Annotated in this window: 60 protein-coding genes and 1 tRNA gene (1 of these 61 running past the window's edge); 47 read left to right on the top strand and 14 right to left on the bottom strand. The window is 37.7% G+C overall.

Going from position 1 to position 57671, the window contains the following annotated elements:
• From mgtE to BIV60_RS18985, 10 genes are all read left to right on the top strand, one after another.
• On the top strand, positions 1–631 hold the 3' end of the coding sequence (gene mgtE / locus BIV60_RS19030; protein ID WP_071357332.1) for a magnesium transporter. Its footprint begins 701 nt before the window's first position; the window shows 631 of its 1332 coding nt (coding positions 702–1332); its start codon lies beyond the left edge, outside the window; its stop codon occupies positions 629–631.
• Between the two features lie 95 nt (positions 632–726).
• The gene (gene ytaF / locus BIV60_RS19025) at positions 727–1359 is read left to right on the top strand and encodes a sporulation membrane protein YtaF (RefSeq protein ID WP_071357282.1); all 633 of its coding nucleotides are present in this window, start codon (positions 727–729) and stop codon (positions 1357–1359) included.
• Between the two features lie 128 nt (positions 1360–1487).
• On the top strand, positions 1488–2138 hold the full coding sequence (locus BIV60_RS19020; RefSeq protein ID WP_071357281.1) for a helix-turn-helix domain-containing protein: 651 nt from the start codon (positions 1488–1490) through the stop codon (positions 2136–2138).
• Between the two features lie 42 nt (positions 2139–2180).
• Entirely contained in the window at positions 2181–3368 is a 1188-nt protein-coding gene (locus BIV60_RS19015) for an FtsW/RodA/SpoVE family cell cycle protein (protein ID WP_071357280.1), read from the top strand.
• Between the two features lie 47 nt (positions 3369–3415).
• The gene (gene tatC / locus BIV60_RS19010) at positions 3416–4150 is read left to right on the top strand and encodes a twin-arginine translocase subunit TatC (protein ID WP_071357279.1); all 735 of its coding nucleotides are present in this window, start codon (positions 3416–3418) and stop codon (positions 4148–4150) included.
• A 127-nt stretch (positions 4151–4277) separates the two neighbouring features.
• Positions 4278–5069, top strand: a complete 792-nt coding sequence (locus tag BIV60_RS19005) for an ABC transporter ATP-binding protein (protein WP_071357278.1) — start codon at positions 4278–4280, stop codon at positions 5067–5069.
• 158 nt (positions 5070–5227) lie between these two features.
• Positions 5228–5923 (top strand): N-acetylmuramoyl-L-alanine amidase, encoded by a 696-nt coding sequence (locus tag BIV60_RS19000; protein WP_071357277.1) that lies wholly within the window; start codon positions 5228–5230, stop codon positions 5921–5923.
• A 173-nt stretch (positions 5924–6096) separates the two neighbouring features.
• Positions 6097–6288 carry a hypothetical protein gene (locus BIV60_RS18995; RefSeq protein WP_071357276.1) on the top strand — a complete coding sequence of 64 codons (192 nt, stop codon included), beginning with the start codon at positions 6097–6099 and terminating at the stop codon, positions 6286–6288.
• 184 nt (positions 6289–6472) lie between these two features.
• The gene (locus tag BIV60_RS18990) at positions 6473–7285 is read left to right on the top strand and encodes a C40 family peptidase (RefSeq protein ID WP_071357275.1); all 813 of its coding nucleotides are present in this window, start codon (positions 6473–6475) and stop codon (positions 7283–7285) included.
• Between the two features lie 249 nt (positions 7286–7534).
• Positions 7535–8494 carry an aldolase catalytic domain-containing protein gene (locus BIV60_RS18985; RefSeq protein ID WP_071357274.1) on the top strand — a complete coding sequence of 320 codons (960 nt, stop codon included), beginning with the start codon at positions 7535–7537 and terminating at the stop codon, positions 8492–8494.
• 307 nt (positions 8495–8801) lie between these two features.
• On the opposite strand, the gene BIV60_RS28615 is transcribed toward BIV60_RS18985, so the two are convergent.
• A complete protein-coding gene (locus BIV60_RS28615; protein WP_083402327.1) occupies positions 8802–8972 on the bottom strand; it encodes an SPW repeat protein in 171 nt (56 codons plus the stop codon).
• Between the two features lie 241 nt (positions 8973–9213).
• Between BIV60_RS28615 and BIV60_RS18980 the strand changes: the two genes are divergently transcribed.
• The 6 genes from BIV60_RS18980 (at position 9214) to BIV60_RS18960 (ending at position 14407) form a co-directional block, all read left to right on the top strand.
• Positions 9214–10470 (top strand): MFS transporter, encoded by a 1257-nt coding sequence (locus tag BIV60_RS18980; protein ID WP_083402326.1) that lies wholly within the window; start codon positions 9214–9216, stop codon positions 10468–10470.
• Between the two features lie 120 nt (positions 10471–10590).
• Entirely contained in the window at positions 10591–10719 is a 129-nt protein-coding gene (locus BIV60_RS28610; protein WP_083402325.1) for a YjcZ family sporulation protein, read from the top strand.
• 116 nt (positions 10720–10835) lie between these two features.
• The gene (locus BIV60_RS18975; protein ID WP_071357272.1) at positions 10836–11561 is read left to right on the top strand and encodes a ZIP family metal transporter; all 726 of its coding nucleotides are present in this window, start codon (positions 10836–10838) and stop codon (positions 11559–11561) included.
• A 166-nt stretch (positions 11562–11727) separates the two neighbouring features.
• Positions 11728–12081, top strand: coding sequence for a hypothetical protein (locus BIV60_RS18970; protein WP_071357271.1), 354 nt, complete (start codon positions 11728–11730; stop codon positions 12079–12081).
• Between the two features lie 464 nt (positions 12082–12545).
• Positions 12546–14144, top strand: a complete 1599-nt coding sequence (locus BIV60_RS18965) for a glucose PTS transporter subunit IIA (protein ID WP_071357270.1) — start codon at positions 12546–12548, stop codon at positions 14142–14144.
• Between the two features lie 5 nt (positions 14145–14149).
• Positions 14150–14407 (top strand): tRNA-binding protein, encoded by a 258-nt coding sequence (locus BIV60_RS18960; protein ID WP_256218468.1) that lies wholly within the window; start codon positions 14150–14152, stop codon positions 14405–14407.
• 600 nt (positions 14408–15007) lie between these two features.
• Here the strand turns inward: BIV60_RS18960 and BIV60_RS18955 are convergent.
• Together BIV60_RS18955 and BIV60_RS18950 are read right to left on the bottom strand one after the other, a co-directional pair.
• Positions 15008–15205, bottom strand: a complete 198-nt coding sequence (locus tag BIV60_RS18955) for a hypothetical protein (RefSeq protein WP_071357268.1) — start codon at positions 15203–15205, stop codon at positions 15008–15010.
• A gap of 366 nt (positions 15206–15571) precedes the next feature.
• On the bottom strand, positions 15572–16885 hold the full coding sequence (locus tag BIV60_RS18950) for an HAD family hydrolase (protein ID WP_071357267.1): 1314 nt from the start codon (positions 16883–16885) through the stop codon (positions 15572–15574).
• Between the two features lie 531 nt (positions 16886–17416).
• On the opposite strand from BIV60_RS18950, the gene BIV60_RS30545 reads away from it, so the two are divergent.
• Both BIV60_RS30545 and BIV60_RS30540 read left to right on the top strand, forming a co-directional pair.
• A complete protein-coding gene (locus BIV60_RS30545; protein ID WP_256218467.1) occupies positions 17417–17749 on the top strand; it encodes a hypothetical protein in 333 nt (110 codons plus the stop codon).
• 72 nt (positions 17750–17821) lie between these two features.
• Positions 17822–17986, top strand: a complete 165-nt coding sequence (locus tag BIV60_RS30540) for a hypothetical protein (protein WP_256218466.1) — start codon at positions 17822–17824, stop codon at positions 17984–17986.
• A gap of 551 nt (positions 17987–18537) precedes the next feature.
• Here BIV60_RS30540 and BIV60_RS18940 read toward each other — a convergent pair.
• A complete protein-coding gene (locus BIV60_RS18940) occupies positions 18538–18978 on the bottom strand; it encodes an SRPBCC family protein (RefSeq protein ID WP_071357266.1) in 441 nt (146 codons plus the stop codon).
• 633 nt (positions 18979–19611) lie between these two features.
• Here BIV60_RS18940 and BIV60_RS29230 point away from each other — a divergent pair.
• Positions 19612–19770 (top strand): spore germination protein, encoded by a 159-nt coding sequence (locus tag BIV60_RS29230; protein WP_141770494.1) that lies wholly within the window; start codon positions 19612–19614, stop codon positions 19768–19770.
• A 380-nt stretch (positions 19771–20150) separates the two neighbouring features.
• Here the strand turns inward: BIV60_RS29230 and BIV60_RS18935 are convergent.
• Both BIV60_RS18935 and BIV60_RS18930 read right to left on the bottom strand, forming a co-directional pair.
• Positions 20151–20224 (bottom strand) — tRNA-Arg (locus tag BIV60_RS18935).
• 198 nt (positions 20225–20422) lie between these two features.
• The gene (locus BIV60_RS18930; protein WP_256218465.1) at positions 20423–21169 is read right to left on the bottom strand and encodes a YwaF family protein; all 747 of its coding nucleotides are present in this window, start codon (positions 21167–21169) and stop codon (positions 20423–20425) included.
• A 286-nt stretch (positions 21170–21455) separates the two neighbouring features.
• Here BIV60_RS18930 and mutS point away from each other — a divergent pair, with 286 nt between their 5' ends.
• The 7 genes from mutS (at position 21456) to BIV60_RS18895 (ending at position 29515) form a co-directional block, all read left to right on the top strand.
• On the top strand, positions 21456–24104 hold the full coding sequence (gene mutS / locus BIV60_RS18925) for a DNA mismatch repair protein MutS (protein WP_071357265.1): 2649 nt from the start codon (positions 21456–21458) through the stop codon (positions 24102–24104).
• Positions 24105–24116: 12 nt separating this feature from the next.
• On the top strand, positions 24117–26021 hold the full coding sequence (mutL, locus tag BIV60_RS18920) for a DNA mismatch repair endonuclease MutL (RefSeq protein WP_071357264.1): 1905 nt from the start codon (positions 24117–24119) through the stop codon (positions 26019–26021).
• A 181-nt stretch (positions 26022–26202) separates the two neighbouring features.
• On the top strand, positions 26203–27090 hold the full coding sequence (locus BIV60_RS18915; RefSeq protein ID WP_071357263.1) for a DMT family transporter: 888 nt from the start codon (positions 26203–26205) through the stop codon (positions 27088–27090).
• A gap of 198 nt (positions 27091–27288) precedes the next feature.
• Positions 27289–28302 carry a LysM peptidoglycan-binding domain-containing protein gene (locus BIV60_RS18910; RefSeq protein WP_083402324.1) on the top strand — a complete coding sequence of 338 codons (1014 nt, stop codon included), beginning with the start codon at positions 27289–27291 and terminating at the stop codon, positions 28300–28302.
• A 100-nt stretch (positions 28303–28402) separates the two neighbouring features.
• On the top strand, positions 28403–28585 hold the full coding sequence (locus BIV60_RS18905) for a hypothetical protein (RefSeq protein WP_071357262.1): 183 nt from the start codon (positions 28403–28405) through the stop codon (positions 28583–28585).
• 105 nt (positions 28586–28690) lie between these two features.
• A complete protein-coding gene (locus BIV60_RS18900) occupies positions 28691–29044 on the top strand; it encodes a DUF2500 domain-containing protein (RefSeq protein ID WP_256218464.1) in 354 nt (117 codons plus the stop codon).
• Between the two features lie 183 nt (positions 29045–29227).
• A complete protein-coding gene (locus tag BIV60_RS18895; protein WP_071357260.1) occupies positions 29228–29515 on the top strand; it encodes a hypothetical protein in 288 nt (95 codons plus the stop codon).
• A gap of 364 nt (positions 29516–29879) precedes the next feature.
• Here BIV60_RS18895 and BIV60_RS18890 read toward each other — a convergent pair whose 3' ends face one another.
• From BIV60_RS18890 to BIV60_RS18880, 3 genes are all read right to left on the bottom strand, one after another.
• Positions 29880–32003 carry a glycoside hydrolase family 3 protein gene (locus tag BIV60_RS18890; RefSeq protein ID WP_071357259.1) on the bottom strand — a complete coding sequence of 708 codons (2124 nt, stop codon included), beginning with the start codon at positions 32001–32003 and terminating at the stop codon, positions 29880–29882.
• A 270-nt stretch (positions 32004–32273) separates the two neighbouring features.
• The gene (locus BIV60_RS18885; protein WP_256218469.1) at positions 32274–33503 is read right to left on the bottom strand and encodes a helix-turn-helix transcriptional regulator; all 1230 of its coding nucleotides are present in this window, start codon (positions 33501–33503) and stop codon (positions 32274–32276) included.
• Positions 33504–33511: 8 nt separating this feature from the next.
• On the bottom strand, positions 33512–34147 hold the full coding sequence (locus BIV60_RS18880; protein WP_071357257.1) for a pentapeptide repeat-containing protein: 636 nt from the start codon (positions 34145–34147) through the stop codon (positions 33512–33514).
• A 161-nt stretch (positions 34148–34308) separates the two neighbouring features.
• On the opposite strand from BIV60_RS18880, the gene BIV60_RS18875 reads away from it, so the two are divergent.
• The gene (locus BIV60_RS18875; protein WP_371261564.1) at positions 34309–34794 is read left to right on the top strand and encodes a DUF456 domain-containing protein; all 486 of its coding nucleotides are present in this window, start codon (positions 34309–34311) and stop codon (positions 34792–34794) included.
• Positions 34795–35026: 232 nt separating this feature from the next.
• Positions 35027–35689: an HAD family hydrolase gene (locus tag BIV60_RS18870; protein ID WP_371261562.1), complete on the top strand. Its 663-nt coding sequence runs from the start codon at positions 35027–35029 to the stop codon at positions 35687–35689.
• A gap of 159 nt (positions 35690–35848) precedes the next feature.
• Here BIV60_RS18870 and mreBH read toward each other — a convergent pair whose 3' ends face one another.
• Positions 35849–36856 (bottom strand): rod-share determining protein MreBH, encoded by a 1008-nt coding sequence (gene mreBH, locus BIV60_RS18865; RefSeq protein ID WP_071357255.1) that lies wholly within the window; start codon positions 36854–36856, stop codon positions 35849–35851.
• Positions 36857–37213: 357 nt separating this feature from the next.
• Here mreBH and miaA point away from each other — a divergent pair, with 357 nt between their 5' ends.
• The 3 genes from miaA (at position 37214) to spoVK (ending at position 39522) form a co-directional block, all read left to right on the top strand.
• Entirely contained in the window at positions 37214–38170 is a 957-nt protein-coding gene (gene miaA / locus BIV60_RS18860) for a tRNA (adenosine(37)-N6)-dimethylallyltransferase MiaA (RefSeq protein ID WP_071357328.1), read from the top strand.
• Positions 38171–38196: 26 nt separating this feature from the next.
• Positions 38197–38427: an RNA chaperone Hfq gene (gene hfq, locus BIV60_RS18855; RefSeq protein WP_026574980.1), complete on the top strand. Its 231-nt coding sequence runs from the start codon at positions 38197–38199 to the stop codon at positions 38425–38427.
• Positions 38428–38571: 144 nt separating this feature from the next.
• Positions 38572–39522 carry a stage V sporulation protein K gene (spoVK, locus tag BIV60_RS18850; RefSeq protein WP_071357254.1) on the top strand — a complete coding sequence of 317 codons (951 nt, stop codon included), beginning with the start codon at positions 38572–38574 and terminating at the stop codon, positions 39520–39522.
• 209 nt (positions 39523–39731) lie between these two features.
• Here spoVK and BIV60_RS18845 read toward each other — a convergent pair whose 3' ends face one another.
• Positions 39732–40337 (bottom strand): trimeric intracellular cation channel family protein, encoded by a 606-nt coding sequence (locus BIV60_RS18845; protein WP_071357253.1) that lies wholly within the window; start codon positions 40335–40337, stop codon positions 39732–39734.
• A gap of 201 nt (positions 40338–40538) precedes the next feature.
• On the opposite strand from BIV60_RS18845, the gene hflX reads away from it, so the two are divergent.
• From hflX to glnA, 5 genes are all read left to right on the top strand, one after another.
• Complete coding sequence (gene hflX, locus BIV60_RS18840) at positions 40539–41807, top strand: GTPase HflX (RefSeq protein ID WP_083402323.1); 1269 nt, start codon at positions 40539–40541, stop codon at positions 41805–41807.
• A 15-nt stretch (positions 41808–41822) separates the two neighbouring features.
• Positions 41823–43094, top strand: coding sequence for a methionine gamma-lyase family protein (locus tag BIV60_RS18835; RefSeq protein ID WP_071357252.1), 1272 nt, complete (start codon positions 41823–41825; stop codon positions 43092–43094).
• 301 nt (positions 43095–43395) lie between these two features.
• On the top strand, positions 43396–43668 hold the full coding sequence (locus tag BIV60_RS18825; RefSeq protein ID WP_071357250.1) for a hypothetical protein: 273 nt from the start codon (positions 43396–43398) through the stop codon (positions 43666–43668).
• 98 nt (positions 43669–43766) lie between these two features.
• Positions 43767–44141, top strand: coding sequence for a MerR family transcriptional regulator (locus BIV60_RS18820; RefSeq protein ID WP_177177343.1), 375 nt, complete (start codon positions 43767–43769; stop codon positions 44139–44141).
• Positions 44142–44171: 30 nt separating this feature from the next.
• On the top strand, positions 44172–45506 hold the full coding sequence (gene glnA / locus BIV60_RS18815; RefSeq protein ID WP_071357248.1) for a type I glutamate--ammonia ligase: 1335 nt from the start codon (positions 44172–44174) through the stop codon (positions 45504–45506).
• A gap of 83 nt (positions 45507–45589) precedes the next feature.
• On the opposite strand, the gene BIV60_RS18810 is transcribed toward glnA, so the two are convergent.
• Both BIV60_RS18810 and lexA read right to left on the bottom strand, forming a co-directional pair.
• Positions 45590–45874: a DUF4257 domain-containing protein gene (locus BIV60_RS18810; RefSeq protein ID WP_071357247.1), complete on the bottom strand. Its 285-nt coding sequence runs from the start codon at positions 45872–45874 to the stop codon at positions 45590–45592.
• Between the two features lie 181 nt (positions 45875–46055).
• Entirely contained in the window at positions 46056–46679 is a 624-nt protein-coding gene (gene lexA, locus BIV60_RS18805; RefSeq protein WP_071357246.1) for a transcriptional repressor LexA, read from the bottom strand.
• 159 nt (positions 46680–46838) lie between these two features.
• Between lexA and yneA the strand changes: the two genes are divergently transcribed.
• The 8 genes from yneA (at position 46839) to BIV60_RS18765 (ending at position 55139) form a co-directional block, all read left to right on the top strand.
• The gene (yneA, locus tag BIV60_RS18800) at positions 46839–47162 is read left to right on the top strand and encodes a cell division suppressor protein YneA (RefSeq protein ID WP_071357245.1); all 324 of its coding nucleotides are present in this window, start codon (positions 46839–46841) and stop codon (positions 47160–47162) included.
• A gap of 16 nt (positions 47163–47178) precedes the next feature.
• Positions 47179–47826, top strand: coding sequence for a YneB family resolvase-like protein (locus tag BIV60_RS18795; RefSeq protein ID WP_071357244.1), 648 nt, complete (start codon positions 47179–47181; stop codon positions 47824–47826).
• 272 nt (positions 47827–48098) lie between these two features.
• Positions 48099–48329, top strand: a complete 231-nt coding sequence (locus BIV60_RS18790) for a DUF896 domain-containing protein (RefSeq protein ID WP_071357243.1) — start codon at positions 48099–48101, stop codon at positions 48327–48329.
• A 182-nt stretch (positions 48330–48511) separates the two neighbouring features.
• A complete protein-coding gene (gene tkt / locus BIV60_RS18785) occupies positions 48512–50518 on the top strand; it encodes a transketolase (protein ID WP_071357242.1) in 2007 nt (668 codons plus the stop codon).
• Positions 50519–50731: 213 nt separating this feature from the next.
• Complete coding sequence (gene sirA / locus BIV60_RS18780; protein ID WP_071357241.1) at positions 50732–51172, top strand: sporulation inhibitor of replication protein SirA; 441 nt, start codon at positions 50732–50734, stop codon at positions 51170–51172.
• Between the two features lie 75 nt (positions 51173–51247).
• Complete coding sequence (locus BIV60_RS18775) at positions 51248–51460, top strand: YneF family protein (RefSeq protein WP_071357240.1); 213 nt, start codon at positions 51248–51250, stop codon at positions 51458–51460.
• Positions 51461–51589: 129 nt separating this feature from the next.
• Positions 51590–53341, top strand: coding sequence for an ABC transporter transmembrane domain-containing protein (locus BIV60_RS18770; protein ID WP_071357239.1), 1752 nt, complete (start codon positions 51590–51592; stop codon positions 53339–53341).
• 1 nt (position 53342) lies between these two features.
• Complete coding sequence (locus BIV60_RS18765; protein ID WP_071357238.1) at positions 53343–55139, top strand: ABC transporter ATP-binding protein; 1797 nt, start codon at positions 53343–53345, stop codon at positions 55137–55139.
• Positions 55140–55326: 187 nt separating this feature from the next.
• Here the strand turns inward: BIV60_RS18765 and BIV60_RS28605 are convergent, their stop codons facing one another.
• Positions 55327–55506 (bottom strand): aspartyl-phosphate phosphatase Spo0E family protein, encoded by a 180-nt coding sequence (locus BIV60_RS28605; RefSeq protein ID WP_083402322.1) that lies wholly within the window; start codon positions 55504–55506, stop codon positions 55327–55329.
• Positions 55507–55783: 277 nt separating this feature from the next.
• Between BIV60_RS28605 and BIV60_RS18760 the strand changes: the two genes are divergently transcribed.
• The 3 genes from BIV60_RS18760 (at position 55784) to BIV60_RS18750 (ending at position 57618) form a co-directional block, all read left to right on the top strand.
• Positions 55784–56491: a cytochrome c biogenesis CcdA family protein gene (locus tag BIV60_RS18760; protein ID WP_071357237.1), complete on the top strand. Its 708-nt coding sequence runs from the start codon at positions 55784–55786 to the stop codon at positions 56489–56491.
• A gap of 112 nt (positions 56492–56603) precedes the next feature.
• Positions 56604–56963: a response regulator gene (locus BIV60_RS18755; protein WP_071357236.1), complete on the top strand. Its 360-nt coding sequence runs from the start codon at positions 56604–56606 to the stop codon at positions 56961–56963.
• A 178-nt stretch (positions 56964–57141) separates the two neighbouring features.
• Positions 57142–57618 (top strand): CcdC family protein, encoded by a 477-nt coding sequence (locus BIV60_RS18750; RefSeq protein ID WP_071357235.1) that lies wholly within the window; start codon positions 57142–57144, stop codon positions 57616–57618.
• The last annotated feature ends 53 nt before the right edge of the window (positions 57619–57671 follow it).

Below are 57671 nucleotides of genomic sequence, written 5' to 3'. Positions count from 1 at the left end.
AATTCTAACCGTTGACGATTTGATTGATGTTATTCATGAAGAAGCAACGGAAGATATTCAAAAACTTGGAGGAAGCCAGCCACTGACAGAACCTTATTTTAAAAACTCCATTTGGAACTTATTTAGAAAAAGGATTGGCTGGTTATTAATCTTATTTGTGGCGGAAGCCTATACCGGTACGGTGCTCCGACACTATGAAGACACTCTGTCCAAACAAATTGCTCTATCCTTTTTTGTACCATTATTAATTGGAACAGGAGGAAACACCGGCTCACAAACGGTCACAACATTGGTTCGTGCCTTGGCGATGGGAGAAATTCAATTTAAAGACATGTTTAAGGTTTTTAGAAAAGAAGTATCAACTGGTTTTTTTCTGGGGATTACGATGGGAATTGTGGCCCTGATTCGTTCTATTTTCCTGGGGGTCAATTTGCATATCGGCTCCGTTGTAGCAATTTCCGCTTTGTTTATTGTCATTTGGGCATCTATGGTGGCAGCTGTATTGCCAATGATTTTGCATAAATTGAAAATTGACCCTGCAATTGTTTCAGGCCCATTTATTACTACCTTAGTTGATGGGACAGGACTAATTCTTTACTTTACGATGGCCAAGATCATTCTTCATATTTAATATTTTTCGTTGATTTTTTGTCAACATTTTTTGATGGACATACAATATTTGATATTTAGCTTAATACAATGTAAAAAAATTAGGAGTGATTTACATTGTCTTGGCTAATCATTTTAGCATTTGCTGCATCATCTAGCATAGATAATTTAGGAATCGGTATTTCCTATGGTGTTCGAAAAATCCGAATTGGCTTTGGAGCTAACATTTTAATGGCCATTATTTGTTATCTTATGAGCCTGGCTGGAATTACTTTTGGACTTTGGGTATCACATATTCTGCCTGGAATATTTCCAGTGATAATGGGAGCAATTTTGCTTTCAATTATTGGAATTAGAATTATTTTATTGGCAGCACCTCGTAAGAAAATGGCAGTAACGGATCATGATGGTTATGAACGCCAAACCTCAAATATGAAAGCGATAATCAAAAATCCAGAATTAGCCGATATGGATCAATCGGGAGAAATTGGCTGGGGGGAAGCCATGATTCTTGGCGTTGCCTTATCATCCAATGCACTTACAAACGGTCTGGGTGCAGGATTATTAGGATTTTCGCCTTATGCTATTTCTTTAACAGCTGCAATTGGCAGTCTAATTAGTGTTTGGGCTGGTGTGAAGTTGGGTTTTAAATTATCAGCCGTTCGGATTGGTTCCTATACACTGGGGCAATTTGGTACCATCATTAGTGGAATCCTTATCATCATTATTGCGATAACAGCTTTCTTTTAAACTATCTGAATTTGACAAATTTAATAAAGAGATTGACCAATTGTCAATACTCGGATATATTAGTGAATAGATTTAAGGCCATTTTAACGGGGATTATTGTAATGGGGTTAAAAATGGGGGAGTAAAAAATGTCTGAAGTTCGAAAAAATAGTAGTATTGGTATGGTGTTAAAAGATTTATTAAAACAACGGTCATTATCCATGAGGAAATTGAGTGAGCTTTCTGAAATCGACACTGCCACCATTTCACGGATTGTAAATGGTAAACGAAAAGCCACACCTGAACATTTAAAGAAATTTGCAGACTGTCTTGGGGTTCCGTTTGCAGATTTATTCTGTGCTGCCGGTTACCTTATTGAACAAAAGCCGGAAAAAAGCTATTCAGATGATCTTTATGCAACGGTGGATAATATCGAGAAAATTCTAGAATCTTCTAATTTATATAATAAAAAATTTACGATTGAAAGTGTGGAAAAACATTTAGCGAAATATGAACAGTTTTCGCAAACGGAAGAAGGAAAGGAAACAATCCTAAAGAACTTTGAGAAGAAGCTTCAAAAATTAGGGGGAATAGGTCCTTTTATCAGCCATTTAAAAGTAATGTTTGAACAATTTTCCACAAAGAAAGCTACATCTCATCAATTAGCAATTATAGGAAGTGCACTTTTATATTTCATCTTACCTGTTGATGTCATTCCAGATTATATCTTTCCCATTGGTTATTTAGATGATGCTGTCGCCGTACAGCTTGCATCGGATTTACTATCAATGAAAAAATAAATAGATTAAGTGTTTATAAAAAGTAAAATATATGGTGAAAATATGAAAACAGATACAAATTATTTAAAAAGATTAGATGGTACGATCCTCTTAATCTTAATCGCATTTTTTATTTTAAGTTTAATATTTATTTATAGCAGTCAGCAAACAGGCCAGTATGGAGCACAAAATTTTGCACTAAAACAGGCGATTAACTATCTCATTGGGTTTACATTGCTGCTCCTTGTTGCCAAGCTTGATATTGATCAGATTGAAAGATTAGCATGGCCATCTTATATTGCATTATTTTTAATTATCATATTCTTGCGATTTTCTCCAACCTCGATTGCACATCCAATCCTTGGGGCAAAAAGATGGTTTACCATCCCTGTGTTGGGTTCAATTCAGCCATCCGAATATTTTAAAATTTCCTTGATCCTTTTAGTTGCAAGCTTAATCACCAAACATAATACAAAGTTTCTAAACAGAACATTAAAAACAGATCTCATGCTTGTTGGAAAAGTCATATTGGTTGCACTTCCGCCGTCACTATTTGTTTACCAACAGCCGGATACTGGAATGGTTATTTTATATTTTATTGCAATCGGAAGTATGCTTTACCTTTCTGGATTAAATAAGAAACTTGTCGCTTTCTTTGTAATTATCCCTCTAATCATTATGAGTGTGCTTGTTTATTTGTATTTGTACCATCCGGATGTTATTTATAAACAATTAGTTCCATTGCTGAAGCCGCACCAGCAGGAAAGGATCGTTGGTTGGTTAGATCCGGCGGGAAATAGTGACCAGGCTTATCAGACAAAAAGATCCCTTTTGGCAGTAGGAAGCGGGGAAATGTACGGAAAAGGGTTAATGCATGGAACAGTATATATCCCCGAAAAACATACCGATTTTATTTTTGCAACAGTGGCTGAAGAAGGTGGATTTTTTATCGCATCCATTGTCATCACATTGTTTTTTCTACTAATCTATAAGATTATTGTCATTGGGCATTCATCTGAGAACATTTTTGGTACCTATTTTTGTGCAGGAATCGTATTAAGTATGTCTGTCCAAATTTTTCAAAATATCGGCATGGTTGTCGGTTTAATGCCTGTTAAAGGTATTTCTCTTCCTTTTTTAACCTACGGGGGGAGTTCCTTATTCTCTAATATGATAATTTTGGGCATTGTATTATCGATAAGGAAAACGTTTGGATTATATATGTTTGCAAGGAAAAATGAATTTTCGTAAATTCAAAAGTTGTGTTATTCCGAAAAAATTGAGGAAGGCGAATAATTTTGGCAGAAAAAGAACTTAACCTAGTAGAGCATTTGGATGAATTACGAAAGAGACTAATTATCTCAGCAGCTGCCTTTCTGATTTTTCTTGTGTTAGGACTTGTTTATTCTAAAGAGATTTATGTTTTTTTTATGGGAAATCTAGGTTATAAACTTATGGTTTTAGGGCCAAGTGACATCATTATGATTTATTTTCATCTTGCGTCGGTTATTGCCGTTGCAGGAACGATTCCTGTAGCAGCATGGCAGATTTGGATATTTGTTAAACCCGCATTAAGTTCGTTTGAAAGAAAAGTTGCATTAGCCTATATTCCCGCTTTATTTTTTCTTTTTATTGGAGGAATGGCATTTGGATACTTTTTTATTTTTCCAAATGTAATGCGGTTTCTCATCCATTTGGGGAACGATTTAATGACTACCTCATTTACGGCAGAAAAATATTTTAGTTTTTTACTCAATATGACTTTGCCGTTCGGTTTTGCCTTTGAATTGCCGCTTGTCTTGATGTTTTTAACAACACTGGGGATTGTCAATCCATATAGAATTGCTAAAATGAGAAAGTATGCGTATTTAATTCTGGTCATTATTGCTTCTATGATTTCTCCACCAGAGTTCATTTCACATATTTCTGTAGCAATTCCGCTCATTCTTATTTATGAAATAAGTGTTCTATTATCTATCATGGTTTTTAAGCGAAAGCAAAAAAGTCTTAGTGGTTTGCAATTTGAAGAATGATAATCTTGTATTCACATGGAAAGCTATCCATGTGAATTTTTTTTCTGTTCAAATTAAAGTGTTTTTTTAATTTTCGCATTCTTTGATACTATAAAGATAGGCTTTATATTTGAAAGGAGTATGAATCATGGTTTTACATCTGGAAAATGTTTCATTAAAACGTGATGGTTCTTGGATATTGCAAAATATAAACTGGGAAATTGAAAAGGGAGATCACTGGGTTTTATTTGGCTTAAATGGTGCGGGGAAAACAGCGATTCTTCAACTATTAAATGCTTTTTATTTCCCAACTCAGGGAAAGGTAACTGTGCTCGGACTTGAATTTGGAAAGACGTATTTAGGTGAAAAGCTTCGCAAACAAATTGGGTTTGTATCGTCATCTCTACAGGAAAAATTTCATCCGGGTGATAATGCGTTTGAGGTTGTTTTAAGTGGGGCTTTTGCCTCTATTGGTTTATATGAAACCCCTACAGATGCGATTCGCGCAAAAGCGATTCAACTGCTTGTGAATCTTGGATGTATTGAGTATGCAAACCGAAACTATGAAACATTGTCTCAAGGCGAGAAACAACGAGTCCTCATTGCCCGGGCATTAATGGCAGAGCCAGTACTGCTCATTTTGGATGAACCAACAAACGGACTGGATTTTATCGCGCGCGAACAACTGTTGGAATCGATTGAGTTCATTTCACAGAGCCCCGATGCACCGACCATGATTTATGTCACCCACCATGTCGAAGAAATTTTACCTGTCTTCAATAAAACCTTGCTGCTTAAACAAGGACAAGTATTTGCTGCTGGCGAAACACGAGAAATGATTTCTGGTGACCAGCTTACCGAATTTTTCGGAATGCCAGTAACGGTATTGTGGGAAAATCACCGGCCGTTGTTATCGAAGCAGCAAATGGTAGAAAAATAGGAACTATACTAATTAACAGGAGGAATAATAGAAGAAAAGATTGAGGGTGATCCTCAATCTTTTTTTTATTAAAAAAGAGATTTTGAGGGTTTTTAAGTTTTTAGCCTTTCCAAAAAAGCACAAAATTACATATATATAGAACAAGGAGGGATATTGAAATGAAAATTCATCAAAAGTTTATTCCTGTTTCTATTACATTTACTCGCCCAGGCATTAAAATGACTCCTGATTATATCACAATCCATGAAACGGACAATACTGCTCGAGGAGCAGACGATGTTGCCCATGCAAATCTTCAATTTAATGGTAATAGTAGACAAGCTTCCTGGCATTTCCAAGTAGACGATGATTCCATCTATCAATCTATACCGACCGATGAAGTAGCATGGCACGCAGGAGACGGAGATGGTCCGGGTAATATGACATCCATTGCAATTGAAATTTGTGTCAATAGTGATGGGGACTTTAAAAAGGCCGTCGAAAATGCAGCGTGGTTGACCAAAAAACTAATGGATGAACTAAATATTCCATTATCAAGAGTAGTCCAGCATCACCATTGGAGTGGTAAGAATTGTCCCAAATATTTACGTAGTGGTGAAAAAGGAATCGATTGGAATAACTTTTTAACAATGGTTAATGGAGAAAAAATTAAAAAAACGGATTCTCAAAAAAATAGCAGTAAAGAAGAATATAAAGGTAATAGCATTGTTGATTACCTAAAATATATAGGGGAAGACTCGAGTTTTGCCAACCGGACAAATTTGGCACAACAACATGGTTTAAAGAATTACACAGGGACTGCGGACCAAAATCTTAAGCTGTTGGATATTCTAATAGGTGGAAAGACCCCCTAGAAATCCCATTCCCAAAATATAATTTTTTGAAAGAGCAAAAGTTTTTTTTTGTACGACCTTATAAATAATTTCTTTATTCGGTGTTACTGTACAAGGTTATTTATATTATTCTAATTTTACCTTTCATTTTCCACAAAATTCTGTTACAATCACTCGAAATAGGGGGTGTAATCATGGCTAATAACCTAACAGAATTACTTGGAGCTCCATATGAAAATTTAATTGAAGCCCAAGTAGATAAAAGTCCAAGTGAATTGGTTATTTCAAATAACAGTGGCGAAACCTATTACATAGTAACGCCTGAGGTATACGAAAGCGATCTTAAACATCAAGGATTTGAAATCGTAGTGTCTGCCGGAGAGTAATTTTCTCTCCGGTTTTTTGTGTTTCGAAACCTTAAAGCTTTACTCAATTTTAATAAATTATTAATAGACTTCAATATATTACAAAACTATTTCATTTCCTTAACAATTTTCGACAAAATCTAGCAATCTCCCCAAATAGTAAGTAAACTGGTAAAGTGATTATATAGATAACGTGGGGGAGAAAATGAAAAAGAAACTTTTAACATTGGTAGCAGCTACAGTATTTGGGACTTCATTATATAGCACTTCGGCCATGGCCATGAATATCAAGGTTAAAAGGGGAGATACTTTATCAAAGTATTCCAAACAATACCATATTTCAGTTGCTAAAATTAGATCAGCGAATAAATTAAAAAATGATCGACTCTTTATCGGTCAGAACCTTTATATCCCTGTAAATGGACAAAGTATTACAAAAGCGAGCATCAATACGACTTCATACATATATACAGTAAAAAAAGGCGAAACTTTATCGAGTATCGCGAAAAAATATGGTACGACCGTAAAACAATTGAAGTCATTAAACGGTTTAAAATCTGACTTTATTAAACAAGGCCAAAAACTAAAAGTTAGCGGAAATATTTCAACAGAATCTGTTAATACGACTGATACCACTCGTTCCGATGTGCAAGCACTTGATACAGAAAAATTGATTAGAGATGCAAAATCAGTGATTGGAACTCCTTACCGATGGGGAGGAACGATACCAAGCGGCTTTGACTGCAGCGGCTTTATTTATTATGTACTGAACAAGCAAAAAGATTTCTCTCGTCAAACTGTAGCGGGGTATTGGAATATGATGAAACCGGTATCTACTTTATCGGTTGGTGATTTTGTTTATTATGAAACTTATCAATCAGGTCCTTCGCATATGGGGATTTATGTAGGAAATGGAAAGTTCATTCATGCAGGATCCTCAAGAGGAGTCGAAATTTCCGAAATGAATAATTCTTATTGGAAACCTCGATATCTGGGCGCAAGACATTTAGATAAATAGTGAAAATGAAAAGGGACTCTTACTTGAGGAAGAGTTCCTTTTCATATTATTTGTGTTATTGGCGGCCATCGTTTAGAAATCCTAAGAAACCGGTTTAATTTCAAAAATTATTTTATAAAATTGAATTTTCGGTTAAATACATTGACACGATTTAGCGAAAAATGTTATAAACACAATAAGAATTTTAATAAATAAAAGCATTAAAGTAAAAATTAATCTTAGTTAAGGGAAAAACAGGGGGATTGCATCATGGAACAACGTAGTAAAATTTTAGACTGTACCATTCGCGATGGCGGTTTGATTAATAATTGGGATTTCAGTGTCGAATTTGTTCAAGACTTGTATAATGGCCTAAGTGAAGCAGGTGTTGAATACATGGAGATTGGCTACAAAAATTCACCTAAGCTTCTTAAAGCAACGGAAACAAATCCATGGAGATTTCTTGACGATAACTTTCTGAAAGAAATTATCCCAGAGAAAAAGTACACAAAGCTATCTGCTTTAGTAGATATTGGCCGTGTAGATCCAAATGACATCCTGCCACGTGAACAAAGTGTTTTAGACATGATTCGGGTTGCTTGCTATATTCGTGAAGTGGACAAAGGCTTAGAACTTGTTAAAATGTTCCATGATTTGGGATATGAAACGACCCTTAACATTATGGCTTTATCAAATGTTCCGGAAAAGCAATTGATTGAAGCATTTGAATTGGTGCGAAATAGTCCTGTAGATGTAGTCTATATTGTTGATTCCTTTGGAAGTTTGGATCCTGGTGATATCGAGCATCTAGTGAAAAAGTTTAAAGAATTGGTGCCAAACAAACAGCTTGGAATTCATACCCATAATAATATGCAGTTAGCATTCGCCAATACCATTGCGGCAATGAGCAACGGAGTTACTTTCTTGGATTCTTCTGTATATGGCATGGGTCGTGCAGCTGGTAACTGTCACACAGAACTTCTTGTAAGCTACATTCAAAAAACAAGTTATGAACTTAAGCCTGTACTGGGTATCATTGAAAAGCATATGCTGGAAATGCGGCAAAAGTGGGAGTGGGGCTATATCATTCCTTATATGATTTCCGGGGTCTTGAATGAACATCCTCGTGTTGCTATGGCGTACCGTAGTAGTCCTGATCGGGATAAATTCGTGGATTTTTATGACAAGGTCACATCACCTGAAGTCGAATTCACATCAGTTTCTAAATAATGGATCGGAAAAAGTGCCTTAATAAGGTGCTTTTTTTTTGCATTCTTAATGCTTTTTCTTTTATTTTATCGATTATTCGTTTAACAGAAAAATATGCCAATACTATAGCGTGTTTTTTTATTTCCTTATAGAAACAAATATCAGCCCTTAAAAACCATTAATTACCAATTGAAATGGACAATGTTTCTTTACCACAGCTTTGGCAGGGTTTTTAAGATTAAAAAAAGATGGGACAGATAATAAAAGAAAAACCCTCCAATAGGAGGGAACCGTACTCCAATATGAAGCCAATTAATCCTGCTTACCATCAATGATTATTATTTTTTACCTTGTTTCCTGCCCAAATCGCTAAAATGAGAAGAATGACTCCAAAAATGATGCTATTCCATAAGGCGCCGGTGTTGTCAGTAAATTTGTATACCCACGGAGAGAAAAATACCCATATACCAATTAAACCTGTAAGCCAAAGCTGCCACATCAAATATCGACCCCTTCCAAAGAAGATTCGAATATTGGAGTACTTACCATATCCTATTCACCTTTTTTGAAAAACATTACCTTAAAGTAAAATCAATTTTCAATAAGTCTTCAGCATTTGTGCAAAAACGAGGAAGTACAGCATATAATTTTACACATATCTTTGATTATTTAATGTACGTGGTACAATGTTGTGAAGAAAGGAGCTTATCCTTATTGAAATACCTCGGAGGTTACAATTTTTGAAGAATCAAAGAGTTAATTTGATCCTGTTATTATTTGTGGTTTTCGGAGGCTTTTTTATTTTTGGTTTATCGGAAAATATCAAAGGCCCGGCGCTGCCGGTCATGCAGTCCGAATTCAATCTGCATGAATCGCAACTGGGTGTTTTACTTTCCCTGAATTCTCTAGGATATTTGCTAGCGTGCACCTTCACATCAAGTCTTACCATTAAGATCGGAATTAAATGGACTGGTATCCTTGCATTTGCTTCGATGGCATTGGCGGGCATTTTCATGTTTTTGTCTAAAGCGTATATAACCTTATCGTTTTCCTATTTTTTATTATATTTGGGGAACGGCATTCTCGAAATTGGCCTTGGTATTATGGCTGCCCGCATCTTTACCAAGAAGACAGGGACAATGATGAATCTTGCCCATTTTTTTTACGGACTCAGTTCAATAGGGGCTCCCATTTTGGGTGCTTCCATGATGGGATGGAATGTGATGGGCGGGGAACTTGGCTGGCGTGGGATGTATTTGATGATTCTTTCACTATCCATTTTGCCCGTTATTCCCTCGCTGTTAGGAAAATTTCCGGAAGAACATCAACATGACGGGAAAACTACGTCCTATCGTAATCTTATTCGAGATCCGATTGCTTGGATGATTGTGGCCATCCTTTCGTTCGGTGTGGTATCTGAACTTTCAATTGGAAGCTGGCTTGTTTATTATTTAGAAAATGCTTATGATTGGTCATTAAAAAAAGCATCAGGTATGCTTTCATCCTTTTTCCTTTTTTTTACCCTTTCAAGGCTGTTTGTCGGACCAATCACAGATAAAATAGGGTATATATTATCCATCATGATATTTTCAGCTTTTTCAGGTCTATGCAGCTTTGCTGCTATTTTCAGCGGTGAAAAAGGGGCCATTCTCTTTGCAATTGCAGGAATTGGGATTGCACCAATCTATCCCACCGTTATGGCCCTGCTTGCCAAACAGTACTCAAAAGGAGTAGGGACAGCGATTACGTTTACAGTGACTCTCTTAGGAATTGCAAGCATTTTCGGAAACTTGCTAGTCGGCTTTATCATCGATCTTTTCAATCGTGTATGGGGTCATAGTAGCGGAGGGAACGATGTGATTGGCCTTCAAGCTGGTTATGTGTTTATCGCAGCATTGGCCATTCTTTGCTCATTTTGCAGTATGTTCTTATATAAAACTCTCCGAAACCGAAATAAGGTTGTTGGAAAGGAAAAAGGTTCAGAATTAGGATTCTGAACTTTTTATCTTTTTGTACTGGACAAATATCTTTTTTTACTGACATGTTACATTAGCATTTCCTTTACAGTACTTGGTGCATATTAATAAAGTAAACAACCTTAGGGAGGTGCGTTTACAATGTGCGGTTGGTGCGGTTGTGGCGGTTATGGTTACGGCTTCGGAGGTTATGGTGGCTATAGTCCATTTGTTTTAATTGTAGTATTGTTTATTCTTTTAATCATCGTTGGAGCAAGCTGCTTCTATTAAAAAACCATACAAAAATAAGGTGATCTTCCATGTCACCTTATTTTTTATGGTTTTTGTACTCGTTTGACATTTTGGTGAATAAATATGGAGGAATGAACAATAAAGGAGAGGATTAAGTGACTCCAACGGTATTGCTTGTTGTGTTAATCTCATCTCTTGCCTACATTCTTGGTGGATTTCTTGTTTTATGGCGGAAAAATTGGTCTGAAAAAACCTTATTGTCATTAGTTGCTCTTAGTGCCGGTTTATTATTATCCATTGCGCTTTTGGATTTAATTCCTGAAGTACAAGAAGATCTTGATCATAGCAGTTTGTTTGTTCTAATTGGTTTCCTTTTAATGTATTTAATCTTTCTGCCAGCAACATTAAAGGGTAAAAAGTTAATAGAGAACAGTGATGATACTCCTGTAACGGGATTAACAATTGGTATGCTGCTTCACAATTTTTTTGAAGGGTTATCCATTGGGATTAGCTATACTGCAGATTTAAAATTAGGCTTATTTGTTTCAATCGCACTGGTTATTCATAAAATCCCCGAGGGTCTTTCTTATAGTTCAGTTTTGCTTGCTTTTCTAAATGGCCGTAAAAAAACAACTATTTATCTTATCATTCAAGGTGTTTTTACTTGGTTAGGAGCAGGAAGTGCTGTTTTATTATCCGGGCTTAAAGGTCTTCAAGAACCAATTGCTGCTATTGGCTTATCTATTACAGCCGGGATTTTCCTATATCTTAGCGGAACATTATTATTGCCCTTAATTAATCGGGGAACCTTTAAAAGTACACCGCTATTCTTTCTTGGTGGAATTTTACTTTATTTAGTATTACATAGTCTAATAAATTGACAAAAAACTTGGGCGGTATTTTTTAGGCTGGCAATTGTGCTTGCCTCTTTTTTTCCTAAAAATTCGTAGTGCCGGGGATTAACAACAACAGAAGTAGAGGAAATTACTAATTTTTCGAAACTATCATCATACAATAATAGTAAAGATTAATAGGAGGCGTTTATAAATGCTAGCGAAAGTGAATGAGTTAAATAGAAACGTAGTTATTTTATTATCAGTCCTGATTATCGCGATTACATCGGTTATTGTTACCTTAATTGCAACCCGGCAAGGGTCTGGAAATGGGAGCTCTAAGTCATTATCGGAGTTCCAAGAATTTGTTGTCAAAGAATACGGAGTTAGGCCAGATATTCAGATTACTTTTCGCCAAGTTCCTCCTGTGCAGGCTCGAAATATAACAGAGTCTTTAGCGAAAAAGTTAAATTTAGAGGGTGCAGGATTAAAAGAATACGATGGTATAGAGTGGTATGGTACAAGAAGTGAAAAAGGTGATATTGCGGTTGATGCGTTTTATAAGTAAGGCTCATCTTCTAGCAGTTTTTCAAATGAGGATTCCTGATATACCACAACCTGCTTTTTTTATTCTAATAGTATGAATATAGTGGCGGGCTTATTTCAATATATGAGTTTTTGTAATCTATATTGTATATTTTTGCTAACTTTATTGTATAGTAATACCAAACCGGCTAAGTAACGGGAGGTAACAGGCACTGTTCTTATATAAAATTTTAATTGAAACCAAAAGAAACCTATCAAGTTGATATTTAGTAGTACTGAAGGGAAGCCGAGCAAGTTGCGGGCTTCCCTTTAATTTTGGTCAATATTATGCCATTAAATAGCCCCAGTAACACTTCATTTTTCCAAGTGATTGATTTTTTAAAAATATAGTAATAAGAAAATGGAAATCATAAGATGAAGTTCCTGCTAGAAAAAATCCTGCTTATTGTTTTACTAAGGTAAAATTTAAAACAAGGAGAACAAAAAATGAATGCGATTAACACGAGTGATGCTTCTATAGAAAAAAAAGAAACGGTCATAAACAAAATTTTAGGAGCAATCAGTGGAAGTTTCGCACCTATTTTAGGGGTACTTGCTGGATCCGGATTAATATCAGCCTTATTATCCATTTTAACGACATTAGGATGGTTATCTGCTAAGAGCGGAACCTATGCTATTTTTTCTGCAGCTGGACATGCTGTATTTTACTTCTTCCCGGTTTTTCTCGGGATTACATTAGCCTTAAAACTCGGAGCCAACTGCTATGTTGGTGGTGCGATCGGGGCTGCACTTTTGGAACCGCATTATACAGACTTAGTTAAAGCTGGAGCTCAAAACGTAGATTTCTTAGGGATTCCGGTTATATTAGCAAGTTATTCTTCAACCGTTTTTCCAATATTAATTGCGGTTTTCATTTATACCGTATTAGATAAGTTTTTGAAAAAAGTAATTTATAAAGACTTACAGATGTTTCTTAATCCACTTATTTCATTAATGGTGATTGTTCCTTTAACCATACTAGTATTTGGTCCTTTTGGTACATATGTGGGAGGGGCCATAGCGGTGGTTATAAAATTTTTAAGTTCAAAAAGTGGAATCTTAACAGGAGCAGTTATTGGTGCTGCATGGTCATTTCTGACCATATTAGGTCTGCACTGGGCAGTTGTTCCAATCATGATTGCAAATCTGGCAACCGGCGGTGACCCGATTAGCCCCATGGCGGCTGCTGCACCATTTGCCCAAATCGGGATGGGACTTGGGGTTTTCTTAAAAGCGAGAGATAAAGATTTGAAAACGCTAGTTGGATCTGGGCTTGTTCCTAGTGCCTTGGCAGGTACAACAGAAATCATCACATACGGTATCCTAGTACGTTACAAACGAACGATGCTTTTTGTTGCATTAGCCGGAGCAATTGGCGGAGCGATTAATGGGGCACTTGAAGTAAAAGGGATTGCATTTGCTCTCCCAAGTTTCTTGTCCATTCCAGTGTATACACCAATAGGACTATATTTAATGGGTACTTTAACAGCTTTAGTTATCGCCTTGGTTCTGACACTTGGATTTGGATATGAAGGGAAAAGCAACCCACTGCCTGCCAAAACGGTGAAAGAATTTGGACTAGCGAATGTAAAGAGAGAAACCATTTTAAGTCCATTAAGCGGAGAAATTGTTTCATTAAGCGAAATTAGCGATCCGCTTTTTTCAACTGAGACGGTAGGTAAAGGAATTGCGATTGAACCTACAAACGGCGAAGTGATTTCACCTGTTAACGGAACTGTTACCACTCTATTTCCAACCGAACATGCCATTGGTGTTACATCAGAGGATGGAGCTGAAGTATTAATCTGTATTGGGGTTGATACAATTAAATTGAAAGGTCAATTTTTCACTTCTCAGGTGAAACAATGGGATACAGTGAAGATGGGTGACATGCTCATTCAATTTGACATTGAAAAAATTAAGGCTGCAGGCTTTAATGTAAAAACTCCTGTTGTTATCACAAATACCAATCAATATATTGATGTAGTCCCAGTCATGGAGGGCAAAGTCCAGGCAAAAGATGAATTAATCAAGCTGATTTTATAAGTGCTGTGGAGGCCTCGCCGCTTTCTTTTTTGCTAATTGACTTTGGTGAAGAAATAGGGATTAAACAAAGTAGTGTTCAAATAACAGATTGTTATGGTTTAGATGAACTAGTTGGTAAGCAAGTATTAGGAGTAGTCAATTTTCTTCCTATGAAAGTTGCTGATTATAGTTCAGAGGTTTTGGTGATGGGGGTTTATTCAGAACAAGGTGTTGTTCTTATAGAACCTCAGCAAAAAGTAAAAAAAGGTGACCGTTTAGGATAATACCAAAGAACACAAATGGTACAATTCATTTGTGTTTTTTTTCTATTCTTCCACTAACCTGCCACTTTAGCACAATAAGAAAAAGCTGCCTCAACAACAGCTCAGCTCTTCAACTCTTGCACCCTATAGTTTAAGTACATTTTTTCACAAACTTTTCTTTGTTACAGGAATGCTGCCCGTTAGCTTAATAAATTTTTTGGAAACTGCTTAAGATTAATTTTACTTTCATTTAGCTTTTCCTTTTGAATTCTATTATTTCAACAATAATGATTAAAACACAAGCTAGCAATAAAACTGTTCCAATTATTATTGAATTGATACGATGGGTAGTTTGAAAAAATAATTTATAAACACCTGCACTTAAACCAAAAAGAAATAAAATTATATTCCTTAAAACGTCAGACCTCTCTTCTAAAAAAAGATTTTATTTTCCCCATTTTAACACCTTAACCTAACCACTTTGTTGAGTAAATAATAGCATATTATCTTTCACTAAACGGCCAGTTACTTCAATAAAAAATTCCTTACTCCGTTGTTGAAGTAAAACACCCGTTACTTCAATAAGCCCAGTTCCTTTTTTGCAAGTTTAATTGCATTCTGTTATGTATCAGTTATTGTCGTAGTTTGGGTAATTTCTTGCCAAAACTCTTCCCAAATATCGCCCTCTTCATCAATACACTCAGGAAAGTATTTAAAAAAATTGATTTCAAAAATCTTTCCTCTTTTTAAGATAACAGCCTTGTGATTTTGGCTATCTGAAAACAATTCTTTAACAATTTCCATCGTGACTAAATTCATTTTTCAACTTCAGAGATCTTATCCTTCTCACTATAAAAATACCCCTTTAGATAACCATATCTAAAGGGGGAAAACTGTGCATTTTTTTCAAAACAGTTCATCTTATTTTTTTCTTACTGTCTACTTTACTTGGTTATTGTCCAGCCTTTGATGGCTTCTTTTTTATTTAATTGCCCTTTTGCCTTCCTAATCATTGGTTTTTAAGCACTTGTTTCCACTAAAACGCTAAATGGGAAAAGGGTGTATGATTTACACTGATTTTGTTTATGTTTTAGCAACTTGAATGTATAAAAGCGAGTCTAAGATGTCATCTTTAATCTTTATTTTTTCTCTGAGTTTGACTGAATTACCTGGGACTAACTCTTTTTATGGATTCGCTAACAATTTTTCTCCATTTGACCCAAGCTTGATGGTGTATTCAGTCGGTATCCATAAACCTGTATTCTCATTTCTTCCTTGGAGAACATATTTCGGGTTGTTTTTGCCCATCCGTTCTGCAGCTGTTTTCGCAAGCTTGCCGATATCACCTGTTTTGAGGCGGTTGATGATTAAACCGAGTTTCAAACTCTTAACTGTCAGCATTTCATAATCTGTACTGCTGTCTCCCGCTGCGAATATTGGACCGTTTCCGCCCCGCTTTTTGGAGATGGCTTGTTCGATCACTTCCACCTTGCCTTCTCGAGCAGTGATCGGCCAATTGTCATCATATTCTGCTTGAATAATTCCGTCTTTCTTTTTTAATCTCATCCCAAAGACATTTTCCTTTGGAAGGTTGTAGCCGTATTTGGGATTTGACGAAAATACCTCCACCACCTCTTCCATCGAAGCCGAAATAACATAAACATCAATCCCATTTTCCATAAAAGTATGCATTAGGTTTGCGATTTCCGAGGCCAAACGCAGTCCTGTAGTATAGGTAACTTGAACAGTACCGGCTTTCCCTGACATGGACTCAGGACTTTTAAGCGCCACCGATGCAATTTCCGCCCCCAAATTATAATCATTTGAAGCCTCTGCAAGCTGCTGGACTTCTTCGGTCGACATGTTGGCAAATAAATAAAGCACCCATGGATATCCGATTTCAAAACCGTATGTTTCCCCAATGGCTTCATACAGGAAGTACATTTTCGCTTTAAAATCTATAAATTGATCAGTTGAATGAAGCGTTTCTAGCTGTTCTTTCCCATTCATCCCTTCATAGTTAGAATAAAGATATTCGTAATCGCGCTTCAAATCCTCGGCAATTTCCCCGAGAGTGACTGCAGCTCCTTGAAGGTTTTTGAGCTCGTGTGAAAAGGGTCCATTCGGCACATTCTTTTTGATCACTTCATAAAACTCTTCCGGTTTCATGTTAAATGCCAAGTGATCAATTTGATAAAGAAAGAGGGCCTCCTCCGTATCATTCATAATGCTCGTATGATCCCAATCAAAAACAACATAAGGTTTTCGATTGGGATCGTATCCTGGACTTCCGGCACCCTTCTTATCAATTAAGTTTTGAACAGCCTTATAGGTATCAGGAGCCCATTTCCCTTTATCCAACACTTGAATAAAATGGCCCTCTCTTTTTTGTGAAGTCGAAACTGCTTTTCCGCTTGCAGACGCTCCTATGGAAGCAGACAAAAGCAAGCAAATAACGATCATGCCAAACAAAGCTTTTAATTTGGTTCTATGATTCATATTATCCCCCCTAAAAAATGCAAAAGACGCCTGCCCAATAGCCGTTATTAGCTATTGAAACAGGCGCCATTGCCGATTGATTCTTTTATGCATCAAAATTATCATAAATTTCCAAAATAGTCAAATATTTATTTACATCTCTTTTCTTAACAGTTGTAGTGGCAATACTCTCCCAGAATAATGCCAGAGCCCAAAAGCAAGTCCCAAAAAATCAAATCAAGAAGGTTACACTCCTGCTTTTTTTATTTTATTATAAGGGTATTTTGAGATTTTGAGATAATTTCTTATTCAATTAACCTGCCCCGATAGTTTAAGTACAAAATTTCACAATCTTTCTTGGGGAAAAAGAAAAAAGGCGACCTTCTTCTTGAAGTATCGCACCCGTTACTTCAAGAAGGAATTAATCAGAAACAGAAACTCTACCGATGCTTTTTTATTTGAAATAAATGAATAGCCATTATTTAAAAGGTACAAGCATCTTTTTAGAATCAGAATAGACTAATTATGATTTTGGAAGAAGGAGGTGAAACAATGAAAGAACCATGGTTCAATCATTCTAGTATTAGTGAACAGAAATTCAGATTAAGTAATGCCATGCGTTTAGTTTGGGAACAACACGTGTACTGGACAAGAATGACAATCAATAGCATTGCCTTTGATTTACCTGATGTAGACGCTGTTACCGCACGTCTACTCCGAAACGCCACAGATATGGGCAATTTACTAAAGCCTTTCTATGGAAATAGAATAGCATCAGAGTATAGCAATTTAATAAGGGAACACCTGTTAATTGCAGCGGAAATTGTAAAAGCCGCAAAAGCAGGAAATCAAAAGGCTGTCGTGGATGCAGAGAGAAGATGGTAAGCAAATGGAAAAGAAATTGCCAAATTTCTAAGCAGAATAAACCCGTATATATCAAGAGATGAATTCCAAGAAATGTTTTTCGAACATCTGGCACTTACTACACAGGAAGCATTATTTATACTTCAAGGCAATTTTCAATCAAGTATTGCTGTGTTTGATAAAATTGAAGCAGAAGCTTTACAAATGGCAGACACCATAACGAATGCCATTGTGAAACAATTCCCCAGAAAGTTTTAATTATAAGAGTTACTGTAGCACCATAAGATAATTTATGGCACTAATTTCAGTGCCTTTTTTATGTAGTTTTGTGATTTTAAATTTCACTAACCTGCCCAGTTATTTCAACAAGAAAAAGGGGCTGCCGCAGCAACCCGATTATTTCACAAAAGCACCCCTATAATGGAATAACTAAAATATGATGAGTATTTTTAAAAAAAATTAAATCTACTTTCACTAAATCTCCCGTTAATTTAAATAAATTGTGTTACAAATGTATTTTAGGACTAGTAATATTTACAAATAAGAAACTAATATAAATTTGCTTGGTCAATAAATATCAAAACTATAAGTCCAATATTTAACATAGAAATCGAAAAGCCTCCGACTAGAAAACCTTTTCATGACTTCGTTTTATTTTTTCTATAATGATTAATGGGAGCAGTAAAACACTTGATAAAAACTAATAAAGACACTGCTAATTATAAAATTCCCAGAATTCTTTATCATTACATTGGTTATATCAGATTGTTAACATCTTTACTTATGAAGCGATTTTCAATCTTTGACAACTATGAGAATACTGCAATTTTACGTGCGATAGATTCTGTTAAACGAGATGCTACTTTGGGAACAGCCCACTTAATAATTGGTGTTAACACCGCACCCGATAATCCGCCTGCATGGACTTCCACCCTACAAGTCATTATTGTTTTACCATTAACATCTTCTGAAATAAAGTGACCGCTTCCTGTAAAATTATCTGATAAACCTTTTAGTTCAAACTTAATATTTGAAGGTTCAATCCATTCGGTAATATCTACCTGGGCTTGTATAGTTTTTTTAATACCTTTCACACTACCTTCAAATGTCCAAATAGATTGCTTGTCATTTATGATTTCATGTTCTTTATAGGCTGGTACTGTCGTTGCCCATTTTTCAAGATCACTGACATAATCCCAAACTGCTTGTACATCTACTGGAATTTCTACTGTATGTGTTCCCGTTGCCATTATGATTCCCACTTTCCCTACGTATGAATTGTAAATTTATATTTCTACAAAATATAATTATTACATAAAAGACATAAACTTACATCACTAATTATACATAGCTTTCCTTCTTCTAATAATCTTATTATTTGAAGAACTGAAATTTACCAATCCTCCACGATCTGGCCGGATTGTGGAAAAAAGCTAATGATGATTGTTCAACTCCACCTTTAGCCAACCATGAATCAGAGATTCACCACAGAAAATGCCAGAAAATTACGTTCCCACATGGTAGCTCACTAAGAAAAAACGCTGCCGAAACAACGTTTTGTTCAACTCTTGCACCCAGTTGTTGAAGAAGATAGGGTCTTTCACTAGTTTATAAAAATAGGGAACACAAAGCCAATTGTTGGAAATAACTAAAATGATAAAACCAATTTTCCCCTTGTGAATAGGAATCTCTTAAACGAGATACCGAGTAATGAAAGTGGGTAAAAAATGGCGGCAGCCGTGCACGAACATTTCTTGGTATTTGGGGTAGTACCGTATGCCCATCATGCCAAGCCCTATCAGGACGCGAATGATCATATCTTATGAACAGGCATACCAGCTTGCACATATAATGATCTAAGAGTAACTTTAGGGGGGATAAACTTGGCTATTAAAAAGGATGGTGTCATTATCGGTACCGTTTCAGGCGGGATAGTCAACTTCGATGGGACAGCTATTATTGCACCAATATCTAAATCGAATACAATTAATGGAGCTGGAGCAAACAACTCGGGGTTCATAGTTATAACTAATTCAAGATAAAGTTAGGGAAGGATTTAAAACGTGAATACCATACCAGGTTTGTAAATAACAAAAAAGACAAGCTTTTTCTTGCCATGCCTGCCAGTATTACTAACTTAAGGATGATCGATATATCTTATTCATGTCTTTAGATATGGTGCCTATATAGGCACCATATTTTCCTCGGATAATTCAAAATCAGTAATGGTAAAAATAAAAAAATGTTTATATCAATAGCATTAGTTACTTCTACATTTTCAGCATATTTAAATACAGATATATCTATATCCTTTGATTCAGTTTCCTCCTTTAAATTTGATCTAACGTATAATTTTGCACGGGTATATAATAAAAAATCCCACAAACACTGTTACGTCAATGTTTTGCGGGATTTTAATGTACGTCCCGGAGAGGATTCGAACCTCCGACCTACAGTTTAGGAAACTGTTGCTCTATCCTGCTGAGCTACCGGGACAAGGAAAAATTTAATTATTTTGTTTAACACTCACAACTAGTAGATGTTATCCCGTCCTGACCTCAGAATGCTTACTCAAGAAGCAGCTCGGTCAGTACGCTTGAAGCATATTCATTGAAGTCAATTCATTCGTGCTGAACTACCGGGACACTTATTTTTTTGGAACGTCTTTTATTATAATAAATTGGATAAAAAAGGTCAATAAAAAGTTCTTTTATTTACATGATGCTGGACAGCATGTGAAGTTTTGGCGCCCTTTTCCCTGAAGATTAGCCATACAAGTAAACTTAGAATAATTAGCAATCCTTCCATTGATAAGATATACCAAGGATAGGGACCGAGGATATTTAATAAACTGGCGGTGGCGGGTTTATGACTTAAAAACATGTAATTGCCGTCAACCAATCTATTGATCATCGTTATGAATGGCATCAGTACATTTAGAAACACAAAGAGTTTGACCACAGACCAGATAGTAGGCCGGTACCCGTGTACCCAGGTGAAATACAATGGCACCCAAATAATCATTAGATGGGTATAGAAAAAATGAAAAAAGCGAAAATGCGGAAAATCATAATGCAATATAGGTGTTATGAGTGCCTGAGTTGCTCCAAGTAATGCTGTGAATAGTAAAATTTCATAGATTACCTTTTTACGAGTAAGTAGCAGTAATATGCATAAGATTAGACTGATGTTACAAAGCTCCAAAGGAAGGGCGGAGCTGGTTTCCCAAATTCTATTTATGAGCATCCAGAAATGGTAGGTAAGTTCAAAGAACATTAGTGAAAACGCAGCTCCAACTTCTGCTTTTCTCCACTTTATTTTGTTTCGAAAAAGATATATACATGCTGCGCCAAGAATCAGAATCACGATGATTGCAAAATGGCTTACTGAATACATTTCAAAGACATATTCCTTATTGCCCCTTTCAAACCAATCAGGCACAAAATCACCCCGATTCTAATCCATTTATTAATTTTATTTATATGCATGAGGGTTAATTTCGAAGACTAGGTTTAAATTTTGGTATTAGGCCATAGAATTTGTAAATCCCAGCAAACCTTTTTTTATTTTATCTAAGGACCATGATTTTGCATATACAATCCGCCGAATACGTATAACTAACCCCCGAAATCCCAATCTGGTTAATTTCAACAACTGCCCCCGCTTCCCAAATATGTTATAATAGTTTGTCGAAGATACTCGAAATGATAAAAACTTGGAGGTCATTATGGCAGCTGGATATACGCCGATGATACAACAATATTTAGCAGTGAAGGCAGATTATCAAGATGCCTTTTTATTTTTTCGCTTAGGCGACTTTTATGAAATGTTCTTCGAGGATGCAATTAAAGCATCGCAAGAATTAGAGATTACGTTAACGAGCCGGGAAGGCGGGACGGAAGACCGGATTCCTATGTGCGGCGTTCCGTACCATTCTGCGGCCAACTATATTGAACAATTAATTGGCAAGGGCTATAAAGTAGCCATTTGTGAACAAACCGAAGACCCGAAGCAAGCAAAAGGGGTTGTCCGCCGCGAAGTGGTGCAGCTCATCACTCCTGGGACCGTGATGGAGGGCAAAGGTTTAACGGATAAAGAAAACAACTATATTGCTTCGATTACCGCTTTTGATGATAAAACCTATGGTTTTGCCTACAACGACATCTCAACTGGTGAAAGCCGGGTTACGTTATTAACGAATAACTTTGAAGAAGTATTGAATGAAATTGCTGTACTAGGTGCAAAAGAAGTAGTGGTGTCGAGCGAGTTTGACGGAGAGCTTCAAAAGAAGATGCGTGAACGGGATGTTTTGGCGATCTCTTTTGAAGATAATAGTTCAATAGAAATGAACTTTGCCGGACTGATCGAGGATTTAAATCAGGATAAATTAAAGCAAACGGCAGCGAGGCTTTTTAATTATTTATACCGCTCGCAAAAGCGGAGCCTCGACCATCTTCAATCTGTGACAACCTATCAAATTCATCAATATATGAAAATTGATTACTATTCGAAACGGAACCTTGAATTAACCGAAACGATTCGTTCAAAAGGGAAAAAAGGTTCGCTTTTATGGCTTTTAGATGGAACAATGACCGCAATGGGCGGCCGGATGCTGAAACACTGGATTGACCGGCCTTTAATCAACAGAGAGGAAATTGAGCACCGACATACCCTCGTTGATGTTTTGATGAATCACTATTTTGATCGCCAGGAACTTCGTGAAAAAATGAAAGAAGTATATGACCTAGAACGGTTAGCTGGCCGTGTTGCATTTGGAAATGTAAATGCTAGGGATTTAGTGCAATTAAAACGTTCACTTTTGCAGGTACCATTTTTAAAACAAATCCTTCAAAACATGCAAAATGAAGAAATGACTCAAATTGCTGAATCGCTTGACCCGTGCGAAGAAGTGACCGATTTATTAGAGCAGGCAATTGTAGAAAATCCGCCGCTTTCATTAAAAGAAGGAAACATCATCCGCGATGGGTATAACGAGCAATTGGACCAATACCGGGATGCGAGCCGCAACGGGAAGACGTGGATTGCCCAGCTGGAAAGGGAAGAACGTGAAAAGACGGGCATTAAATCATTGAAGGTCGGCTATAACCGTGTCTTTGGTTATTATATTGAAGTAACCAGGGCGAACCTGCATCTTTTACAAGAGGGGCAGTACGAACGGAAACAAACATTAACAAATGCGGAACGCTTTATTACACCGGAATTAAAGGAGAAAGAAGCGTTAATTTTACAAGCAGAAGAAAAATGCGGTGAGCTTGAATATGAGCTTTTTACCGAAATTCGTGAAATCGTAAAAGAGCAAATCCCTAGACTGCAAGCATTGGCAAAAGCGGTTAGTGAGCTTGATGTTCTTCAATGTTTTGCACAGGTGAGTGAAGAACGCCGCTATGTGAGGCCGAAGTTTTCAGAGGAGCGCCGTGTTGTCATTAAAGATGGGCGCCACCCGGTTGTCGAAAAAGTTCTCAACTCACAGGAATATGTTCCGAACGACTGCTTAATGGATGCAGACAGAGAGGTACTCTTGATTACAGGGCCAAATATGTCCGGTAAAAGTACGTACATGCGCCAGATTGCATTAACGGCTATCTTAGCGCAAATCGGCTGTTATGTACCGGCAGCGGAAGCGGTTCTGCCGATTTTTGATCAAGTCTTTACCCGCATCGGGGCGGCAGACGATTTAATTTCCGGGCAGAGTACATTTATGGTCGAAATGCTTGAAGCAAGAAATGCGATTGTTAATGCGACACAAAACAGTTTAATCTTATTCGATGAGATTGGTCGCGGAACTTCAACTTACGATGGTATGGCGTTGGCACAGGCAATCATTGAATACATTCATACCCGTATAGGGGCAAAAACACTGTTTTCAACCCATTATCATGAATTAACGGTATTGGAAGAAGAGCTTTCGAAACTGAAGAATATCCACGTTAGTGCGATTGAGCATAATGGTAAGGTAGTGTTTCTTCATAAAATTAAGGAAGGCCCTGCGGATAAAAGTTATGGAATTCATGTTGCCCAGCTAGCGGAATTACCGCCTGAATTGATTGAACGGGCGAATGAGATTTTGACGGCGTTAGAACAGCCTGATATTCAGGTAATTCCAATCAAAACGGAAACCCCTGTCAAACAGGAAACACAGGCACAACCACAACCACAACCAGTAACAGTACCAGAACCAGTTGTTGAGCAGCCAGCTCAGCTATCCTTCTTCGATGAACCTGCTGAGTCGAAAAAGCCAGAAATTTCGTCAAAAGAAAAACGAGTTTTAGATAAAATAAAGGAACTTGATTTATTAGATGTAACACCACTTCAAGCGATTAATTTGTTGTATGAACTCCATAAAAAGTTGAAATAGGGGGTGTAACGAATGGGTAAGATCATTCAATTGGATGACACCCTGTCCAATAAAATAGCCGCTGGGGAAGTAGTCGAACGACCTGCATCCGTTGTAAAAGAGCTGGTCGAAAATGCAATCGATGCAGGAAGTACTGTGATTGAAATCGAGGTCGAAGAAGCGGGTCTTGCAAAAATTCGTATTACGGATAATGGCTACGGAATTGAAGAAGACGATGTATTAATCGCCTTTCAGCGCCATGCTACAAGTAAGATTAAGAATGAAAATGATCTTTTCCGCATCCGGACACTCGGGTTCCGCGGTGAGGCCCTGCCAAGTATCGCATCTGTTTCGAGACTGGAGATGAAAACCTCAACTGGGGAAGGTGCCGGAAACCGGGTCGTAATTGAAGGTGGAAAGGTCGAAGTCTTTGAAAAAGCTTCAAGCCGCCGCGGTACCGATATCACGATTACTGATTTATTTTTCAACACACCAGCCCGCTTGAAATATATGAAAACGATCCATACCGAGCTTGGAAACATAACGGACGTGGTGAATCGATTAGCACTTTCGCATCCAGAGGTGGCCTTTCGCTTAAATCATAATGAACGGAAATTGCTGCAAACGACTGGAAACGGTGATGTCAGGCAAGTTTTGGCGTCAATATATGGAATAGGGATTGCCAAACAGCTTGTGCCAATCTCTGGTTCTTCCCTTGACTATAAGATTAGCGGGTTTTCTTCCATGCCGGAAGTAACGCGTGCATCGCGAAACTATATTTCCACGATGATTAATGGGCGGTTTATCAAAAACTATCCATTGGCGAAAGCGATTCAAGAAGGCTATCATACTCTGCTTCCGATAGGCCGCTTTCCGATTGTTCTTATAAACATCGAGATGGATCCGATCTTAGTGGATGTAAACGTGCATCCATCGAAAATGGAGGTCCGAATTAGTAAGGAAGCGGAATTAAATGAACTGGTGACATCGATCATCAAAGAGACGTTTAAATCGAAAATTTTGATTCCGTCGGCCTACACGGTTGCAAAAAAAGAAATGCCAAAGTCAGAGCAGACTTCATTGGTTCTTGATGAAGGTACGAGTGATAGACCTGTTTCCAAAGTAATTGAGCCGCAACCGATTCCGACTCCAGTGGTTCAGGAAACACGGCCGCGGCTGGAGCCATCATTTTTTACTACACCAATTCAAAAAGAACCGGAAAAATGGGATTTTCCTAAATCATTTACAGAGTTTCATGAAGAACCTGAAGAACGTGAAGAGCCAGTAGAGCAGGAGCTGGAAGAGGATTCCTTCTACGAACCGCCAGTCGTTGAGGCGGAAGAACAAAATGAAAGCCGCGTACCACGGATGTATCCAATCGGGCAAATGCACGGCACCTATATTTTTGCCCAAAATGAAAGAGGCTTATATATCATTGATCAGCACGCGGCACAAGAGCGGCTGAAGTATGAATTTTTCCGTGAAAAGGTTGGACAGGTTGCATCTGAGTTGCAGGAAATGCTGGTTCCAATAACTTTTGAATATTCGACGGATGACTTTTTGAAAATTAATGAAAATATCCATGAACTTGAGAATGTCGGTGTTTTTCTTGAGGAGTTTGGATTGAACAGTTTTATCGTCCGCTCCCATCCGCAATGGCTCCCTAAAGGCGAAGAAAAAGAAATCATTGAAGAAATGATTGAACAGCTGCTTTCAATGAAAAGGGTCGATATTAAAAAGCTGCGTGAAGAAGCGGCAATCATGATGAGCTGTAAGGCATCGATTAAAGCGAATCGTCATTTGCGCAATGATGAAATTCAAGCATTACTTGATGATTTGAGGAAAGCATCGGACCCGTTTACCTGTCCTCATGGTCGGCCGATTATTGTGCACTATTCCTCGTATGAAATGGAGAAAATGTTTAAACGGGTGATGTAATAAGAGCCAGGCGAATATGCCTGGCTCTTTAAATATTTTGGGGAGAAAATTTAAACCAGGTAGTTTAATGTAAAGTAAATATCGAATATAATAAAAATTAGGCAAAAAAAGAATTTACTTTGGATATCGGGGTTCGATTTGAGCACGGAATATATACTACATAGATTGTCGAGGAAAGAGAATGAAAACACAACTAAGAGCGGATTTAATGCTTCTATTGATTACATTTTTTTGGGGATCATCGATCTTACTTACAAAAATCGGCCTCCAATATATGCAAGAATATAATTTAATCGCATTACGCTTTATTATTGCCTTTCTAATATCAGGGATTGTATTCTTTAAGCATTTATTAAAAATGAATGTTCGAACTTTAAAATATGCTTTTATATTAGCATGTATTTTGTTTTTCGTTTATGTTTTTGCGACGTTCGGTACCAAGTACACATCTATTTCGAATGCCGGGTTCTTAATGAGCCTTGCAGTCATTTTCATTCCAATTATATCCATAATATTTTTAAAACAAAGGCCTGAAAAAAAAGTTATATCGTCCATCGCTTTGGCTTTAGTAGGTATAGGATTATTAACATTAAATAACCAATTTAAAATCGGTTATGGGGATGTATTATGTATCCTATGTGCTCTATTTTACGCGGTTCATATCATCGTTACTGGAACCATCGCAAGGAATGTCGATTCCATTTCGCTGGGAGTATTACAGCTTGGTTTTGTCGGTTTATTTAGTACGATTTTCTCCTTTTTTATGGAAACACCTAAATTGCCTGACAATGCGGAATCATGGTTTACAACTTTAGTCTTAAGTATCTTTTGTACGGGAATTGCTTTCATCGTTCAAATTATTGCACAGCAGTACACTACACCAACCCATACAGGATTAATTTTTACATTAGAACCTGTTTTTTCTGCTGGATTTGCCTTCATTTTCGTAGGGGAAACTTTGACAAATAAAGGTTACCTTGGTGCTACACTATTATTATTAAGTGTGCTAATCGCTGAATTAGACTTTAAAAGTCTTTTAAAATTAAATTATAAGAAAAACATAGAATAGTTATTTTTGAGTTATGAAAATAATAATAGCAATAAACATATATGCGATTGCTCTATAAAGGGCAATCGTTTTTTTGTGAAAAGAAGTAGCTAATTCTTAAAAAAACCTTGTATCTCGAATAAATTTATTGCAATTTTACAAAATATAAAGGCTTAGGAAAAATTGTCTTTTCCTATACCATTGTGAAAGGAGTTAATAATGAAAAAACTATTTGTGGTCTTATTTAGTTTGATTTTTCTTATGTTCATGAATTTATCTCCTGCTTATGCAATAAATAACCCGAGAAATATATATGAGGTGAAATCAGGGGATTATTTATGGAAAATCGCCAGTACATATGGGACCACTGCAGAAGAACTCAAACTCATTAATGGGATACAAACTTCTGACTCCATTTATGTTGGTCAGAAATTAAGAGTCCCAATTATGTACGAAGTGGTTTCAGGAGACGCGCTGTGGAAGATTGCACAAGCATTTAATTCCACCGTCCAGTTAATAAAATCTATAAATGGACTTAAATCGGACATGATTTATCTCGGGCAAAAAATAAAGATTCCTCCTAAAAGACTCGACATGGAGGGACAATATGTACTTATGACAAGAGACGAATTTAGGGATTGGATGTTTAACCATATTTTCACTCGGAAAATAGGTGAAATCCAAGTACATCACACCTATCAACCTGCGTATCAGCAATTCAATGGGTCGAATCATTTTGCATTATTGAAGGGTATGGAGGATTATCATGTTAATGGCATGGGATGGAGTAATATCAGTCAACAATTAACCACATTTCCAGATGGAAAAGTAGCTGTTTGCAGGCCATTTAATACCCCTCCAGAAGGTTCCTTCGGGTTGCTAAATAAATCTGCAATGCATGAAATTGAAAAAGATGCCTTAGCAATTGAAAACGTTGGAAACTTTGATGTTGGGAATAATCAAATGACCGCTGAACAAAGAGAAACGATTATTACCGTTAATGCCCTGCTTATGTTGAAATTCGGCTTAACTCCATCGATTGACAGTATCACCTACCATCACTGGTGGGATGTGAATACTGGCGAAAGAGTACTGGACGACAGTAAAGGACATGCTATAAAATCTTGTCCAGGAACGGGATTTTTTGGTGGTAATTCCACAACAAGTGCGGAAAAAAATTTTTATCCGTTAGTAGTTCAAAAAATGAAAGAAATTTCAGCCTCTATGCAATAAGATTGTTGTCAAACTACAGATGCGATACTTCATGAGAGGTATCGCTTTTCTTTTGTCACTTCTCTCTCACACGCCCATAAACTAACAATGGGTGATGACTGTGTTACAGCGGAATCAAATATATATTCACGAGAATGATGGGGCCGATTATTGCTTTATTTTCTTTACTTTAACGAACGGAACGGACATTGAAATTACTCAATTTCGTAAAGTGGGCAATGAAAAATGGGAACAGGTGAAAATGAACCCTGAAGAGGAATGTACAGAGAAGAGCGGCCGATAAAAAGTTCAATTAAAATTGCAGAAATAAGATGATGCATTTAATACCTATAATGTTAAAATATAGAAAAAGATATTTTTGGAGGTTTGTATGTTTGAGGGGGATTTTATGTTTGAATTTGCTCCTATTTTTATCGGGGCGGTATTTGTAATCATTATAACAATTATTTTGTTTACCATTATTAAAGGTATTTCACAGTGGAATAAGAATAACCACTCCCCGAGATTAAATGTAAACGCCCGGGTGGTGACCAAGAGAACGGCGGTACATGGCGGTGGAGAAACTAGGGCTCATAGTGATTATTTCGTAACGTTCGAAGTGGAAAGTGGAGACCGAATGGAATTAGAGGTAAAGGATACAGATTACGGAATGCTTGTCGAAGGGGATAATGGGGAATTATCGTTTCAGGGAACAAGGTATCATGGGTTTATTCGCTCTACTAAAGACAAAGGAGTGCTGTAAGGACAAAGCTGCCTTTTTGGTGGCTTTTCTTTTTGAGCAAGAAGTTATACTATACAGTAATGGAAAAAGGAGGGGGTTTGGAGATAGTTCAATGAGGAAGCACAAAATGATGATAAGAAGGATAATTGATTTATCAATTTTATTTGAATCGTTATACATAATTTCTAATTTGGAGAGTAGTCAATGAAAACATTTTTAAATAAAATATTTGAAAGAAGGATTAAAGTTTTTGTTATTATTCAGATAATCTTTTTAATCCCGATAATTATTATTAGCATTTTTACTTTTACATCCAAATCCGTAAATTTCTTTTATAATGGTATGCTTCAAATTATTCTTGCGGGGTTTTGGTTTTTAATGGGAATCGAAAATATTCTCCTTAAAAAGAGAGGATTTTCAATTGTCAGCTTTGTTTTAGCGGTAATGTTTGTATTAATTGCAATACAAAGTTTCAATTTATTAATGAAATAGAGTAAAAGAAGGGGACTTCGGTAGGCTCAATTTCAAATGATATGGTGAGATTATTTCAATCAAAAAGGGATTTCCTAGCGTATTGTAGGGAATAAGATATAATTCAACTAAACCGACCCGATGTTTTCTTGAATACCAAGTTTTGCTTGAAACTTCAAAAAAATAATGGAAAGAAAAGCGGAAAATGCCTGAATTCATTTTAAACAACAGAGATGATTTCACAAAATAAAAACCATCAATTTTTAATCAAAATGATGAGGCTTTTAAAAGGTTATTTAAAATAAAAAAGCGTTAACCCCTAAATAATCAGAGGTTAACGCTTTTTTATTTTAAGTAAGTTGTTGGGTAACGAACTTAACTGATATTAAAATGTTAACCCATGACCAAGTTTATAGATATTGCCATCGCTATCCTTATATGCATATGTGAGTCCTTCAGGCATGTATTTGTCCTTATCATAGCCTGGTACATCATTTCGAGACACACAATCGCCGTTTTCATCAACGGCAATGACTGCTTCACTAGCAGGCAATGTCAACGGTAAAACACCTACTGGGCGGAAATTACCTGCCATAACCTCAAACTGTGCTTTATAGAAGGTATCGTACCCAGCAATTAAAACATCTGCCAGAGGTTCGACATTTCCAAGGATCCACGGAAGAACGACATTAACACTCATAATGACTTTTCCACCACGAATATGGAGACTGTCCGAAACTTTCTTTAGATGATCCATATTGCTCAAAGTAGTTTCTTCGTACGGTGAACCGTCCAACGCAGTTAATGTCTTATTCTCGCATAGTTCTAGTTCTAAAAGTCCTGGTGTCGCATTAAAATATGCTCCAGATTTTGGACTTAATAACAAGATCGCTATGTCGGCTTCCTCATAGTTATCAGTCAAAGTAAACTGTCCTAGCTCTTGGCATTCCTTCCTTGCTTGCTCTGTGTAAGTGGCTGCCCGTTCCGGTTCCTTGTGGAAAGCTTCCACATAAACCTTTTTATCTTCAAGCTTTTCAGTGGTCAAAGGTAATGTTTGATTACTATTTTTAAGAACGGTAACCGACTTTTTATGAGCTTCATAAGCAGCTTCCCAATGGGCTGGGGTACTTACCACTGCCGTAGCATTTTCTGGTGACACATAGGTACGATCATCAAATAACCCTAAAGTAAACATTTCTGTAAGGAGTCGTACATTTGCTTCATCAATTCGTTTTTCACTAATCCATCCATTTTGGATTGCTAGTTTAAGGTTTTCAATATCATTTGTATCAGCAACAAGGTCTGTACCTGCATTGACGGCTTTAGCAAAACGTTCAGCCTCAGTTTTATCTTCAACGCCCCAGCTCATTTTATTCGTGACACCGCTGTCGCTATTGATATAGCCTTTGAATCCTAGTTTTCCTCTAAGGATATGCTGTAAGAAATAATGATTAAAGGTAAATCCAACCTCTTCGAACGGAATATCCTGGCCTTCAAATTCTTGAACCACACTCTTTTTGATACTTGGTATAGAATAATAAGGCATAATCGAAGAAGTGCCATGGTCTACCGCTGTCTGGAATGGAGGCAAGTGATATTTTTCTAAGCTTCCTGGAGTTGGATATAAGTTCCATTTTCCCTCTGCATAATGAGGGTCAAAGCCATTTTCCCTTGCACCACCGCCAGGGAAATGCTTCGTTGTCATGGCAATACTATGATTCCCAACTGTTTTCCCTTGAAATCCGTCAATGATTCGGCCTATTGCACTAGCATTAAATTCCGGATCTTCACCAAATGTGCCATACGTCCGCTGCCATCTAGGATCTGTGGCGGTATCAGCCATATACATATAACCCTTTCGGATTCCAGTAGCATCCCACTCATCATGTGCTATTTCGGCAAATTGGCTAATAAGCGATGCATCACCTCCATTTTTTATATCGCCTTTAGCTGCAGCAGCAAGTCCCAAAGTTCCTGGCCAAGTAGAAAAAATCCCTACTGCATCATTCATACCAAAGATGGATTCTCCATTTTCGTTTCTTGAATTTGATGTGATTAAACAAGGAATACCAAGACGTGTTCCTTCACAAACTTCATTCATTTTATTTATCCACTCTGCCATTTCAGCCGGGCCCCAATTGTCTCGCAGAATGAAGTGACGCAAATGCATGTTTTCAATGGTATGCGTGGTTCCATGGATTTTTGAAACGGCAAATATAGATTCACCCTTTTCAACAATCCCTTCATCTAGTACACCATCATGACTGGTCTTACTCTTATCCTTTTGAGTAAGTCCCATCTGTCGTGTATTAATCAGCATCATCCCGACTTTTTCATCGAGATTCATCAAAGAGACAAGGTTCTCTGCACGTTCTCTTGGGCTCAAACGCCAATCTTTATAAGGATCTAATTTCCCGCTATTATTCAAATCTTTAAATTTTAAGCCATCCACTTCAATGATGTTCTTGACTCTGACTTCTAAATTGGGTTGTTTATAGTTACCTTCCAATTTAAATACCTCCTGTAATACTTTTTAGCTCGATCCACTCATGATAACTACCCTTCTCTGAATGTGTTATCCCAGGTGGCTAATCATTTATTCAACCCGTCTTTAGGGAATCGACTGGTACAAAGTATAAAATCATCTTAGCTTTTTGAGTCCGTTTTAACATCCATTATTGTTGACTTTTATATAAAAATGCACTCAAATGATTAATATTTTTAAAAAAGAATTTTGATTTAAAGGTATTGAAAAAAATATAAAAAAGAGGCCATGTGTTTAATCATGCGCCTCTATTTGTAACTGATTGCTGTTTTTATATTCAGTAGCTGTCATTCTTGTTATTTCTTTAAAAACTTTACAAAAATAATTATAGCTGCTGAAACCTACTTGAATACCAATATCTGTAATAGATAATCGACCCTGTTCGATAAGGAAAATGGCCTCTTCGATACGCTTTTTATGTATATAATCAATTACACTTATATTCATTTCATTTTTAAACTTTTTTGTGAGATAGGTTCGATTAAATCCAATTTCATCTGCTACAGATTGCACATTTATTGGTTCTTTAAAGTAGAGATTTATATGCATTAAAGCTTTCCTTACGACCGAACTATACCCTTTAACTGTAAGATTCCTAACTGCATAACAATATTCTTCAATCATGCTAAAATCAATCGCATTTAAATCGGACATTGACACTGCTGCCTCAATCTTAAAGGCAAATTTTTCTGAAATTGAATGTAAATATTCAGGTTCAACGCCTCCCTTAGCTGCAGCGATCCTAAACATTGTATTACTGGAAAAGGTAATATTTTTTCTTGCACGCAGTGGATTCCCCGGCACTCTATAGGAAAAATCACCCGTAAATTCTAGAAATGCTTTCCGGGCATTTTCTTGATCACCAGTTTCGATAAAATGTAAAAATTTCTTTTCTGCCTCATACCTAAGTTTCACCTGCAAACTATCCCAATAATAATCCTGTTGTTGTAAATTTTGCTGATCATGATTACTTTGGTTTTTTGTCGTAATGATTTGGGAGTCGACATGTGGGTTAACGAGTATATTCACTAACAAATTTCCGATTGCCAAATATGATTGTCCTAAATAGGGGAGTGATTTATAAAACTTCTCAAACGGGTGGAACCAATTATTCTCAAGATGATTGTTCCTCATTACCTTCCACAAAAATGAGTCAGTGACCCGCTCATTCAAGAAAGGTCCAACCAAAACCATTCCATGAAACTGTTCTTTCTCGTACAATGGCATTGCAAAATGGGATAGTTGGAACGAATCTGTATGATAACAAAAACTATTTATATTTGCTTTTTCTAATGCTTTTTTAAGATCCCAATAGATTTTCTTTCGTGCTTCAACGAGAATTAAGGGGTCACCATCATCAGATATGTGCAAAATCGTTTCAAATTGAAGATCAACCGCTTGTACATTAATATTAAATGCATTTTTAATTAGCCAACATTTACTTTGCAGTTCATCCACATTCATCACCCAACCTAATCCTTGATAATCAACCCCATTAATGCCGCAAATTGAATTGCTTGAGAGGAGGATACTTTACAGCCTTTTAAATCATTCATTGACACAGTAAGTGTATTAAAATGAGAAGTACTGATATCGATTCCTTTTAGAGGTGTTTGATCGAAGTTTGTATCGTCCAGATTACATATTTGAAATTCAATATTTTTGAGTTTACAGTCAAAAAAATCTGTTCCTTTCAATGAAGAATCTTGAAAAATTACTTTTTCCAGCTTGGATTCTCCGAAAGTTGTCAGGTTTAAAACGGAATTTTCAAACCGTACATTTCCAAAACGAGAGTCTGTAAAATCCACACCTAATAATTTACTATTTTTAAAGACGACCCGGTGAATGGAAGAATTACTCAAATTTGCGTTAGACAGATCGCAGTTCTCAAAGCATACATCTGTTATATCGATATTTTGAAAATCGGTGTGATTAAATCTGCTATTCTTAATCACCATATTTGATAATCGTACCCTAACAACTACTTCATTTTCGAAAATGGAGTCAATGATTTGACACATTTCCAGTTCTGGGTCTTCCTCATAAAAAATATCGTGGAAATTCCTTGTTGGTAAGTCATTTAAAATTTTCGGTAAATCAATTTTCATTTTTAATGCCTCGCTTATTAAAAAATAGGGTTAGCTTTAATTGTAGTTAATAATTTCGGTCTTTACAAAGAGAATGAGATACAAATTTGAGCTAATAATCGGGATAGTGGTAAGATTTGTTAAGGGTACGTTTGTAAATAAGGCAGTGGAGGTGAACTGGTATCCTGACCATTATATTTTGGGTTATTATCATTGTCGTTTTTATCTTTAGTTTTGTTGGGCTCGTTTATCCGATTATCCCTTCGGTTTTGTTAATTTGGGGCGGCGTTATGCTCTATCAATTTGGAATTAATTCACATGAACTTTCCTGGGTTTCCTGGACAATGCTTATCCTCCTGACTATTTTGTTATTTTTAGCGGATTATTTAGCGAATCTTCACTTCGTAGACAAAGCAGGAGGATCCAAATGGGGGATGAGAGCGGCAACTATTGGGTTAATTGTTGGGAGTTTTGTCATTCCGCCCTTTGGAGTGATTATTGTCCCTTTTGTATTGGTTTTAATCACAGAGCTGGTACAAAAGAAAACGCTCCAGGACTCATTAAAAGTGGCCGTTGCTACATTGATTGCTTTTTTAAGCGGAACATTTGCAAAAGCGGTCATTCAGCTCATCATGATTGTTGTTTTTGTGTTAGATGTTATTTTTTAAGAGAAAATTCCTTTGGAATGTTTTCAAAGAAATTTTCCCTTTACTGTTTATAGAAAGAATTATTTCCCTATTTTGGGGAGAAAATAAGTTTATCTATATGGTCAAATATGAAGTAAGTGGGTATGATCTTAATTATTATTTCCGTTATCGTGTTTAATTCCGTGGCTTAATCGGACAGGACTGACAGAAGATTTGTATAATAAATGGAAAAGCAGGTAAGGGAGATGGTTTAATGATTAAAGGGATTATTTTTGATTTTGATGGTTTGATAGTTGATACAGAGTCCTTTTGGTTCGAGGCATTAAAAGAGGTTTTGTTCGAAACACATCATGTGGAACTGGAATTATCAAAGTATTCCAGCTGTATTGGTACAGGGAGTGATGTTTTATTTAGATATCTTAAAGAGTTAGTTGGAGAAGGTTTAGATTGTGGCCTTATTAAACAACATGCTCTTGAAAAATATAACGAAAAAATGAAACAACCTTCTCTTAGAGAAGGGGTCATCGAATATCTAGAGGATGCTAAAAAAATTAATTTGAAAATCGGTTTGGCATCATGTTCTTCAAGAGAGTGGGTCGCCCGGCATATAAAACCATTAAATATCATTGAGTATTTTGATGTGATAAATACCAGAAACGAAGTAAAAAAAGTGAAGCCGGACCCAGAAATATATATAAAAACTCTAACCGATTGTAATTTAATATCATCTGAAGCTGTTGCCTTCGAGGATTCGTTAAATGGATTGCAGGCTGCAAAAGAGGCCGATATCCGCTGTGTCATTGTTCCGAATGATGTAACAAGACATTTATCTTTCGAAACCCATGATTATATGTTGGAATCAATGAGTAAGGAACCGCTAAGCGGAGTTATTAAAAAAATATGTATGAATGGGTAGAAGATGCTTTATAGTCCAAGAAATGGACAATAAATTGTGGGAATTGGAAAATAAAATGTCCCTAGTGGAAAATACCCATAGAATCCGGAAAATATTTTTTAAACTGGAAAATAAAAAAGAGGCAGAACCCGTCCTACAGGTTTCAACCTCTAAAACTATTTATTTCGCCGATGCTTGCAGCTTATCAATATACTTCAGAGACTCTCCGGTACCAATCGCCACCGACTCGAGGGGACTTGGTGCAAGGGAAACAGGAACAAAAATCTCCTTACTCAACCATTCCTCCATGCCATTCATTAAAGAGCCGCCGCCTGTTAAAATTACGCCGCGGTCAACGATATCTCCGCTAAGCTCGGCAGGACAATCTTCAAGTGTTGCACGGATGGCTTCTAAAATTTGCAATAAAGACTCTTTCATGGCATTACGAATTTCATAGGATGATAGTTTCACGGTTTTAGGCAATCCGGTCACTAAATCACGTCCGCGGACATCCATGAATTTTTCCTCATGATCAATCAGGGCATAGCCAATTTCCATTTTAATATTTTCTGCAGTTCTTTCCCCAATTAATACGTTATATACTTTACGTACGTGTTGAATAATTTCTTCATCTAGGCGGTCACCACCAACTTTAATCGAATGGCAAGCTACAACACCACCAAACGAAATGATGGCAACCTCAGTATTTCCACCGCCAATGTCAACAACAACATTTGCTACGGGCTCATCTACTGGCATGCCTGCACCAATCGCAGCTGCTACAGGTTCCTCGATTAAACTAATTTTTTTAGCCCCTGCATTTCGAACAGCATCATGAATCGCTCTTCGCTCAACACTGGTCGATCCGGAGGGGATACAAACCACGACATTTGGTTTACGTATGGAAAATCCGCCCTTTTTTGAAGCCATCCGCATAACTGCTTTAAGCATTTCCGTCGTCATATCATAGTCTGCAATAACTCCATCCTTTAATGGACGGATTGCGACAATTTTTTCAGGAGTTTTCCCGATCATTTCTTTCGCCTCGGACCCAACTGCTACAACTCGCTTTGTAACCGTATCAATTGCAACCACTGAGGGTTCGTTAAGAGCAATTCCCTTATTTTTTGTATATACCAATATATTAGCAGTTCCTAAATCAATTCCAATTTCAGAATTAGATAACATGTTTTCACCTTTTTCATTAGAATTCTTACAGAATAAACTACGGATAAGCCTACCACGAAATTGGGGGTAATTTGTCGATTGTAAAAGAAACGTTACCCATTTGTAATCTTAATTGAAAAACTATCCACAAAAGGAAATATATTTGTCATAAAAAATTCACTTTTAATTTATGCATAGAAAGGTTATTTTTTGATTATACTTATTTGATGTTCAACTGCTTTTTGAATATATGGTACGATAGTATGAGGAGGAGAAATCTTCCTGCGCATAAGTGCAACTACGCCTCTGTCATCGCCCTTGAGGGCTTGCCAATCGGCGAGTTTACTTTAAAAATGGAATAAGGGCAGTGTGAAAAGATTGGAATCAAAACAAAAATTATTAGTCATTATTGGTCCGACAGCCGTTGGGAAAACAAAGCTCAGCATTGAATTGGCAAAACGATTTGATGGGGAAATCATAAGTGGAGACTCAATGCAAATTTACCATGGAATGGATATTGGCACAGCGAAAATTAGGCCGGATGAAATGGAAGGAATTCCCCACCATCTAATCGACATTCGCGAGCCGGATGAGAGTTTTTCAGTTGCGGAATTTCAACAGCTTGTTCGCGATAAAATCAACGAGATTGCCGAAAAAGGTAAGCTTCCAATCATTGTCGGGGGTACTGGACTATACATACAGTCTGTCATTTATGATTACCATTTTTCCGATGCTGCTGCAGATGAAAAATTTCGCATGGAGCTTGAGAAAAAAGCGAAAAGTGAAGGGGCAGAGGCCTTACACCAAGAATTAGTCCGAATTGACTCTGCTAGTGCGGTGCAAATTCATCCGAACAATGTCAGAAGAGTCATTAGGGCACTTGAAATCTATCACTGTACTGGCAAAACCATGAGTGAGGTCCAAAGCGAACAACAACCGAACCTTCTATACGACACAGCACTCCTTGGATTAACGATGGACCGCGAAAAACTTTATGAGCGAATTAATCAACGTGTCGATTTAATGATGGCGGAAGGGCTCCTAACAGAAGTTAAAGAACTCCATTATAAAGGATTAAGGGATTGCCAATCCATCCAGGCCATTGGATATAAAGAAGTTTATGACTATCTTGATGAAAAAATCAGCTTGGAGCAGGCGGTTGAAAACCTTAAACAAAATTCAAGACGCTATGCTAAAAGGCAATTAACTTGGTTTCGAAACAAGATGAGTGTACAATGGTTTGATGTAACTGATGAGCAGAATTTTTCGAAAAAATTAACGGAAATTTCACATTATGTTGAAGGAAAGCTACAAGTAAAATCGAATACATATTAGTAGAGATAAAAGAGGAGGATATACAAATGAAAACAACTATTAATATTCAGGACCAATTTTTAAACCAATGCCGGAAGGATAATACCCATGTGACAGTTTTCCTATTGAACGGTTTCCAGTTAAGGGGTCAAATCAAAGGATTTGATAATTTTACAGTACTGTTTGAATCGGAAGGAAAGCAGCAATTAGTTTATAAACACGCCATTTCAACGTTTGCACCGCAAAGGAACGTTCAACTTGATTTAAATGCAGAATAATAATCCTTTTATAAATTTGAGTCCAATTATTTGGGCTCTTTTTTATTTTCTAAAAATAAAAAGCATAAAAACTGAATACACATAGGTTGAGGGAATATTGACTAATTTGTGCGCACACTGTTTGGAGATTGAGAGGTGTAAGCTTTGGATCAACCATTTCAAGAGAAAAGTAACGGTCAAATAAGAGTCGTCCTCAATACACAAAAGAAAAAAACGTTAACTAAAAAAATTCCAGATTTTCAAGTTGTTCCAAAGGAAATCCCCCCTGAGCATTCGGCCTTAATTGAAATAGAGGAAGAGCTTGGTGCTTTGGTTGGCATGGAAGAAATGAAAAAAATGATAAAAGAAATTTATGCCTGGATTTATGTGAACAAAAAGCGAGAAGAAATGGGGTTAAAGGCGAAAAAACAAGCCCTTCATATGATGTTTAAAGGAAATCCCGGAACAGGAAAAACGACGGTGGCCAGGCTGATTGGCAAGCTGTTTCAAAAAATGAATGTTTTGTCGAAGGGGCATTTAATTGAAGCGGAACGGGCTGATCTCGTCGGGGAGTATATTGGGCATACCGCACAAAAAACGCGGGATCTTGTGAAAAAAGCACAAGGAGGCATTTTATTTATTGATGAAGCCTATTCATTGGGCCGCGGCGGGGAAAAGGATTTTGGCAAAGAGGCGATTGACACGCTTGTTAAGCATATGGAAGATAAACAGCATGAATTTATTTTAATCCTCGCCGGTTATTCTCGTGAAATGGATTATTTTTTAACGTTAAATCCCGGTCTCCATTCGCGGTTTCCGCTTGTGATTGATTTTCCAGACTATAACATTGACCAGTTGATGGAAATTGCCAAACGAATGCTGACTGAAAGAGAATATACCTTCAGTCATGAGGCAGAAAAAAAGGTAATGGATCATTTAATTTGGGTAAAAGCGGTGTTGAGTCCGGCTGGTTTTTCGAATGGACGCTACGTTCGGAACATTATCGAAAAATCAATCCGTGCCCAGGCGATGAGGTTACTGATGCTCAACTCGTATGACCGTCATGAATTAATGACATTGCGGAGTAATGATTTAGTTTTTGAAGAGGATATGTGAGAAGTTAGGCGTTGAAATGTTTGATGTTTGTGTGAAATTTACATCTTGCCTCATGCGAATAAAATTTATCAGCGAATTAGAAAAGTTTATCGGCGAATCCAGGGCATTTATCAGCGAAGAAAAGTTTATCCACGAATTCAGGACATTTATCAGCCAATCAAAAAGCACGCGGAAATAATAAAATCGACGGTTATAAAATCCGTCGATTTTTAATGTGCTCCAAGTGAGCGGATTGGCAGCTTCCAATTGAAGGTATAAGAAAGGACTCGTAAAACGGTGATAATCCCGAATAATGTGTACAATTCCCAAGGTTGTGAGGCGATTTTCAAACCAATCACAATCCCGGCGAGAATCGCCCAAACCGCATAAATCTCAGCTCTTAGAACAATAGGCTTCCTTCTTGCTAATAAATCACGAATAATTCCGCCGCCAATTCCTGTCATAACTGCTGCCACAATAATCGCACTAATGGGGTGGTTCATGTTTGAGGCATAAATCGACCCCTGAATCGCAAATGCTGAAAGCCCAATTGCGTCAAACAAATTCCCCCATTTTTGCCATTGCTTTATAATATTAGTTGGAAATAAAAATACTGCTAAAATGGCAACCATGGCTATTTCAAACAATAGTCCTTGTTCCCACAAGGCGGATATCGGCACGCCTATCAACAAGTTCCGAATAGCTCCACCACCAAACGCTGTAACAATTCCTAATATATAAACGCCCAAAATATCATATTCTTCTTCCATTGCGACAATCGCTCCACTTACGGCAAAAGCAACAGTGCCAATCATACTCAGTATTTCCCATGTCATTTCTTTTCATCTCTTTTCATCTCATTTCAAAGTTTCATGTATGTCGACACTATACAAAAGATAGATATTATTCATACAAACATATATGATTTTATCACGTAAAAGTGATTAATCAACTAAATTTTTTTGGAACGAAATTAGAGAATTCCCAAGGGTTTTGGTATGATGAGGAAAGAACTTTTCGGAAAGGAAGAATGTTGATTGGAACATACAGAGACAAAAAAAGTCATTGAAAAAGCAATCCTTGTTGGCTGCCAAACCCAAGAGATAGACGATTTGCGTTTTCAATATTCGATGGATGAATTAGCATCCTTAACAGAAACAGCTCAAGGTGAGGTACTGATTTCAGTTTTGCAAAAACGGGAACGTATCCATCCTGCCACCTACCTTGGTAAAGGGAAAGTGGAAGAATTAAAAGCCTTAAGTGAAGAGCTGGAAGCCGATTTAGTGATTTTTAATGATGAGCTTTCTCCCAGCCAAAAACGGAATCTGGCAGGGGAACTCAATGCAAGAATCATTGATCGGACCCAATTAATCCTTGATATTTTTGCCCGAAGAGCCCGTTCGAAAGAAGGTAAATTACAAGTTGAACTAGCACAATTGCAATACTTATTACCTCGTCTAGCTGGACAGGGAACAGCCTTATCCCGTCTTGGTGCCGGGATTGGAACGAGAGGACCGGGGGAAACGAAGCTTGAGTCGGACCGTCGTCACATCCGCCGCAGGATTGATGATATAAAAGGGCAGCTCGCCGTTATTGTCCAACACCGGGACCGTTATAGAGAGCGGAGGAAGAAAAATAAGACTTTTCAAGTTGCAATTGTCGGATATACAAATGCCGGTAAATCAACTTTATTTAATCGTCTATCAGAGGCCGAATCCTATGAAGAAAATCAATTGTTTGCAACCCTCGATCCGATGACAAGGAAATTAATTTTACCAAGCGGTTTCCTGGCCTTGATTACCGATACGGTTGGGTTTATTCAAGATTTGCCGACAACCCTCATCGCCGCTTTTCGCTCTACACTTGAAGAGGTGAAGGAAGCGGATTTGCTGTTGCATGTTGTTGATATGTCCAATCCCGATTATTTTCATCATGAAAAAACGGTCAATAAACTACTTGAAGATTTAGAAGTGAAAGATATTCCACAATTAACCGTTTATAATAAAAGGGATGCAAAGCATCCGGATTTTGTTCCGACCGCGGGAACGCCAACGGTTTTTATCAGTGCGTTTGACAAAGAGGACCGAAATGCATTAAAAAGAAAAATGGAAAGTGTCCTTATTAATATAATGGTTCCATATCAAGTTGAGGTCCCGTCAACGGAAGGAAAGCTGCTTTCTTTATTAAAAAATGAAACTGTCTTACGCGATCTACGTTTTAATGAGGAAACAGGGCGCTATCAATGCCGGGGATATTCGCTTCAGGATCATCAAATAACAGGGCAATTAGAGAAATTTAAAGTCTAGAATAGGAGATACAAAATGTTTCATCTGTTGAAAAATGGGGAAAAGCTTCAGTCAATTGTGAATGATGTGGAGAGGCAAATTGCTGATGTACATAAAAAGATTGAAGAAAGAGCTGAGGTAAATCAGTTTCGGGTATTGCAAAGTTACCAAAAACATAAAGTGAGTGATTCGCATTTCATCCCATCCACTGGGTATGGCTATGATGACATCGGCCGGGATACATTGGAATTAGTTTATGCGGAAGTATTTGGCGGTGAGGCAGGTCTTGTCCGCCCGCAGATTATTTCCGGCACTCACGCAATTTCCATCGCTCTATTTGGTGTACTAAGGCCGGGCGATGAACTTTTATACATCACCGGTAAACCGTATGACACCCTTGAAGAGATTGTTGGGATTCGTGGAAACGGAGTTGGTTCGTTAAAGGAATTTGGAATTTCTTATGATAGTGTGTCGTTGACCAACGAAGGGGCGGTTGACTGGGATGCGGTCGCAGCTAAGATTAAACCGAATACAAAGATGATTGGGATTCAGCGTTCAAAAGGCTATGCCACAAGGCCCTCGTTTATGATTGACGAAATTAAGGAAATGATTGCTTTTGTAAAAGAGATTAAAAATGATGTCGTTGTTTTTGTGGATAATTGCTATGGTGAATTTGTTGAATATTTGGAGCCGTGTCATGTCGGTGCCGATTTAATGGCAGGTTCTCTGATTAAAAACCCAGGCGGCGGGATCGCCAAAACGGGGGGATATATTGTTGGAAAAAAACAGTGGGTGGAAGCTTGTTCCTACCGCATGACCTCACCCGGTATCGGAGCAGAAGCAGGTGCTTCGCTTTACAGTCTGCAGGAAATGTATCAAGGATTTTTCCTTGCTCCGCACGTGGTGGGAGAAGCTGTGAAGGGTGCTGTGTTTACAGCTGCAATGCTCGAAAAATTAGGGATGAATTCTTCGCCTAAATGGGATTCGGTGAGGACGGATTTAATTCAAGCGGTCCAATTTGATGATCGCGATAAAATGGTTGCCTTTTGCCAGGCGATTCAATTCGCTTCCCCGATTAATTCACATTTTACTCCATATCCTGCTTACATGCCTGGGTACGAGGATGATGTAATTATGGCTGCCGGAACTTTTGTTCAAGGAGCAAGCATCGAATTGACGGCTGATGGACCAATCCGGCCTCCATATGTAGCTTACGTCCAAGGCGGACTCACCTATTCGCATGTTAAAATAGCGATTTGTCTTGCTGTGGATCGTTTGCTTGAAAAAGGATTAATTCATTTAAATTAGCTGACATTTTGAGGGTTGCTATAGGTGGCGGCCCTTTTTGTTGGTATGGGGATGTTTGATATTGATTGAAATGAAAACTAACTGCGTTCTAAGTGCCCGAGAAGGAGAAAAAATGGTTTGCATGGGAACTGATAGGGGGATCTCAGTGCCCGAGAAGGCGAAAAAATGGTTTGCATGGGAACTGACGGGGGATCTCAGTGCCCGAGAAGGAGAAAAAATAGGTAGTACGGGAACTGACAGCGGGTCTCAGTGCCCGAGAAGGCGAAAAAATGATTTGCATGGGAACTGACAGGGGATCTCAGTGCCCGAGAAGGAGAAAAAATGGTTTGCATGGGAACTGACAGAGGATCTCAGTGCCCGAGAAGGCGAAAAAATGGTAGCGCGGGAACTGACAGGGGATCTCAGTGCCCGAGAAATTAAAAAAATAAATCACACGGGAACAAATCACCCCCTCTTAGTTCCTGCATCCATGAAAAATAATATACAATGGGCAAATAAGCCAAATTTAAAAATCCGTACATCCTATTATAAAAAATATACAAATTCAATTAAAAAACCATGTGAGAAAACCTAACATATGATTGACATATTTTCTAACACCAAATATAATAACAATATGAATTACGAAAAGGGAGGCGAGGATAGGTGAGCGGAAAAGAAATTCGCCGTTCCATGCCACTGTTTCCCATCGGAACAGTCATGCAGCTAACTGAATTAACTGCAAGGCAAATCCGATATTATGAAGAACACGAATTAATTTTTCCTGCAAGAACAGATGGAAACAGGCGGTTATTTAGTTTAAATGACATTGATCGGCTGTTAGAAATCAAGGATTTAATCGATCAAGGAGTCAACATGGCTGGGATTAAACAGCTATTCCTTGTGAAAGAACAACAATCCAATATTATTCAACATCAGGCCGAAAAAGAAAAACGCGAGTTAACGGATGAACAGCTTAGAAAACTACTTCGCAATGAATTGTTACACTCAAATAAATTGAGTCGACCGACCCTAAGACAGGGGGATATGTCACGCTTTTTTCATTAAAAATTTCAATTTTCAGCAGGGGGTAATAAAATGGCTAAGTACACTAAGGAAGATATTCGACGTTTTGCGCAAGAAGAAAATGTTAAATTTATTCGTTTACAATTTACAGATATCCTTGGAACCATTAAAAATGTGGAAATTCCAATCAGTCAATTAGAAAAAGCATTAGATAACAAAATGATGTTTGACGGCTCTTCAATCGAAGGATTTGTTCGAATTGAAGAATCAGACATGCGTCTTTATCCTGACCTTGATACTTGGGTTGTATTCCCTTGGACAGCGGAAAAAGGAAAAGTTGCCCGTTTGATTTGTGACATCTATACCACAGATGACAAGCCATTTGCCGGCGACCCGCGCAGTAACCTTAAACGAGTATTAGAAGAAATGAAGGAACTTGGTTTTACGAATTTTAACCTTGGACCTGAGCCGGAATTCTTCTTGTTTAAACTGGATCAAAAAGGGGAACCAACTCTAGAATTAAATGACCAAGGCGGCTACTTCGACCTAGCCCCAACTGATTTAGGAGAAAACTGCCGACGTGATATCGTTCTTGAGCTGGAAGAAATGGGCTTTGAAATTGAAGCTTCTCACCACGAAGTAGCTCCTGGACAACACGAAATTGACTTTAAATATGCAGATGCGGTTACAGCATGCGACCAAATTCAAACATTTAAACTTGTAGTTAAAACTATTGCACGTAAACATGGTTTACACGCTACATTTATGCCAAAACCATTATTCGGAGTAAACGGTTCCGGAATGCACTGCAACCTGTCGCTATTTAAAGATGGAAAAAATGCTTTTTATGAGCCAACTGGTGACCTTGAGTTAAGTGATACAGCTCGTCAATTCATTGCTGGGACCCTAAAACATGCCCCAAGCTTTACAGCTGTGACAAACCCAACAGTTAACTCTTATAAGCGCCTTGTACCTGGTTATGAAGCACCTTGTTACGTAGCTTGGTCTGCACAAAACCGTTCACCATTAATTCGTATCCCGGCTTCACGCGGTATGAGTACACGTGTAGAAGTTCGCAGTGTTGACCCGGCTGCAAACCCATACCTTGCTTTAGCTGTTCTTTTAAAAGCAGGCTTAGATGGAATTAAAAATAAATTAACTCCTCCAGCTGCTGTGGACCGCAACATCTATGTAATGAGCAAAGAAGAACGAATCGAAGAGGGCATTATCGATCTTCCTGCAACTCTAGCTCAAGCGTTAGATGAATTAAAAAGAAGCGAAGTCATTGTATCTGGTCTTGGAGAGCATATTTTCGAACACTTTGTCGAAGCAAAAGAAATCGAATGGGATATGTTCCGTACGGTAGTACACCCATGGGAAAGAGAACAATACATGTCTATGTATTAAAATACAAAAAACTCCTAAGCTCACTGTTGCTTAGGAGTTTTATTATTTTTTCAGGAAATGGGGATTAGGATAAGATCCTCCCATTATTCAGACCCTTTTTGCTTAAATTGCTTATAACTGGTCAAAACTACATCACCGCCAATCCCGGCACTGATTGAGATTGTTAATTTTTCCACGTAAGAATCGGGAGAAATATACATTACGAGTAATAGTGAAAAAATGGCACCCAGCAGCATTTCTTCCAAGTATCCAAGGTAAATGAATTTTTTTGTCTTACGGGGCATGATGATTTTTCCGTGCTTTCGAACATGTCCAATTATTCCAACTACACCACCGATTACAATAGAGAAAATAATGTCTTTTAACACTGTTTCTCAACCTCCTTAAGCCTAAATTTTTTGACCTAAGGTAAAATCTTGGTGTAATTACATTATATAAAAATTATTATTCATAAAGAATGGGTAAAAAATACTGAATTTTCAATATTTGTAAATTGGAAATAGTTTTTACAGAAAAAAAGAGTCAGCACATTTTGTGCTGAACATCTTTTTAATGAATATGTCGATATACTCCAATCACTTTACCTAAGATGGAAACATTTCTTAGAATGATAGGTTCCATTGTGGAATTTTCCGGCTGTAGGCGAATATAATCCTTTTCTTTAAAGAAACGCTTACAGGTTGCTTCATCCTCCTCTGTCATAGCAACAACAATATCCCCATTATTAGCAGTTTGCTGTTGTTTTACAATGACATAATCCCCATCAAGGATTCCTGCTTCAATCATACTTTGACCCATAATTTCCAACATAAATACGTGTTCGTCTTGAGGTGCAAGTCTTTCTGGAAGTGGAAAATACTCTTCAACGTTTTCAATTGCTGTAATCGGAAGCCCGGCAGTTACTTTACCAACAACTGGTACATTGACTACGTTATTTCTTGGAATTTGTGCCGCTTCATCTACTTCTAATATTTCGATTGCTCTTGGTTTAGTAGGGTCTCTTCTTATCAGACCTTTACTTTCTAATCTAGCTAAATGACCGTGAACAGTAGAGCTGGATGCAAGCCCGACTGCTTCTCCGATTTCCCGAACTGAGGGGGGATATCCTTTTTTCTTTACTTCACCTTTGATGAAATCAAGGATATCCTGCTGCCGTTTAGAAATTTTAGCCATGGTAATTTCCACCTCGCCACTAGTAATTGTTACCTTAATTATAGCATGTTCGCTAATTTTATACAAACATAAGTTCGAATTTTTGTTGACAACAAACAAATGTTCGGATTATAATAAAGTCAAATAAACGAACATATATTCTATTGAGAGGTGTTTGTAATGAAAAAATTATGGAACCGATATTCATTTTCTATTATTCTAATTGGGTTAAGCTGCATCCTAGCTTTCATGTTTTCGGTTGATTTTAATTCGGCTGCTAATGATCATTATCAAAAAATTACCGTTTCCGAAGGGGATTCGCTTTGGAAAATTTCTCAGGAATACGCAAATGAACATTCACTTTCCAACAAGGAATTCGTAAATTGGGTCAAACTCCATAATAAATTAGAAGATGAACAAATCTATCCTGGAGAAGAGATCGTCATTCCAGTTAACTATAAGAGCTCATCTTCAACAGAATTAGCTAGTGCTGCTGGAGAATAGAAAGAGAGATTAAAGAATGAAAGCAATTATCTATTGCCGAGTGAGTACAACAAAAGAGACGCAGGAAACCTCTCTTAAAAGACAGGAGGAAGAACTTACTCAGCTTGCAAAACAGTATCAATTTGAAGTCGTATCCGTCATTAAGGAACAGGCAAGTGGTTATGAACTTGAAAGGGAAGGAATTCTTCAACTTCTTCAAACCATTAAGGACGAACCGATTCAAGCCGTATTAATTCAGGATGAAACAAGGCTTGGCCGAGGAAATGCAAAAATTGCTCTACTGCATTGCATTTTAAAAGAAGGCATTAAGCTTTTTAGTATTTCACAAAATGGGGAGCTTCAGCTTTCCGAATCAGATTCAATGGTGCTGCAAATCGTTGGAATGGTCGAGGAATACCAGCGTAAGCTTCATAACATCAAAATCAAACGTGGAATGAAACGGGCTGTGCAACAAGGATATAAACCAGAGAAAAACCTTAAGAATCTAGGTGAAAACTCCGGAAGAGAAAAAATTGATGCCCCTATCGAAGAAATTGTCCGATTGAGAAAAAACAAATTAACTTTTGCCGAAATTGCCGCTACATTAAGAGGATTTGGCTATAATATTTCAAAAGCCACCGTACATAGAAGATATCAAGAATATATACAATCTGAAGAAGATTAATCATTTGCCTTGTCATACGAAGCCTTTTCTAGTAAAATCAATTGTCATGGATTCAATATCTAGGCTATGTTAAAGTTCAATGTTGATTTTGTAACCCTGTTGATTGTAGCGGAAGGTGTAAAGACTCCTTTGGGAATACGGGGCAGGGCAGACCCCGCAGGAGCGAAGCGACGAGGAGGCTCCCCGTACCGCTCGTACCTAGTGCGGAAATCAACAGTCAAATTTAATAGAGCCAATATCTATGATCACTTGCTTCGAAAGGTGGGGTTATTTTGCTTTCAAAGGAAAAATTAGCAAGAATTAATGAATTAGCTAAAAAGTCAAAAACAACTGGACTAACGGAACTAGAAGCAAAAGAGCAATCAAAATTAAGAAGTGAATATTTAGCTGTTTTTCGCTCTAATATGTTAGAGACCTTAACGAATACAAAAATTATCGATCCACTAGGTAACGATGTAACACCCGAAAAAATCAAAGATAGAAAAAAGAATACTCTTCATTAAAAGACCCAAAGGAATACATTTTTGTATTCCTTTTTTACATAGCAAGACCCATTTTGAGTGAAAATATAAAATGATAAGGCTTACAAAAACTTATTTTGATGCAACTAGTTGAATAAATGATGTCAGACCTTTAATATTATTATTGTACTAATAATCCTATTATTCAGGAAAGGATGTAATTTATGTTTGACACAATTGATGCATTATCAGTAACATCAATCCGCACACTTGCTATTGATGCGATTGAAAAAGCAAATTCAGGACATCCTGGGATGCCGATGGGTGCAGCTCCAATGACTTACACCTTGTGGACTCGTTTTATGAATCACAATCCAAACAATCCACAATGGTTTAACCGTGATCGTTTTGTATTATCCGCTGGACATGGTTCCGCGTTGTTATACAGCATGCTTCACCTATCCGGATACAATGTGACAATGGATGATTTAAAACAATTCCGTCAATGGGGGAGTAAAACACCTGGTCACCCGGAATATGGTCACACTGAAGGTGTTGAAGCTACAACTGGACCACTTGGTCAAGGTATTGCAATGGCAGTTGGAATGGCGATGGCAGAACGCCATGTAGCAAGCGTTTATAACAAAAATAAATTTGAACTTGTGAATCATTATACATACAGCATGTGTGGTGATGGTGATTTAATGGAGGGTGTATCTGCGGAAGCAGCATCCCTTGCAGGACACTTGAAATTAGGCCGTTTAGTTGTTTTATATGATTCGAATGATATTTCTCTTGATGGAGATTTAGACAAGTCTTTCTCTGAAAGTGTTAAAGAACGTTTCCAGGCCTATGGCTGGCAATACATCCGTGTAGAGGATGGAAACAACCTTGAAGAAATCGCAAAAGCAATAGAAGAAGCGAAAAGTGATTTAGAACGCCCGACGATGATAGAAGTGAAAACCGTTATTGGTTATGGTTCACCAAACCGAGCAGGAACTTCCGGCGTCCATGGTGCTCCATTAGGTGCTGCTGAATTAAAGTTAACTAAAGAAGCTTACAAATGGACATTTGATGAAGACTTCCATGTCCCTCAAGAAGTTTATGAAAACTTCCAAAAACTTATCGTTGAAAATGGCGAGAAGAAAGAAAAAGAATGGAATGACCTTTTTGAACAATACAAAAAGGAATACCCTGAGTTAGGTGCGCAGCTTGAAAAAGCATTAAAACATGAACTTCCTGAAGGCTGGGATCAAGATATTCCAGTTTACCAAGAAGGCAAAGGCCTTGCAAGCCGTGCTTCTTCAAGTGAAGTGTTAAATGGCATTGCGAAAAATTTACCAATCCTTATCGGTGGTTCAGCTGACCTTGCTGGTTCAAATAAAACCTTAATTAAAGGCTCAAATGACTTCATGCCGGATTCCTATGAAGGCCGTAATATCTGGTTCGGTGTTCGTGAATTTGCGATGGGTGCGGCTATGAACGGGATTGCACTTCATGGCGGCGTAAAAGTATTCGGTGGAACTTTCTTTGTTTTCTCTGACTACTTACGTCCTGCGATTCGTTTGGCAGCTCTAATGGGATTACCAGTAACATATGTGTTTACGCATGATAGTATTGCGGTTGGGGAAGACGGTCCGACACATGAACCAATTGAACAACTTGCGGCTCTACGTGCTATGCCGAATCTTTCTGTCGTTCGTCCGGCAGATGGTAATGAAACAGCAGCTGCTTGGAAGCTTGCTGTGGAGTCAACCAACAAACCAACTGTACTTGTTTTGACTCGACAGGACTTACCTACGATTAAAGGAACCGATGTTAATGCATACGAAGGTGTTTCAAAAGGTGCTTACGTTATTTCTGCTGCTGAAAAAGAAACTCCAGATGCATTGTTACTTGCCAGCGGTTCTGAAGTAGGACTTGCTGTTGAAGCACAAAAAGCATTAGCAGGAGAAGGTGTACAGGTTTCTGTAGTCAGCATGCCTTCTTGGGATCGTTTTGAAGCTCAATCACAAGATTACAAAGATTCCGTTCTTCCTAAAAATGTGAAGAAACGCCTTGGAATTGAAGTGGGCGCTTCCTTAGGCTGGCATAAATATGTAGGAGACGAAGGCGAAGTTTTAGCAATAGATAAATTCGGTGCATCTGCTCCTGGTGAAAAAATCATGGAAGAATACGGCTTCAGCGTAAATAATGTAGTTTCCCGTGTGAAAGCATTATTACAAAAATAAATATCACTTTTATAGGAGAACAGCTTTAACGGCTGTTCTCTTTTTTGCTTTCATTACTTTTCTGCAGTATAATAGAGTTTGACTTTTTCGAATTTTCCATCAAACCTAAAAGAATCGACAAAAGTAGTGAAAGTTTTTGCCGCCGAAAGACAAATGTTTTAATTTTGTTTTTTTATAATAGAAAAAAGGGTTTTTGTCGAAGGAGAGATTGTGGTGAGAAACTATCGGCTATATTTAATAGAAGATGAATTTGCCGCCCATTACTTCGGAAGCGAGTGCATGTTTTTTCAGCTTTTTCGAGAACATGAAAGAGCTTTTGGCGAGCTAAAATATATTACAGGAAAACAAATTACTTATATAACAAAAACGGTTGAGGTTTTAAAAATTCATAAACTTTTGCAGAAACAACTCGGAAAAATTAAGGGATTTAAGGCGGAACATGGCACATATTCTATTGAATTGAATGGAAAACTAAGTTCAGCAAAATTAGCGGTCTTTTCAGATTTCATTTCGGTAGAGGCCACTGGCAGTTATGAGGCAGAAACAGTGTTTTTTGAAGTTCTTAGGAAATGTGAGTCTTCTTTTTTGGCAATTGACCTGGAGCACGAGCGTTTTGGCTGGTTAAAGCCGATTAAAGAAAGAAAATATGTATAAATAAAAACAAATATTGTATATTCCTAATAATTTTAGTACACTGTGTATGGTAGACAACATGAAGGAGGAAATTTAATGATGTACGTTCTAGTTGGTATACTGGCATTACTTGTCGGTGTAGCACTAGGATTTTTCATTGCTCGTAAGTATATGATGAGCTATTTAAAGAAAAATCCGCCAATCAATGAGCAAATGCTTAAAATGATGATGATGCAAATGGGTATGAAGCCATCGCAAAAGAAAATCAACCAAATGATGAATGCAATGAACAAGCAGCAATCAAAATAAACCGACAAGCACTCGTGTATATGGGTGCTTTTTTTCATGTTTCTAGGAGTTTCGAAATCTTTATTATTTTTGAAAAATTTGTTAAAATGATTATCCAATATATAGATAGAGAATTCGGGGGAGGTTTACATGAGGGTTTTTTTGAATTTGGGCTGGTTTTTTAAACAAGAGAAAAAATCGTACATAACAGGAACACTGCTTTTATTATTTGTTGCCTTATTGCAGCTGGTTCCGCCGAAGGTAATTGGAATCATCGCCGACCATATTAAGGAAGGGACAATGACAAAAGGAATTCTCCTAGAGTGGGTTGTAGTTTTAATTGTAGTTGCCCTGATGACGTATGTGTTGCGATATTATTGGAGAATTATGATATTTGGTTCCTCCGTTAAGCTCTCGAAAATCCTGCGAGATCGATTATATCAGCATTTTACGAATATGTCACCGGCGTTTTACCAAAAGCGCCGCATCGGTGACCTAATGGCACATGCGACAAATGATCTTCAGGCAATTCAGCAAACAGCAGGTTCAGGTGTCCTTACTCTCGTTGATTCCCTATCCACCGGCGGGTTTGTCATCTTAGCTATGGCATTTACCATCAGCTGGAAGTTAACATTAATTTGCCTTATTCCGATGCCGTTTATGGCGATGTTAACAAGCTGGTTCGGAACCATGCTGCACCGTACTTTTCACAAAGCTCAGGAAGCGTTTTCATCGTTAAATGATAAAACACAAGAAAGCATTACCGGGATAAAGGTAATCAAAACCTTTGGTCAGGAAAAAGAAGATATTGAGGATTTCCGAAAGCAATCAGAGGATGTCGTGCAAAAAAATATCATCGTCGCAAAAATTGATTCACTCTATGATCCGACAATTTCAATCATTGTTACGATTTCCTTTTTCCTCTCGATTGTTTTTGGAGCGAAATATGTCCTAAGCGGTGAGCTGACAATCGGGGAACTGATTTCGTTTACGACTTATTTGGGATTATTAATCTGGCCGATGCTCGCGTTTGGCTGGTTGTTTAATATCGTAGAGCGCGGCCGTGCTTCCTATGACCGTGTATCGCAGCTTCTCGGGGAACCGGTAGAAATCCGTGACACCAAACCGGCTTTAAATGTAGTTCCAAGCGGAGATATTCAATATAATATTTCGAAGTTCACCTATACAGGTGAAACTGAAGCAATGTTAAAGGATATTTCATTTCAATTAAACCGAGGGGAAACACTTGGGATTGTCGGGAAAACAGGTGCAGGGAAAACGACCTTATTAAAACTGCTGATCCGAGAATTTGAAAATAACCAAGGAGAAATTCTGTTTGGCGGAAAAAGTATTCAGGCTTACAAGCTGGAAAAACTTCGCGAGACAATCGGCTATGTTCCTCAGGACCATTTTTTATTTTCGGCAACTGTCGCCGAAAATATTGCTTTCACCAATCCAAGGGTTCCACAAAATGAAATTGAGGCTGCCGCTAAATTAGCGAATATCCATGATGATATCCTCAAATTTACCGATGGTTATCAAACCGTTGTTGGGGAACGGGGTGTATCCCTATCCGGCGGGCAAAAACAGCGGATTTCGATTGCCCGGGCTCTCATGATGAATCCTGAAGTATTGGTACTGGATGATTCCTTGTCAGCCGTTGATGCTAAAACCGAAGAAGCGATTCTTTCCGCTTTAAGAGAAAACCGCACAGGAAAAACCACCATCATTACATCACACCGGTTAAGCGCCATTCAGCATGCGAATCTAATCATCGTTTTAGATGAAGGGAAAATTATTGAAAGAGGCACACATAATGAATTGATGGCAGCTGAAGGATGGTATAAAGAAATGTATATACACCAGCAGCTTGAGGAGTTGGTGGAGAATGGGGGACGTTAACATGGAAAAAACAACGAATTTCGCCAAAACAACGGATAAAAAAGTTCTTTTGCGCCTGCTCTCCTATACAAAACCACACAAAAAAGCATTGAGCTGGGCCTTTATTTTGCTTCTTCTTACAACAGTAGGAGATATTGTAGGGCCAATTCTTGTGAAAATCTTCATTGATGATTATTTAACACCTGGGAAATTAGCGTTCCAGCCCTTGTTCATTTTAGGGGCAGTTTATATGGGAATCCAAATCATCAAAGCATTACTAATGTTCTTTCAATTGGTTAAGTTCCAAGATATCGCCTTAAAAATTATTCAACAGCTGCGGATTGACGTTTTTTCCAAGGTACAGGCACTTGGATTGCGTTATTTTGATAAAACGCCGGCCGGCAGTATCGTTTCAAGGGTAACCAATGATACCGAAGCAATTAAGGATATGTTTGTGACGGTCCTCGCGACGTTCATACAAAGCGGATTTCTGTTGATTGGAATTTTTATCGCGATGTTTATCTTAAACGTAAAGCTTACCCTTCTTTGCGTGATTATCATTCCGATTGTGTTATTCGTCATGAACCTATACCGAAAATACAGCTCCCGTTTTTATTCTGATATGCGCGAACGATTAAGCCAATTGAATGCAAAATTGAGCGAATCGCTATCGGGAATGTCGATTATTCAAGTGTTTCGCCAGGAAAAAAGGCTCCGGAAAGAATTTGCGGATATCAATGAACAACATTATCAAGCAGGGATGAAAAATATCAAAGTGGATGGTCTCTTGTTACGACCGGCAAATGACTTGATTTATATTTTTGGCTTGATTATTGTTTTAAGCTTTTTTGGGATTACTTCCTTTAATCATTCTGTTGAAATCGGAGTCTTGTATGCTTTCATCAATTATTTGGATCGTTTTTTTGAGCCGGTTAACCAAATGATGATGCGTCTGTCCTTGTACCAACAGGCGATTGTTGCTGGGGGGCGTGTATTTAAATTATTGGATGAGGATGAAATGGCACCGGCCCAGCACGAAGAACGATTGCTAAGAATTCATGAGGGAAAAATCGAGTTCAAACATTTAAGCTTTTCTTACGATGGGGTGCGGGATGTATTAAAGGATATTTCTTTTACGGCGAATCCGGGGGAAACGGTTGCACTAGTCGGCCATACCGGAAGTGGCAAAAGTTCCATCATTAATTTGTTGATGCGATTTTATGAATATGAGCGTGGGGATATTTTCATCGATGGAGTGTCGATTCGCCAGTTTTCGAAAGAGGAATTAAGGGAGAAAATGGGGCTTGTTTTACAGGATTCGTTTTTGTTTTATGGGACCGTAAAGGACAATATTCGTCTCCATAATTCGGATTTAACGGATGAACAAGTAGAGGAGGCAGCCAAGTTTGTTCAGGCTCATGGCTTTATTGAAAAACTTGAGGAAGGGTATAATCATAAAGTAGTAGAAAGAGGCTCTACTTTTTCCAGCGGTCAAAGGCAATTGATAGCCTTTGCGCGAACGATTGCAGCAAATCCGAAAATTCTTGTGTTGGATGAAGCGACTGCGAATATTGATACGGAAACAGAAGAGGCGATTCAAACGGCTCTTGCAAAAATGCGCAAAGGCCGGACAACGATTGCCATTGCCCACCGCTTATCTACGATTCAGGATGCTGACCTGATTCTAGTTCTCCATCAAGGGGAAATCGTTGAGCGGGGCACCCATCAAGAGTTGCTTGCACAGGAAGGTCTTTATCATAAAATGTTCTTATTACAAAATGGTGCGATTGAACGGTTTGAAAATGTGGTAAATGAATAGGAAAAAGCCTGGCGAATTTATTGCCAGGCTTTCTTATTGTCTAGCTCCAGCGCCTAGCCCCTCGAGGGAAAAAATGAACTGCTTTTTTCCTAGGTTGCTTCGGCCCTGGCGATGAAGTGAAAGAACGACTTCATCGCCAGGACCTCCAGCATTATGCCTGAGGCTGACCAAGGCGCTTCCGCTTTTCTTATTGACTCACTAATTGTTGTGGTTTCTTTATATATGTTCGATTATATTCATTTAATAGATGATCAAGCTCCTGGCTGTAGCGTATAGCAACGGAGGAACTCAAGCCGTTGGTGATCGCGACTTGAATTAATTCAGCTCGCTTCTTTTCGATTAATGCGATTAGTTCTTGTTTGATCACGGCCGATGTCCTTTCCGGAAAAACTCCAATTTGTATATAGAATGAATAATCCAAATCTATTAATTTGTTTTACTAGTATAACCTATGTTGGGAATAAATTCAAAGGGATTTGTAAAAAATTATCCATTATTTACAGGGATATTATTGCAACATTGTGAGTATTTTCTAAGAGAAGAATAAATTCAGCAAGAGTCACAAAATATTCAAGATAATCATTATCTTTTATCGACTAGTTTTGTTAGAATGAAATAGGTATCGATTTATTAGGAGTGTTTATATGTCTGATGTGAATATTTTTTTAGCATTAGGTGCGGGATTTCTAAGCTTTATCTCACCTTGCTGTTTGCCTCTTTACCCGGCATTTTTATCGTATATCACAGGAATGTCCGTAGGGGAATTGAGATCTGAAAATGCGATGCTTCAAAAACGGAGTTTGTTACATACGTTATTTTTCTTAATTGGTTTTTCGTGTATCTTTATTGCGATTGGATTTGGCACTTCTTTTGTAGGCGGCTTTTTCCGCGAGTATAAAGATTTAATTCGCCAGTTAGGCGGAATTTTTATTATTTTCTTTGGGTTGATGATTGTCGGGATCTTAAGTCCTGATTTTTTGATGAAAGATCGTAAGTACGAGTTTAAAAACCGGCCATCTGGTTATATTGGGTCCATCTTAATTGGGATGGCTTTTGCTGCCGGCTGGACACCTTGTACGGGACCGATTCTCTCTTCTGTAATTCTTTTAGCCGCATCAAATCCGGGTTCAGGTGTCTTATATATGACAGCATATTCTCTTGGATTTGCGATTCCATTTTTCATTCTCTCTTTCTTTGTTGGCCGAATGAAATGGATTAAGAGACATAGCCAAAAGATTGTCAAAATTGGCGGTTATATCATGATTGTAATGGGGATTATCCTTTTCTTTGACTGGATGACAAAAATCATTCAGGTCTTCCAAATGCTTTTTGGCGGCTTTAGTGGTTTTTAATGCGAAATAACTTGAAAATCCTGTAAATATTCTTTGTTTTCAAATATAATAGACTCATAATGAATAATTTTGTTCTTAGATGCTTTTTGGCATCTTTAGTGGGGGAAGTGAATTGGCAAGGATATTGATTGTGGATGATAAAAGTTTAATGAGAAACACATTAAAGACGATTTTAAATAAAACAGAGCATGTTGTTGTTGGGGAAGCTGAGACCGGCCTTGAGGCTGTCCAGCTATACAAGGAATTAAAACCCGACCTGGTCACAATGGATATTACTATGCCGGAAATGAGCGGGATTGATGCAATCAAGTCCATTCGCCAGGATTTTCCTGAAGCAAGGGTGATTATGTGTTCTGCAATGGGCCAGCAAAAAATTATCATGGAGGCCATTGAGGCGGGAGCCAAGGACTTTATTGTAAAACCATTTGACGACTGTCGCGTAATGGAAGCACTTAATCGTGCTTTAAAATAAACAGCCATTTCAGGTTATTCCCGAAATGGTTTTTCATTTTCCGTTTTTTGGATGGATTGCTTTGATTTTTTCAATATGGAATAAAAAAATGTTAAACATGGTGCAAATATCTTTTTTCAACATAAAATTTTTGATATATAATGAGTAAGAAAATATGTAGATAAGGAATGAATAACCTATGAACACGGTTGTTATCTCTTCAATTGTTGCTGCCTTTATGGCCATTATGGTCATGTTTGTCCGAATAAAAGCGGCAAAAAAACCGACAAATGCAAAGAAAATCATTTTACCGCCATTTTTCATGGCATCAGGGGCCTTAATGTATGTTGCTCCCCAATTTAGACTAACCGGATGGGAAATTGTGGAGGCAGTCATTGTGGGGGCATTGTTTTCTATTTTTCTAATAAAAACATCAAAATTCGAAATTCGTGATAATGATATTTATTTAAAACGTTCGAAGGCTTTTATTTTTATCTTAGTTGGTCTGTTGGTCATCAGGATTGCCTTAAAATCCGTCCTAAGCTCCGCAATTGATCCGTTCCAATTAAGCGGAATGTTCTTCCTGCTTGCGTTTAGTATGCTTTTACCTTGGCGGATTGCCATGTACCTTGATTATAAGAAGCTTTATAGGGAACTTCATTTGCTGAAGAAATAGTAAGGAGAACACTGGTCCTTTTGAACTGCCCCGTAAATGTTAGACACCAATCT

Origin of the sequence: Bacillus sp. MUM 116, from assembly GCF_001866655.1 — a bacterium.
In the GTDB taxonomy this organism is placed as follows: domain Bacteria; phylum Bacillota; class Bacilli; order Bacillales; family Cytobacillaceae; genus Neobacillus.
Note: the sequence above shows the minus strand (reverse complement) of the source record. Positions and strands in the feature narration are given on the sequence as shown.

What these genes read in the sequence shown, in the direction of transcription:
- BIV60_RS19020 (WP_071357281.1), top strand. Translation starts at nt 1,488, where the DNA reads ATGTCTGAAGTTCGAAAAAATAGTAGTATTGGTATGGTGTTAAAAGAT.
- BIV60_RS19015 (WP_071357280.1), top strand. Translation starts at nt 2,181, where the DNA reads ATGAAAACAGATACAAATTATTTAAAAAGATTAGATGGTACGATCCTC.
- BIV60_RS19005 (WP_071357278.1), top strand. Translation starts at nt 4,278, where the DNA reads ATGGTTTTACATCTGGAAAATGTTTCATTAAAACGTGATGGTTCTTGG.
- BIV60_RS19000 (WP_071357277.1), top strand. Translation starts at nt 5,228, where the DNA reads ATGAAAATTCATCAAAAGTTTATTCCTGTTTCTATTACATTTACTCGC.
- BIV60_RS18995 (WP_071357276.1), top strand. Translation starts at nt 6,097, where the DNA reads ATGGCTAATAACCTAACAGAATTACTTGGAGCTCCATATGAAAATTTA.
- BIV60_RS18990 (WP_071357275.1), top strand. Translation starts at nt 6,473, where the DNA reads ATGAAAAAGAAACTTTTAACATTGGTAGCAGCTACAGTATTTGGGACT.
- BIV60_RS18985 (WP_071357274.1), top strand. Translation starts at nt 7,535, where the DNA reads ATGGAACAACGTAGTAAAATTTTAGACTGTACCATTCGCGATGGCGGT.
- BIV60_RS28615 (WP_083402327.1), bottom strand. Translation starts at nt 8,972, where the DNA reads ATGTGGCAGCTTTGGCTTACAGGTTTAATTGGTATATGGGTATTTTTC.
- BIV60_RS28610 (WP_083402325.1), top strand. Translation starts at nt 10,591, where the DNA reads ATGTGCGGTTGGTGCGGTTGTGGCGGTTATGGTTACGGCTTCGGAGGT.
- BIV60_RS18970 (WP_071357271.1), top strand. Translation starts at nt 11,728, where the DNA reads ATGCTAGCGAAAGTGAATGAGTTAAATAGAAACGTAGTTATTTTATTA.
- BIV60_RS18965 (WP_071357270.1), top strand. Translation starts at nt 12,546, where the DNA reads ATGAATGCGATTAACACGAGTGATGCTTCTATAGAAAAAAAAGAAACG.
- BIV60_RS18955 (WP_071357268.1), bottom strand. Translation starts at nt 15,205, where the DNA reads ATGAATTTAGTCACGATGGAAATTGTTAAAGAATTGTTTTCAGATAGC.
- BIV60_RS18950 (WP_071357267.1), bottom strand. Translation starts at nt 16,885, where the DNA reads ATGAATCATAGAACCAAATTAAAAGCTTTGTTTGGCATGATCGTTATT.
- BIV60_RS30545 (WP_256218467.1), top strand. Translation starts at nt 17,417, where the DNA reads ATGAAAGAACCATGGTTCAATCATTCTAGTATTAGTGAACAGAAATTC.
- BIV60_RS30540 (WP_256218466.1), top strand. Translation starts at nt 17,822, where the DNA reads ATGTTTTTCGAACATCTGGCACTTACTACACAGGAAGCATTATTTATA.
- BIV60_RS18940 (WP_071357266.1), bottom strand. Translation starts at nt 18,978, where the DNA reads ATGGCAACGGGAACACATACAGTAGAAATTCCAGTAGATGTACAAGCA.
- mutS (WP_071357265.1), top strand. Translation starts at nt 21,456, where the DNA reads ATGGCAGCTGGATATACGCCGATGATACAACAATATTTAGCAGTGAAG.
- mutL (WP_071357264.1), top strand. Translation starts at nt 24,117, where the DNA reads ATGGGTAAGATCATTCAATTGGATGACACCCTGTCCAATAAAATAGCC.
- BIV60_RS18915 (WP_071357263.1), top strand. Translation starts at nt 26,203, where the DNA reads ATGAAAACACAACTAAGAGCGGATTTAATGCTTCTATTGATTACATTT.
- BIV60_RS18910 (WP_083402324.1), top strand. Translation starts at nt 27,289, where the DNA reads ATGAAAAAACTATTTGTGGTCTTATTTAGTTTGATTTTTCTTATGTTC.
- BIV60_RS18900 (WP_256218464.1), top strand. Translation starts at nt 28,691, where the DNA reads ATGTTTGAATTTGCTCCTATTTTTATCGGGGCGGTATTTGTAATCATT.
- BIV60_RS18895 (WP_071357260.1), top strand. Translation starts at nt 29,228, where the DNA reads ATGAAAACATTTTTAAATAAAATATTTGAAAGAAGGATTAAAGTTTTT.
- BIV60_RS18885 (WP_256218469.1), bottom strand. Translation starts at nt 33,503, where the DNA reads ATGAATGTGGATGAACTGCAAAGTAAATGTTGGCTAATTAAAAATGCA.
- BIV60_RS18880 (WP_071357257.1), bottom strand. Translation starts at nt 34,147, where the DNA reads ATGAAAATTGATTTACCGAAAATTTTAAATGACTTACCAACAAGGAAT.
- BIV60_RS18870 (WP_371261562.1), top strand. Translation starts at nt 35,027, where the DNA reads ATGATTAAAGGGATTATTTTTGATTTTGATGGTTTGATAGTTGATACA.
- mreBH (WP_071357255.1), bottom strand. Translation starts at nt 36,856, where the DNA reads ATGTTATCTAATTCTGAAATTGGAATTGATTTAGGAACTGCTAATATA.
- hfq (WP_026574980.1), top strand. Translation starts at nt 38,197, where the DNA reads ATGAAAACAACTATTAATATTCAGGACCAATTTTTAAACCAATGCCGG.
- BIV60_RS18845 (WP_071357253.1), bottom strand. Translation starts at nt 40,337, where the DNA reads ATGACATGGGAAATACTGAGTATGATTGGCACTGTTGCTTTTGCCGTA.
- BIV60_RS18835 (WP_071357252.1), top strand. Translation starts at nt 41,823, where the DNA reads ATGTTTCATCTGTTGAAAAATGGGGAAAAGCTTCAGTCAATTGTGAAT.
- BIV60_RS18820 (WP_177177343.1), top strand. Translation starts at nt 43,767, where the DNA reads ATGCCACTGTTTCCCATCGGAACAGTCATGCAGCTAACTGAATTAACT.
- glnA (WP_071357248.1), top strand. Translation starts at nt 44,172, where the DNA reads ATGGCTAAGTACACTAAGGAAGATATTCGACGTTTTGCGCAAGAAGAA.
- lexA (WP_071357246.1), bottom strand. Translation starts at nt 46,679, where the DNA reads ATGGCTAAAATTTCTAAACGGCAGCAGGATATCCTTGATTTCATCAAA.
- yneA (WP_071357245.1), top strand. Translation starts at nt 46,839, where the DNA reads ATGAAAAAATTATGGAACCGATATTCATTTTCTATTATTCTAATTGGG.
- BIV60_RS18795 (WP_071357244.1), top strand. Translation starts at nt 47,179, where the DNA reads ATGAAAGCAATTATCTATTGCCGAGTGAGTACAACAAAAGAGACGCAG.
- tkt (WP_071357242.1), top strand. Translation starts at nt 48,512, where the DNA reads ATGTTTGACACAATTGATGCATTATCAGTAACATCAATCCGCACACTT.
- BIV60_RS18775 (WP_071357240.1), top strand. Translation starts at nt 51,248, where the DNA reads ATGATGTACGTTCTAGTTGGTATACTGGCATTACTTGTCGGTGTAGCA.
- BIV60_RS18770 (WP_071357239.1), top strand. Translation starts at nt 51,590, where the DNA reads ATGAGGGTTTTTTTGAATTTGGGCTGGTTTTTTAAACAAGAGAAAAAA.
- BIV60_RS18765 (WP_071357238.1), top strand. Translation starts at nt 53,343, where the DNA reads ATGGAAAAAACAACGAATTTCGCCAAAACAACGGATAAAAAAGTTCTT.
- BIV60_RS18760 (WP_071357237.1), top strand. Translation starts at nt 55,784, where the DNA reads ATGTCTGATGTGAATATTTTTTTAGCATTAGGTGCGGGATTTCTAAGC.
- BIV60_RS18750 (WP_071357235.1), top strand. Translation starts at nt 57,142, where the DNA reads ATGAACACGGTTGTTATCTCTTCAATTGTTGCTGCCTTTATGGCCATT.